The 49,299-nt window shown below is 67.2% G+C and carries 47 protein-coding genes (1 of these 47 only partly in view); 17 read left to right on the forward strand and 30 right to left on the reverse strand.

The window, feature by feature from the left end; translation table 11 throughout:
• Positions 1–274: the final stretch of an isochorismatase family protein gene (locus ACTRWB_RS07975; RefSeq protein WP_446901511.1), read on the forward strand. It extends 470 nt beyond the left edge of the window; only the last 274 of its 744 coding nucleotides appear in the window; its start codon lies beyond the left edge, outside the window; it ends in the stop codon at positions 272–274.
• A gap of 91 nt (positions 275–365) precedes the next feature.
• A complete protein-coding gene (locus ACTRWB_RS07980; RefSeq protein ID WP_446901512.1) occupies positions 366–1,253 on the forward strand; it encodes a pirin family protein in 888 nt (295 codons plus the stop codon).
• 96 nt (positions 1,254–1,349) lie between these two features.
• Here ACTRWB_RS07980 and ACTRWB_RS07985 read toward each other — a convergent pair whose 3' ends face one another.
• Positions 1,350–2,282 (reverse strand): alpha/beta hydrolase, encoded by a 933-nt coding sequence (locus ACTRWB_RS07985; RefSeq protein ID WP_343493268.1) that lies wholly within the window; start codon positions 2,280–2,282, stop codon positions 1,350–1,352.
• A 61-nt stretch (positions 2,283–2,343) separates the two neighbouring features.
• Entirely contained in the window at positions 2,344–3,441 is a 1,098-nt protein-coding gene (locus ACTRWB_RS07990; RefSeq protein WP_412024320.1) for an OpgC domain-containing protein, read from the reverse strand.
• A 381-nt stretch (positions 3,442–3,822) separates the two neighbouring features.
• Here ACTRWB_RS07990 and ACTRWB_RS07995 point away from each other — a divergent pair, with 381 nt between their 5' ends.
• Positions 3,823–4,977 carry a porin gene (locus ACTRWB_RS07995; RefSeq protein ID WP_193100289.1) on the forward strand — a complete coding sequence of 385 codons (1,155 nt, stop codon included), beginning with the start codon at positions 3,823–3,825 and terminating at the stop codon, positions 4,975–4,977.
• 42 nt (positions 4,978–5,019) lie between these two features.
• Here the strand turns inward: ACTRWB_RS07995 and ACTRWB_RS08000 are convergent, their stop codons facing one another.
• Positions 5,020–5,931, reverse strand: a complete 912-nt coding sequence (locus ACTRWB_RS08000) for a LysR substrate-binding domain-containing protein (protein ID WP_446901513.1) — start codon at positions 5,929–5,931, stop codon at positions 5,020–5,022.
• Between the two features lie 141 nt (positions 5,932–6,072).
• Here ACTRWB_RS08000 and ACTRWB_RS08005 point away from each other — a divergent pair, with 141 nt between their 5' ends.
• Positions 6,073–7,074, forward strand: coding sequence for an aldo/keto reductase (locus ACTRWB_RS08005; RefSeq protein WP_419689619.1), 1,002 nt, complete (start codon positions 6,073–6,075; stop codon positions 7,072–7,074).
• A 139-nt stretch (positions 7,075–7,213) separates the two neighbouring features.
• Positions 7,214–7,954, forward strand: coding sequence for a sulfite exporter TauE/SafE family protein (locus ACTRWB_RS08010; RefSeq protein WP_193100292.1), 741 nt, complete (start codon positions 7,214–7,216; stop codon positions 7,952–7,954).
• Positions 7,955–8,056: 102 nt separating this feature from the next.
• On the opposite strand, the gene ACTRWB_RS08015 is transcribed toward ACTRWB_RS08010, so the two are convergent.
• Together ACTRWB_RS08015 and ACTRWB_RS08020 are read right to left on the reverse strand one after the other, a co-directional pair.
• Positions 8,057–10,231: a hypothetical protein gene (locus ACTRWB_RS08015; RefSeq protein WP_446901514.1), complete on the reverse strand. Its 2,175-nt coding sequence runs from the start codon at positions 10,229–10,231 to the stop codon at positions 8,057–8,059.
• Between the two features lie 624 nt (positions 10,232–10,855).
• The gene (locus tag ACTRWB_RS08020; RefSeq protein ID WP_446901515.1) at positions 10,856–11,752 is read right to left on the reverse strand and encodes a LysR substrate-binding domain-containing protein; all 897 of its coding nucleotides are present in this window, start codon (positions 11,750–11,752) and stop codon (positions 10,856–10,858) included.
• 542 nt (positions 11,753–12,294) lie between these two features.
• Here ACTRWB_RS08020 and ACTRWB_RS08025 point away from each other — a divergent pair.
• The 3 genes from ACTRWB_RS08025 (at position 12,295) to ACTRWB_RS08035 (ending at position 15,225) form a co-directional block, all read left to right on the forward strand.
• A complete protein-coding gene (locus ACTRWB_RS08025) occupies positions 12,295–13,137 on the forward strand; it encodes a peptidoglycan DD-metalloendopeptidase family protein (RefSeq protein WP_446901516.1) in 843 nt (280 codons plus the stop codon).
• 211 nt (positions 13,138–13,348) lie between these two features.
• The gene (bla, locus tag ACTRWB_RS08030; RefSeq protein WP_446901517.1) at positions 13,349–14,248 is read left to right on the forward strand and encodes a class A beta-lactamase; all 900 of its coding nucleotides are present in this window, start codon (positions 13,349–13,351) and stop codon (positions 14,246–14,248) included.
• A 104-nt stretch (positions 14,249–14,352) separates the two neighbouring features.
• Positions 14,353–15,225 (forward strand): LysR substrate-binding domain-containing protein, encoded by an 873-nt coding sequence (locus ACTRWB_RS08035; protein WP_446901518.1) that lies wholly within the window; start codon positions 14,353–14,355, stop codon positions 15,223–15,225.
• A 36-nt stretch (positions 15,226–15,261) separates the two neighbouring features.
• On the opposite strand, the gene ACTRWB_RS08040 is transcribed toward ACTRWB_RS08035, so the two are convergent.
• The 9 genes from ACTRWB_RS08040 to sapR form a co-directional block, all read right to left on the reverse strand.
• Entirely contained in the window at positions 15,262–15,597 is a 336-nt protein-coding gene (locus tag ACTRWB_RS08040; protein ID WP_446901519.1) for a type 1 fimbrial protein, read from the reverse strand.
• A gap of 324 nt (positions 15,598–15,921) precedes the next feature.
• Positions 15,922–16,176, reverse strand: a complete 255-nt coding sequence (locus ACTRWB_RS08045) for a GlsB/YeaQ/YmgE family stress response membrane protein (RefSeq protein WP_446901520.1) — start codon at positions 16,174–16,176, stop codon at positions 15,922–15,924.
• A 129-nt stretch (positions 16,177–16,305) separates the two neighbouring features.
• Complete coding sequence (locus ACTRWB_RS08050) at positions 16,306–17,082, reverse strand: ABC transporter ATP-binding protein (RefSeq protein ID WP_446901521.1); 777 nt, start codon at positions 17,080–17,082, stop codon at positions 16,306–16,308.
• The gene (locus tag ACTRWB_RS08055) at positions 17,079–17,993 is read right to left on the reverse strand and encodes an ABC transporter ATP-binding protein (protein ID WP_446901522.1); all 915 of its coding nucleotides are present in this window, start codon (positions 17,991–17,993) and stop codon (positions 17,079–17,081) included. The genes ACTRWB_RS08050 and ACTRWB_RS08055 overlap by 4 nt, the downstream gene beginning before the upstream one ends.
• Before the next feature lies 1 nt (position 17,994).
• A complete protein-coding gene (gene nikC / locus ACTRWB_RS08060) occupies positions 17,995–18,909 on the reverse strand; it encodes a nickel transporter permease (protein ID WP_446901523.1) in 915 nt (304 codons plus the stop codon).
• 66 nt (positions 18,910–18,975) lie between these two features.
• Positions 18,976–20,046, reverse strand: coding sequence for an ABC transporter permease (locus ACTRWB_RS08065; protein WP_446901524.1), 1,071 nt, complete (start codon positions 20,044–20,046; stop codon positions 18,976–18,978).
• Positions 20,047–20,056: 10 nt separating this feature from the next.
• Entirely contained in the window at positions 20,057–21,658 is a 1,602-nt protein-coding gene (locus tag ACTRWB_RS08070; protein WP_446901525.1) for an ABC transporter substrate-binding protein, read from the reverse strand.
• Positions 21,659–21,719: 61 nt separating this feature from the next.
• The gene (gene ddpX, locus ACTRWB_RS08075; RefSeq protein ID WP_446901526.1) at positions 21,720–22,283 is read right to left on the reverse strand and encodes a D-alanyl-D-alanine dipeptidase; all 564 of its coding nucleotides are present in this window, start codon (positions 22,281–22,283) and stop codon (positions 21,720–21,722) included.
• 27 nt (positions 22,284–22,310) lie between these two features.
• Positions 22,311–23,186: a sap1 transcriptional regulator SapR gene (gene sapR, locus ACTRWB_RS08080; RefSeq protein WP_446901527.1), complete on the reverse strand. Its 876-nt coding sequence runs from the start codon at positions 23,184–23,186 to the stop codon at positions 22,311–22,313.
• Positions 23,187–23,442: 256 nt separating this feature from the next.
• Here sapR and ACTRWB_RS08085 point away from each other — a divergent pair, with 256 nt between their 5' ends.
• The 4 genes from ACTRWB_RS08085 to ACTRWB_RS08100 all read left to right on the forward strand — a co-directional run bounded on the left by ACTRWB_RS08085 (position 23,443) and on the right by ACTRWB_RS08100 (position 28,029).
• Positions 23,443–23,691 carry a helix-turn-helix domain-containing protein gene (locus ACTRWB_RS08085; RefSeq protein WP_129515143.1) on the forward strand — a complete coding sequence of 83 codons (249 nt, stop codon included), beginning with the start codon at positions 23,443–23,445 and terminating at the stop codon, positions 23,689–23,691.
• A gap of 3 nt (positions 23,692–23,694) precedes the next feature.
• Entirely contained in the window at positions 23,695–25,029 is a 1,335-nt protein-coding gene (locus ACTRWB_RS08090) for a type II toxin-antitoxin system HipA family toxin (protein WP_446901528.1), read from the forward strand.
• Between the two features lie 339 nt (positions 25,030–25,368).
• A complete protein-coding gene (locus ACTRWB_RS08095; protein WP_129515141.1) occupies positions 25,369–26,625 on the forward strand; it encodes an oxalate decarboxylase family bicupin in 1,257 nt (418 codons plus the stop codon).
• A 96-nt stretch (positions 26,626–26,721) separates the two neighbouring features.
• Complete coding sequence (locus tag ACTRWB_RS08100) at positions 26,722–28,029, forward strand: Nramp family divalent metal transporter (protein WP_446901529.1); 1,308 nt, start codon at positions 26,722–26,724, stop codon at positions 28,027–28,029.
• 22 nt (positions 28,030–28,051) lie between these two features.
• On the opposite strand, the gene ACTRWB_RS08105 is transcribed toward ACTRWB_RS08100, so the two are convergent.
• The 7 genes from ACTRWB_RS08105 to ACTRWB_RS08135 form a co-directional block, all read right to left on the reverse strand.
• On the reverse strand, positions 28,052–29,305 hold the full coding sequence (locus ACTRWB_RS08105; RefSeq protein WP_446901530.1) for a hypothetical protein: 1,254 nt from the start codon (positions 29,303–29,305) through the stop codon (positions 28,052–28,054).
• A 27-nt stretch (positions 29,306–29,332) separates the two neighbouring features.
• A complete protein-coding gene (locus ACTRWB_RS08110) occupies positions 29,333–29,875 on the reverse strand; it encodes a class I SAM-dependent methyltransferase (protein WP_129515138.1) in 543 nt (180 codons plus the stop codon).
• Positions 29,876–30,045: 170 nt separating this feature from the next.
• Entirely contained in the window at positions 30,046–31,635 is a 1,590-nt protein-coding gene (locus ACTRWB_RS08115) for an ABC transporter substrate-binding protein (RefSeq protein ID WP_129515137.1), read from the reverse strand.
• Positions 31,636–31,761: 126 nt separating this feature from the next.
• Complete coding sequence (locus ACTRWB_RS08120; protein ID WP_446901531.1) at positions 31,762–32,097, reverse strand: sugar ABC transporter ATPase; 336 nt, start codon at positions 32,095–32,097, stop codon at positions 31,762–31,764.
• A 246-nt stretch (positions 32,098–32,343) separates the two neighbouring features.
• On the reverse strand, positions 32,344–32,673 hold the full coding sequence (locus ACTRWB_RS08125) for a hypothetical protein (protein WP_446901532.1): 330 nt from the start codon (positions 32,671–32,673) through the stop codon (positions 32,344–32,346).
• A 143-nt stretch (positions 32,674–32,816) separates the two neighbouring features.
• Complete coding sequence (locus tag ACTRWB_RS08130) at positions 32,817–33,737, reverse strand: bestrophin family protein (RefSeq protein ID WP_446901533.1); 921 nt, start codon at positions 33,735–33,737, stop codon at positions 32,817–32,819.
• Positions 33,738–33,749: 12 nt separating this feature from the next.
• Positions 33,750–36,074, reverse strand: a complete 2,325-nt coding sequence (locus tag ACTRWB_RS08135; RefSeq protein ID WP_412024345.1) for an FdhF/YdeP family oxidoreductase — start codon at positions 36,072–36,074, stop codon at positions 33,750–33,752.
• Positions 36,075–36,229: 155 nt separating this feature from the next.
• On the opposite strand from ACTRWB_RS08135, the gene ACTRWB_RS08140 reads away from it, so the two are divergent.
• Positions 36,230–37,651: an aminotransferase-like domain-containing protein gene (locus tag ACTRWB_RS08140; protein ID WP_419689601.1), complete on the forward strand. Its 1,422-nt coding sequence runs from the start codon at positions 36,230–36,232 to the stop codon at positions 37,649–37,651.
• A 31-nt stretch (positions 37,652–37,682) separates the two neighbouring features.
• Here the strand turns inward: ACTRWB_RS08140 and ACTRWB_RS08145 are convergent, their stop codons facing one another.
• A complete protein-coding gene (locus ACTRWB_RS08145; protein WP_446901534.1) occupies positions 37,683–38,924 on the reverse strand; it encodes a mechanosensitive ion channel family protein in 1,242 nt (413 codons plus the stop codon).
• A gap of 500 nt (positions 38,925–39,424) precedes the next feature.
• Between ACTRWB_RS08145 and ACTRWB_RS08150 the strand changes: the two genes are divergently transcribed.
• Complete coding sequence (locus ACTRWB_RS08150) at positions 39,425–41,143, forward strand: SulP family inorganic anion transporter (RefSeq protein ID WP_446901535.1); 1,719 nt, start codon at positions 39,425–39,427, stop codon at positions 41,141–41,143.
• A 12-nt stretch (positions 41,144–41,155) separates the two neighbouring features.
• Here ACTRWB_RS08150 and ACTRWB_RS08155 read toward each other — a convergent pair whose 3' ends face one another.
• Positions 41,156–42,031 (reverse strand): LysR substrate-binding domain-containing protein, encoded by an 876-nt coding sequence (locus ACTRWB_RS08155; RefSeq protein WP_446901536.1) that lies wholly within the window; start codon positions 42,029–42,031, stop codon positions 41,156–41,158.
• A gap of 96 nt (positions 42,032–42,127) precedes the next feature.
• Here ACTRWB_RS08155 and ACTRWB_RS08160 point away from each other — a divergent pair, with 96 nt between their 5' ends.
• Positions 42,128–42,727: a LysE family translocator gene (locus ACTRWB_RS08160; RefSeq protein ID WP_343493299.1), complete on the forward strand. Its 600-nt coding sequence runs from the start codon at positions 42,128–42,130 to the stop codon at positions 42,725–42,727.
• 35 nt (positions 42,728–42,762) lie between these two features.
• Here the strand turns inward: ACTRWB_RS08160 and ACTRWB_RS08165 are convergent, their stop codons facing one another.
• The 6 genes from ACTRWB_RS08165 to ACTRWB_RS08190 all read right to left on the reverse strand — a co-directional run bounded on the left by ACTRWB_RS08165 (position 42,763) and on the right by ACTRWB_RS08190 (position 47,166).
• A complete protein-coding gene (locus ACTRWB_RS08165) occupies positions 42,763–44,217 on the reverse strand; it encodes a DHA2 family efflux MFS transporter permease subunit (protein WP_446901537.1) in 1,455 nt (484 codons plus the stop codon).
• Positions 44,214–44,777, reverse strand: coding sequence for an isochorismatase family protein (locus ACTRWB_RS08170; RefSeq protein ID WP_446901538.1), 564 nt, complete (start codon positions 44,775–44,777; stop codon positions 44,214–44,216). Before ACTRWB_RS08170 ends, ACTRWB_RS08165 begins: the two co-directional genes overlap by 4 nt.
• 67 nt (positions 44,778–44,844) lie before the next feature.
• Positions 44,845–45,300 (reverse strand): MarR family winged helix-turn-helix transcriptional regulator, encoded by a 456-nt coding sequence (locus ACTRWB_RS08175; RefSeq protein WP_193100324.1) that lies wholly within the window; start codon positions 45,298–45,300, stop codon positions 44,845–44,847.
• Positions 45,301–45,373: 73 nt separating this feature from the next.
• Positions 45,374–45,610, reverse strand: a complete 237-nt coding sequence (locus ACTRWB_RS08180) for a DUF7661 family protein (protein ID WP_446901539.1) — start codon at positions 45,608–45,610, stop codon at positions 45,374–45,376.
• 44 nt (positions 45,611–45,654) lie between these two features.
• Positions 45,655–46,731 carry a serine hydrolase gene (locus tag ACTRWB_RS08185; RefSeq protein WP_446901540.1) on the reverse strand — a complete coding sequence of 359 codons (1,077 nt, stop codon included), beginning with the start codon at positions 46,729–46,731 and terminating at the stop codon, positions 45,655–45,657.
• 156 nt (positions 46,732–46,887) lie between these two features.
• Positions 46,888–47,166, reverse strand: coding sequence for a hypothetical protein (locus ACTRWB_RS08190; protein ID WP_446901541.1), 279 nt, complete (start codon positions 47,164–47,166; stop codon positions 46,888–46,890).
• A gap of 51 nt (positions 47,167–47,217) precedes the next feature.
• On the opposite strand from ACTRWB_RS08190, the gene ACTRWB_RS08195 reads away from it, so the two are divergent.
• A complete protein-coding gene (locus tag ACTRWB_RS08195; RefSeq protein WP_446901542.1) occupies positions 47,218–48,093 on the forward strand; it encodes a LysR family transcriptional regulator in 876 nt (291 codons plus the stop codon).
• A 75-nt stretch (positions 48,094–48,168) separates the two neighbouring features.
• Complete coding sequence (locus tag ACTRWB_RS08200) at positions 48,169–48,453, forward strand: transcriptional regulator (RefSeq protein ID WP_129515119.1); 285 nt, start codon at positions 48,169–48,171, stop codon at positions 48,451–48,453.
• Between the two features lie 70 nt (positions 48,454–48,523).
• Here the strand turns inward: ACTRWB_RS08200 and ACTRWB_RS08205 are convergent, their stop codons facing one another.
• On the reverse strand, positions 48,524–49,267 hold the full coding sequence (locus tag ACTRWB_RS08205) for a transporter (protein ID WP_419689592.1): 744 nt from the start codon (positions 49,265–49,267) through the stop codon (positions 48,524–48,526).
• Positions 49,268–49,299 lie beyond the last annotated feature (32 nt).

Here is a 49,299-nt window from a genome sequence, read left to right on the forward strand (position 1 = left end):
GGAGGTGTGCGCGACGTTCCCGGCGCTGGCGCTCAAGGCCGCCGGCTACGACCCGCGCGTGGTGCTCGACGCGTCCGGCACGTTCAGCGACGCGAAGCGCACGGCCGGGCTGCAGCGTCTCGCGGGCGCCGGCATCCCCGTGACCGACTACGCGACGGTGGGCGTCGAGCTGCTGCACGGCAACGACGATCCGAAGGCGCAGGAAGTGTATGCGGACCTCGACATGCCGTTCGCGAACCTGGTCTGGCAGCTCAAGAGCGCGTCGGGCAAGTGATGGAGCAAGCAGTATCGCGGGCCGGCGAGGGCGCGTGCCGTCCTCGCCCGGTGATCGTGACGGAATCGGTTATCCACGACGGAGCAGGACGATGAACGCATTCGTGCGCATGTCGCGCGTCATTGCCGGCCGCGATTTGGCGATCGGCGCATCATTCAGCGCAAAGCATTTCGACGAGGGCATGTTCGACGGGGCGATGGACCCGGTCGTCATGCTCGACCACTTCCAGATGACGGGGCCGACGTTCGAGCCGCACCCGCATGCGGGCATCTCGGCCGTGACGTACGTGTTCGAGGATGCGACGGGCGCGCACGTCAACTACGACTCGCTCGGCAATCACGGGCCGATCGAACCGGGCGCGCTGCACTGGTTTGCCGCCGGCCGTGGCGCCGTGCATACGGAGCAGCCGGAAGGCGACGGGCATCGCGTCCATGCGCTGCAGATTTTCGTGAACCTGCCGGCCGCACGGAAGTACGACGCACCCTACGCAGTCCGTGTCGAGCCGCATGACATCCCGGAATTCACGGCGCCCGGCGTGCGCGTGCGCGTCGTGTCGGGCAGCAGCAACGGCGTGAGCGCGCCCGTCACCGCGAAGCTGCCCGAGCCGTTCACGTTGCTGGACGGATTCCTGTCGCATGCATCGTCGTTCGACCATGTGCTGCCGCGCGGCTGGAACGCGACGATCCATGCGGTTTCCGGGACGCTGCGCGTGGAGGCCGCGGGGGCGGCGCGCAGCCTGAAGGCCGGCGAGGCCGTCGGGATCACGTTCGATCGCGAGGCTTCGGCCGACGGCGCGTGGATTCGCGTGATCGCCGACGACGATGCGCACTTCGTCGTGCTGTCCGGTGCGGCGTTACGGGAGCCGATCGTCAGGCACGGTCCGTTCGTGATGAATACGCGCGCGCAGCTCGACGACCGGATCAGCGCTTATCAGAGCGGGGCGTTCGGGCAACTGGTCGCGCCATTCGTCGCGTCGTGACAGGGGCATAGCAGGACGCCGCCGCCGCGCGTTTTGCCGAACAACCTATTCCGTCCGGGCGACGCGACACAATCGCGAGCCCGTTCGGACTGACCGTCACTTCACGCATTCGAGCGCGTACTTCAACCCCTGCCCGAGCAATCCGCGCCACACGTCCCACGTATGCCCGCCGTCGACGATGCGCAGCTCGGCCGGGTTCTGCGCGCGGCGCAGTTGCGTGTACAGCACGCTCGATTCCGCCTGGATCGTCAGGTCGTCGTCGCCGGCCGCGATGAACATCGGCACGCGCCAGCTGCGCGCGAAATAACCGCGCATCAGCGCCGGGTAGTTGAGTTCGTGCCACACGCGCGAGTCGAACTGCCGGTCGCCGAACACGCCGACGTAGCGCGCGGCGGAATTGAGCGGCGGCTCGTTCGCGTAGATCGCGGGGCTCAGCAGCATCGCGCCGCAGAACAGCCCGGGTTCGAGCAGCGAGAAGCGCAGCGCGCCGAAGCCGCCCATCGACACGCCGCCGATCGCGCGACCGGCGCGCTGGTTCGACACCGCGAAGTGCGCTTCGACTTCGGGCAGCAGGTCGTTGAGGAACGCGCTCTGCATCTTCTCCTTGCGGTCGACGTACCAGTCAGTGCCGCCCTGCGGCATCACGATCACGACGGGCGGAATCTCGCGGCGCTCGATCAGCGTATCGGTGGTGGCCTGCAGCCGGCCCTGCGTGATCCAGTCATTCGCGTTGCCGGCGTTGCCGTGCAGCAGGTACATCACCGGGTAGCGCGCGCCTTCCGGGTTGTAGCCGGGCGGCAGGTAGACCGTGTACGACCACTCGCGCTTCAGCGACGCCGACCGGAACGAGCGCAGCACGACGCTGCTGCCCGGGTTGACCGGCGGCTCCAGAGCGGTCGACGGCGTCGTCGCGGTCTGGACGGCAGGCGGCGGCGCGGGCGACATCGTCGGCGCGGCCGGCGTGGCGCGGGCGGTGGCGATGGAGCCGGCGATCAGGGCGACGGCGAACGGAAGGGCGAGTCGGCGCATGGCGAATCGTTTGTGAAGAGGCGCCGGCTATCGTAGCAGCGGCGCATGACGGCGCGGCGCATCATCGCCGCGAGCGGAACGGCAGCCGCGCGACGAGCGGCCCGTAGAGTTTGGCGACGAGATACAGCAGGCCGATCGCGACGACGTCGGCAGTCAGGCCGAGCGGCACGTCGAGATAACCTTCGGTCGCCTGGTAAAGCAGCGAATCGACCGCGAGCGAGATGCCGGTGCCCGCGACGAAACACAGCAGCCCCTGCCGGCCGATCGTGCCGATCCACGGCATCGCGTGCGCGACCTTCTTCATCCAGCCGAGGTGCACGAGCTTGGCCGCGAGCCACGCGATCGCGAGGAAGTTCACGAGCCGCAGCGCGCCGAGGTTCTGCTTGATCGACGGATCGGTCGGGAACGGCTCGATGCGCAGCCGGTAGTACGCGCCGGCCGCGACGATCGCGAGCGCGCCGGCCGTCAGCAGCCAGCCCTGCGGCTTGGGCGCGAGCGTCTGGTAGACGGGCTGGCAGCGCGCGATCACGCCGAGCACGAACAGGAACTGCCACGCGAACGGGTTGAAATCCCACGGCGCGCCTTCGACGGTCGGCAGAAAGCGCGCGACGTGCGGCGCCGCGATCCACAGCGACCCGCTGAACGCGAGCATCAGCCAAGGCTGCGTGCGCGCGAGCGGCAGCGCGAGCGGGACGAGCAGCGCGAAAAACGCATACATCGGCAGCACCGACGCGAGGTACGGCTGGCGGCGGAACAGCAGGATGTCGCGCAGCGCGGCGAGCGGCTTGTGGAGCAGGCCGTCGAGATCGTTGGTCGGCATGTTCGGACCGTCGATCGCGAACGCGTTCAGCGCGGCGGTGATCAGCAGCATCAGGCCGGCTGTCACGAGGAACGCGCGGTAGATTTCGAAAGCGCGCCGGATGAAGCGCTGGCGTGCGGCGGCTTCGTCGTGCCGCTCGGCGAGCGAGTTGTATGCGATCGCGGTCGCGAAGCCGCCGAGGAACACGAACACCTCGGCCGCGTCGCACAGCGCGTACGCGTGCAGCGTCACGCGCGACAGGATGCTGCCGCCGATGTGGTCGACGACGATGACGAGCAGCACGAGGCCGCGGAAGAAATCGAGTTCGGCGTAGCGGCCGGCCCGGGCAGGCGCGGTCATCGGACCGCCTCCCGGCGCGGGCCGAGTGCGCGGCGGGCACATGCCGCGCATGAATCGGGGTGAAGCATGACTTCGTGAAGAAATGGCGAACGGATGCGCATTGTGCCACCGATGTGACGCCTGCCGGGTTTACGCGGATGGTGGGCCGGCCCGCCGCTGCCGATAAGCCCGGTCAGGCAGTCTGCGCAACGGGGCAGTTGGAAGAGCGCAACGCTTTGCGCGCGGTTTCAATACCCCGATGGACGGACGGTTTGCGACGTGACACCATTTTGTCTCCACGCGGCCGCACACCGCGTCGTCCGCCCTGCGGGCCACACATACAACAGATCGAACATTCGCCGGGCGCTCGACCACGCCCGGCCTCGGCTCCGGAGATCCGTCATGAAGAAGCACGTCATTTTTGCCGCCGCGCTGGCCGCTTTCGCCGCGCCGGCCTTCGCCCAGAACAGCGTGACGCTGTACGGCCTGATCGACGAAGGCTTCAATTACACGAACAACGTGAACGTCAATGGGGTCGGAAAGACGAATTACCAGCTCGCGAGCGGTTACGCGCAGGGCAGCCGCTGGGGCCTGAAGGGTAGCGAAGACCTGGGCGGCGGGCTCAAGGCGATCTTCACGCTGGAAAACGGTTTCGACGTGAACAACGGCCGGCTCGGCCAAGGCGGCCGCATGTTCGGCCGCCAGGCGTTCGTCGGGCTGAGCGAGTCGCGCTTCGGCACGCTGACCTTCGGCCGCCAGTACGATTCCGTCGTCGACTATCTCGCGCCGCTGACCGCGAACGGCAACTGGGGCGGCACGCTGTTCTCGCACCCGTTCGACAACGACAACACGGACAACTCGTTCCGCGTCAACAACACGGTCAAGTATGCGAGCGCCGACTGGAACGGCCTGACGTTCGGCGGCACGTACAGCTTCAGCAACAGCACGGGCTTCTCGAACAACCGCCAGTACAGCATCGGCGCGCAGTATTCGCTGGCCGGGCTGCAGGTCGCGGCCGCGTACCTGCAGGCGAACAACCCGGGCGTCGGCAGCGCGGGCGCGATCGCGGCCGACGACGCGAACTTCGTCGCCGACCGCCTGCGCATCTTCGGCGGCGGGATCAACTACACGTTCGGCCCGGCAACGGTCGGCTTCGTCTACACGAAGACGGACGTGAAGAACCCGGTATCGACCGTCTACCTGCCGGCAGCGACGTTCGCCGGCCTCGGGCTGACCGCGACGAAGTTCCAGAACTTCGAGATCAACGGCAAGTACCAGCTCACGCCCGATTTCTATCTCGGCGCGCAGTACGTGTACACGGACGGCAAGTTCGATGCCGCGGCCGGATCGTTCAAGCCGAAGTACCACACGGTCGGCCTGATGGCCGACTACAGCCTGTCGAAGCGCACCGACGTCTATCTGCAGGGCGCGTGGCAGAAGGTCGCCGGCGACAAGACCGGCACGGCGGCCGACGGTGGTTACGTCGTCGGGACGGACGGCCCGTCCTCGTCGGCGAACCAGTTCGCGGTGCGCGCCGCGATCCGCCACAAGTTCTGATCGGGCGGCAGCCGGGGCCGCGCGCCCCGGCACCGGCCGTCGTCAGTCCGTCCGGCGCGAGCCGCCGAGCGTTTCCGCGAGCCAGTCGACGAAGATCCGCACGCGCGGCGCGAGATGCCGGCCGTGCGGAAACACCACCGACACCGGCAGCGGCTCGGCACTCCATTCCGGCAGCACCTCGACCAGCGAGCCGTCGGCGAGCAGCGGCGCGAGCCCGTCGCGCGGCGCCTGGATCAGCCCGAGGCCCGCGAGACAGCACGCGAGATACGCCTGCGAGCTGTTGACCGACACGATGCTGTGCATCTTCACCGCGTGCCGCTCGCCCGTATCCATATCCGCATATTCCCAGTCCAGCTCGCGGCCCGTGCGGCTCGAGAAATAGCCGACCGCGACGTGGTCGGGCAGCTCGTCCGGCGAGCGCGGCGTGCCGTGGCGCGCGAGATACGCGGGCGACGCGCAGTTGATCTGCGCCATCTCGCCGATGCGCCGCGCGACGAGCGACGTGTCGGACAGCACGCCGACCCGCACCGCGCAGTCGATGCCGTCGGCGACGAGATCGACGAAGCGGTCGGTCGTGCTGATCACGACGCGCAGCTCGGGGTAGCGCACGTGGAAATCCGGTAGCGCCGGGATCACCTGGTTCAGCGCGAAGCGCTCGGGCAGGTCGACGCGGATCACGCCGCGCGGCGACGTGCCGGCGTCCTCGAACAGCGTTTCCACATCGTCGAGATCGGCCAGCAGCCGCACGCAGCGCTCGTAGTAGGTCGCGCCCTCGGCGGTCAGCGCAACGCGCCGGGTCGTGCGCTGCAGCAGGCGGATGTTGAGATGCTTTTCCAGATACTGGACGGCGTTGCTGACCGTCGGGCGCGGCAGTTGCAACTGCTCGGCCGCTTTCGTGAAGCTGCCGAGATGGGCGACGCGCGCGAAGATGCGCATTGCATGCAGATGGTCCATGCGGGGCGGGGCGCTTGGCGGATTGGAACAGGCTCCATTGTTAATCAGCGTCGAATGGTTTGGTGGAGCGTTTCGCGTTTATCGCGCGCGGCGATGCGTCCAGAATCCGGTCCATTCACTGACCACTCGAAGGAAACGGACATGGACACGCGTCAACTGGGCCGCACGGGCCCGCAGGTGTCGGCGATCGCGCTCGGCTGCATGGGGATGTCGGATTTCTACGGGCCGGCCGACCGCGATGAAAGCATCGCGACGCTGCACGCGGCGCTCGACAACGGGATCACGATGCTCGACACCGGCGATTTCTACGGGATGGGCGACAACGAGATGCTGATTCGCGACGCGCTGCGCGGCACCGCACGCGACCAGGTGCTGATCAGCGTGAAGTTCGGCGCGCTGCGCGATCCGGCCGGCGGGTTCGCCGGCTACGACGCGCGGCCCAAGGCGATCCGGAACTTCGTCGCGTATTCGCTGAAGCGGCTCGGTACCGACTACATCGACATCTACCGGCCGGCGCGCGTCGATCCGGCGGTGCCGATCGAGGAGACGGTCGGCGCGATCGCCGATCTCGTGAAGGCCGGATATGTGCGCCATATCGGCCTGTCGGAAGCCAGCGCCGACACGATCCGCCGCGCGGCGGCCGTCGCGCCGATCGCCGACCTGCAGATCGAGTATTCGCTGCTGTCGCGCGGCATCGAGGCCGAGATCCTGCCCGCGTGCCGCGAACTCGGGATCGGCGTCACGGCCTACGGCGTGCTGTCGCGCGGGCTGCTGGGCGGGCGGTGGAGCACGGCGCGGCAGGGCGAGCGCGATTTCCGTGCGGCGAGCCCGCGCTTCCAGGGCGAGAACCTTGCGCACAACCTCGCGCTCGTCGACGCGCTGCGCGCGATCGCCGACGAGAAGGGCAGCAATCCGGCGCAGGTCGCGATCGCGTGGGTGCTGTCGCGCGGCGGCGATATCGTGCCGCTGATCGGCGCGCGCAAGCGCACGCAGCTTCAGGACGCGTTGCAAGCGCCTGAATTGCAACTAACGGTCAAAGACATCACCCGCATCGAAACGGCGGTTCCCGCCGGGGCGGCTGCCGGTGAGCGTTATCCGGCCGCACAGATGGCGCACCTCGACAGCGAGCAGGGACGGGGGTAGTCCATGGGGCCTGAACGGCGGAGGCGGACCTGACAGGCCCGCCCGACAAGCCCTAGCCAGCCTCAGGCAAAGCCAGATGGCGGGCGGCGTGGCAGAGGGTCACCATCGGCGCCGTACTCAACCGGACGGAACGCCTTCCATGCAAATTCATACGCTGACGATCATCGTGCTGGTTTTCCTGCTGGCCGGCGCGGTCAAGGGAATGATCGGGCTCGGGTTGCCGACGATCGCGATGGGGCTGCTCACGCTCGCGATGCCGCCGTCGGCCGCGGCCAGCCTGCTGCTCGTGCCGTCGTTCATCACCAATGTGTGGCAGCTGTGGCTCGGCCCGTCGTTCGGGTCGCTGCTGCGCCGCTTGTGGCCGCTGCTCGCCGGTCTTACGATCGGCACGCTGACGGGTGGGCTGCCTGCGCTCGCGGCCGGCAGCACCTGGACGCATGCGGCGCTCGGCGTGGTGCTGATCGCCTACGGGCTGTGGGGGCTGGCCGCCGCGCGACTGCCCGCGCCGGGCCGTCACGAAAAATGGCTGTCGGCGGTGGTCGGCTACCTGACGGGCGTCGTGACGGCCGCGACCGGCGTGTTCGTCGTGCCGGCCGTGCCGTACCTGCAGGCGCTGCGGTTGTCGAAGGACGATCTGATCCAGGCGCTCGGGCTGTCGTTCACCGCATCGACGATCGCGCTCGGTGTGCAACTGCGCGTGACGGGCGCGCTGCAGACGGTCGATCTCGGCGTGTCGGCGCTCGCGCTCGTGCCGGCGCTGGCGGGCATGGCCGGCGGGCAATATGCGCGACGCGTGATGAGCGAGAAGGCGTTCAAGCGCTGCTTCTTCGTCGGGATGATTGCGCTCGGCGCATACATGGCCGCTTCGGGGTGGATGTGAGCGGGCATCGCCGGGAAGCGTGATGCCCGCCGCCGCGAGACATCCCGAAGCCGGTTCCTGCTGCCGGCTTCGGGAATCGTCACGGAACGGCGGTCACGCCGCTCAGGCCGGATCGGCGTACTTCAGCGTCCAACCGAACGTGCGGGTCGTGCCCGTGCCGAGCGCAAACGGCTTCGTCGTGCATGCGAAGTTCGAATGCAGCTGGCCGATCGGCGTCGTCGACAGCGGATTCGTCGTGCCGTTCACGGTGTCGAAGGCGGACAGCGCGCAGGTGTCGAACCCGGACGCCGCATAGCCGGTCGCGGGGCTGTTCGCGTACGTCACCGACACGCCGTCGCCGTTGGCCTGCGTGGACGCGAAATCCGCGAACGACGTGAAGTCCGTCTCGACCGACAGGTTGCCGGTGAGTGTGCCCGAGCTCAGCGTGTCGCTACGCGTGACCGAGCCGTGCGCGAACGTCAGCACCGTATGCACCTGGAGGTCGAGATCGGTCGTATACAACGCGTTCTTCGATGCAAGACGGAACTTCGTCGTATCGAACGACACGATCACCTGCCCGTTGGCCTGCTGCACGTTCAGGTTCTTGTAGTACGTGACGGGGATGTAGGTCTTCCCGTTGTACGACACCTGCGGCACCAGCAGCGCATAGCCGAGATCGGTCGTGCCGTAGATCAGCTTGTCGGAGAACGGCACCGGGTAGTACGGCGTGAACGAGTTGTAATCGGGCGCCTGGCTCAGGTTCAGGTTGATCACGCGGCGCCCGTCGCGCACGGTGAGCAGTGCCGCGCTGTACGGATGCGCGGTGTCGCCGGGCTGGTTGTACCAGGTGAGCGTGTAGTGCGGCAGCGCGTCGAGCCATGCGCCGTAGTCCGTATCGGCCATCGGCGCCTTGCCGCCGAAGCCGAGCTTGTTCCACCACGCGTTCACGTACAGGTACTGGTGCAGCAGGCTGAAGTTCTCGCCCATCACGCGCGGCTTGCCGCGATACGCGTCGGTCCCGCGGCCCTTGACCCACATGTTCACCGACGGCGTCGGCAGCGACGGGTCATACCAGTAGGTGTCGAAGCGATGCGCGGCCTTGTAGATGAACGCGTACGCGACCTGCTTCTCCTGGTCGGACAGCACGCCTGCGTTGGCCGCGGCCGTCAGCACTTCCATGAACGCGGAGTCGCCGTACGGGCCGATCGAGCGGCCGTAGTTGAAGCCCTGGCCGTCGGCGTTCAGCTGCGGCAGGATCAGGTCGACCGACTTGCGCAGATAACCCTTCAGTTCCGGCGTGAGGTTCGCTTCGTTACCCATCTCGAACGTGCGCTCGGTCACTTCGCCGATCAGCAGCGTGCTGTAGCGGTCAAAGCGCGCCTGGTCGTAATAGGTCGTGTGCGTGTTCGACGCTTCGTCCGAGAAGCCGCCCGACGAATCCTTGCGGATGTGGTTCGTGAGCGTGTACAGCAGCGCGTCGCGCGCGCCCATCGTCGCGACGGACGGATCGGTCGCCGATGCGAACGACGGGCTGCTCCAGCCGAGCTTCTGCCGCAGCCCGGCAATTCCGTAGGACACCGCATAGTAGTTCTGCGCGGTGTTGAGCGACGCGATGTCGATCGGCGTGCCGGCGGCCGGGCACGTATTGGTCTTGCCGCTCGCGTCGGGGCCGAACATGTCGCAGAAGGTGAGACGCTGCTGCAGCGTCGCGAGCATCGCGTCGCTGAAGACTTCGTTGAGCATCCCGTGCGCCTTCAGGTTGTTCAGCGCGACGAGGTAGTAGTACTCGCCCCACGACGTGTTCGCATACGTGTAGTTGCTGCCCGACTGCGCCATCATCGCGGTCGTGATCGTCTGGTAGGTCGCGAGATAGCTCGCATATTGCGGGTCGCCCTTCGACTTCATGTCGATCAGGATGTACGACAGGCCGAGCGCAAGTTTGCCGGGCAGGAATTTGTCGCCGGTGTTCGTGTCGAGTACGTGGACGGGTGTGCCGTCGCCGAGATCCATCACGACCTGCGTGAAGTCCGGCGACTTGCGGATCAGGTCGAACAGTGCGCGCATCTGGCCCATCATCGTGATCGGCGTATCCGTGCCGGGCGGCACGCTGGTGTCGGGCGCGCCGTAGACGAGCGCCTGCAGCGAGTTCGATGCGAGCGTGGGCGTGGGCGTCGAGGTCGACGGCGGCGCCGATGAAGACGGCGAGTCGGTCACGTCGTTGCCGCCGCAGGCGCTGACGAACAGGACGGAAAGGGCGCTGAGCGCGGCGCCGAGCGCGAATCTGCTGCGCGGATGCATTGTGTCTCCAGTTTTGAATAATGATGAAGGACGGGCGGGTGTGGCCGTTGCCGCGCTCGATGCCCGTACCTGACCTCCGCCTTGCAACCCTGATCCCTGACGACGGATGGCCTGAACCACAACTCGAGCGGGCAAGCGTTCTCCCTGCGCGGGCCGAGGCTGGCGTCGCACTCATGCACTGGAAAACGTTTTCCAAATTTAGGCATCGATCGACGGGATGTCAATCAACTTTCACGTTCGATGCGCCGGTGGAAACCCGAATAGTGGGAATGAGCGGGGGAGCGCGTGGGTCAGAATTACGCAGAAATTGCGAGGGATTTTTTCGGCGATTGATGGGGTGTGGTGCGGAATGCCGGCGTGGAAGTGGTTGCCGGGAAGATCGCGGTGAGATGCGCTTTCAGTCTCATTTGAGAGAAAACGTTATCCATAAGGATCGAAACGAGTCAGGCGCGGTGCTGGGCTGCTCCGGCGAGCGTTACAGCTGGGCCTCGATCGCTGCCTTGTCGATCACCGACCAGACCTGCCGGTTCAGGCAGTCGATAGACGCGCGGTAGCGGGTGGCGAGATCGGTGTCGGTCATGGCCATGCCTCCGTGTGTCGATGGGGGGAGGAGTGCCGCACTCGTCACCGCGGCCCTGTTTCGCCGGACAGAAACCCCACGAACTCCCGCGTGTACTTCGGCAGCGCGTCGAACGACCGCGCGCAGAGCGTCAGCTTCCGGTGGCTCCATGGATCGGACAGCTCGACGAGCCGCACGTCCATCGTCTGCATCGCGCGCTCGGCGGCATGGCGCGACACGATGCCGATGCCCACGCCGCTCGCGATCACGCGGCAGATCGCATCGAAGCTCTTCAGTTGCACGCGATAGCGGATCCGCTTGCCGAGCGCGCGTGCCTGGTCGGCGAGATGCACCTGCAGCGCGCTGCCGTCGGTGAGGCCGATGAAATCGGCGTCGGCGATCGCGTCGAACGCGACCTGGTCGTGCGAGGCGAGCGGATGCGCGGCCGGCACGACGACGATCAGCCAGTCTTCGCGAAACGGTTTCTGTTCGAGCCCGCCGAGCCCGACCGAATCGGCGACGATGCCGACCTCGGCCGTCTTGTTGCGGATCGCATGGACGATCTCCTGGCTCGAGCGCTCCTCGACGCTGATCGACAGCTTCGGGTGATGCGGCAGGTAGTCGGCCAGCGCATCGGGCAGGTATTCGCTCAGCGACGCCGTGTTGCACAGCAGCCGGATATGTCCGCGCAGCCCCTGGCCGTATTGCTGCAGTTCGCCGCGCATAAGGTCGATCTGCTGCAGCACGGTGCGCGCGTGGTGTTCGAGCGCACGGCCTGCGTCGGTCGCCTGTGCGCCCGATTTGGTCCGGTGCAGCAGCGGCACGCCGAGTTCATCCTCCATGCCGCGGATGCGCTCGCTCGCGGCCTGCAGCGTGATGTGCGTCCGCTCGGCGCCGCTCGTGATCGTGCCGGCCTCGCAGATGTTCAGGAAGAGCCGCAGGTCGGTCAGGTCGAAGCGCATGATGGCGGGGAGCGAGAGCGTTGTGATGGCCGATAAGTTAGCAGGGAACGGCAGCCTCGGTCTCAGGCTACGCCTGAGACCCGATTCGCCGGTTCCGCATTTTCGGGGCGAGATCGATGGCCGATCATGACCGCACATCAACCGGGGGCCTGTCATGCAGATCGATTCGTCGTGGGGCGTGTCGTTCAAGATCGCACTGCACGTGCTGTTCCTGTGCATCGGCATCGCGTGGGCCGGCTCCGAACTCGTCGCATGGTTGCGTTGAGCGCGGCGGCAGGCACGCGCTAACTCTGTCGCCGGTCGCCTTTTTCCACCGATCCAACCTATTGGAAAAAATTCGTCATAGTTTCAAAGACGAAAATTCTTCCGCTTCCTCCTAAAAAGACCATCAAGTTTTTCCGAATCGGACCGTATTACCGGTAGCGAATGCCGGCCGACGCCCGGTTCGTGATCGTTTGTCATCATTGTTTGCATCCGGTTACACGTCGGCCGTTCCGTTTTTGAGATGCTTGAAAGATTGTCAAACCGGAGTCGGATCGTCCATGGAAACGCGCGAGATTCACCGCCACGCGGGGTGGCTGTCGGGCCTGGCCGCCGTGCTCGTCATGGCCGGTTGTGCAGGTACGCAGTCCGTTCCGCCGAGCGACACGCTGGCGGGATCGTCGCCGTCGAGCCAGCCTGCAGCTGCGCCGTCGGCCGCCACGCCGCCGCCGGCGCCGATTCTCGTCGCGCAGAAGTACGTCGTGAAGCGCGGCGATACGCTGACGGGTATCGCGTCGGCGAACAACTGCAGCATTGCGGACCTGCGCACCTGGAACAAGCTGGGCACGGGCAGGCTGCGCATGGGGCAGGTGCTGCGCATCGTCAGGCAACAGCCGCTGCCGTCGTCGGGCGCGGCCGGCGCACAGGCTGCCGCAAGCGATGGCGCGGCGGCTAACCAGGCGACCGCGCAGGCCAACGCGTCGACGGCGAGCGACCGTCAGGTCGTCAAGGACACGAAGCGCCATTCGAGTGCGGTCGCGCTCACGTGGCCCGCAAGCGGCAAGATCGTCGACGGGTTCCGGCCGGGGCAGAACCGCGGCATCCAGATCGCCGGCCGGCCGGGCGATCCGGTCCGCGCCGCGGCCGCCGGCCGCGTGATGTACGCGGGCACCGGCCTGAACGATTACGGCAGCCTGATCATCGTCCAGCACAACGCGGATTTCCTGACCGCCTATGCGCATAACCGCAAGCTGCTCGTGAAGACCGGCGACATCGTGCGCCAGGGCGACGAGATCGCCGAGATGGGCGACCTCGACAATTCGCGCGTCGCGTTGCTGTTCGAGGTGCGGCGCGACGGCAAGCCGGTGAATCCGATGCCTTACCTGCCGTCGTCGCAAGGCTGAAGCGGGGCGTTTCAACTGGAACGCGGCGGCGGTCGCTGCTACGCTAGGGTCTTCATGCGAGTCCCGCGCTTCTCGCGGGGCCGACGGGCGTCTTTCGGGGATGCGCGGCGAATGCCGTCGCGGGCCGGCCGTCGGCGTGAACGGGCGCGCTTCACCGATGCGCGCCCGCGTTGCTTCGTGCCACCGATTCCGACAGAACCCTACTCATTCCATGGAACACTCACCGACACGCCGCTCGCTGTTGCTTGCCGCCGTTGCCGCACCGTTCGTCGCCGCGTGCACGTCCGCGCCGGTTGCCGACCAGGGGCGCGCTCACACCGCGCAAGCCGAACTCGCCGCGCTCGAAAAAGCATCGAATGGCCGGCTCGGTGTCGCCGCGCTCGATACGTCGAACGGCGTGCGCATCGCCCACCATGCGCGCGAGCGCTTCCCGATGTGCGGCACGTATGCGGTCGTTGCCGCCGCCGCGATGCTCGCGCGCGGCTCGCTCGACGCGTCGCTGTTGCCGCGCCGCATCCTGTACCGCCGCTATGAAGTCGTGTCGGGCTCGCCGATCACGGAAAGCCACGTCGACACCGGCATGACGATCGAGCAGCTTTGTGTGGCGATGCTGCAGTCGGGCGACAAGGGGGCGGGCAACCTGCTGATGGGCGTGCTCGGCGGCCCGCAGGCCGTCACGTCGTTCGCACGCGAGAGCGGCGACACGGCGTTCCGCCTCGATCGCTGGGAACCCGAACTGAACCAGGCCGCGCCCGGCGACGAACGCGATACGTCGACGCCGGTCGCGATGGTCGACATGCTGCAGCGGCTGCTGCTCGGCGACACGCTGCACGAACCGCAGCGCACGCAGCTGACGGAATGGATGACCGGCGGCGCGCGCGGCGCGACCGGCATCGCGGCGGGCGTGCCGCCCGGCTGGCGCGTCGCGGACAAGGCCGGCACGGGTGGTTACGGCACGGCGACCGACGTCGCGGTGCTGTGGCCGCCGTCGCGCGCGCCGCTCGTGATGGCCGTGTCGTTCACGCAGCCGCAGGCCGACGCGGCGGCCCGCGCGGACGTCGTCGCATCGGCGGCGCGCATCGCGGCGGGTGCGCTCGTCGCGACGGCCTGAGCGATCCGCGTTTCGCGTCTCGCGCAAAGCCGGCGTTTGGCTTATCGTGTCGGTCAGCGCGCGCCGGTGTCGGCGCGCCGTTCTTCCGTTTCTCGTGCCTCGTCATGCGCCGACTTCCGCCTCTGCACGCGCTGCAGATCTTCTCGACGGTGGCTCGCCACCGCAGCTTCACGCGCGCGGCCGAGCAGCTGTGCATCACGCAGGGCGCGGTGAGCCGGCAAATCCAGACGCTCGAGGCGCACTACGGCTTTCCGCTGTTCAAGCGGCATGCGAAGGGCCTCACGCTGACGGCGGAGGGTGAGCAGTTGCTGCCGGTCGTCAACGACAGCTTCGCGCGGATCGAGGACATCTCGATGAAGCTCACGCGGCAGCGCACCGATCTCGCGCTGAAGGTGCCGACCTGCGTGATGCGCTGGATGCTGCCGCGCATCATGCGCTTCCAGGGCGAGCATCCCGATCTCCATGTGCAGATCACGACCGCGTGGCAGCACGTCGTCGATTTCTCGACCGAGCCGTTCGACGCGGCGGTCGTCTACGGCACATCACCGGGCCCGGGCGTATTCGCGCTGCCGCTGTTCGACGAGCGGCTGACGCCCGTGTGTGCGCCCGAACTGCGGCAGTCGTCGCCGCTCGATGCGGTCGGCGATCTCGCGCGCCATACGCTGCTGCATCCGACGCGCGACCATCGCGACTGGCGTGCCTGGCTCGATCATGCGGGCGAGCGCGGCGTCGATCCCGCGCGCGGGCCGACGTTCGACACGCTCGATCTTGCGACGAACGCGGCGATGCAGGGCTTCGGCATCGCGATCGGCGACGTGACGCTCGTTGATGACGACGTCAGCGCGCACCGGCTCGAACGGCCGTTCGACCTCGTGCTCGAAACCGGCGCGCGCTACTTCTTCGTGTATCCCGAGACCATCGGCAGCCAGCAGAAGATCCGCGCGTTCAGCGAGTGGATCGCGCGCCATCGCGACTGACGCGCGAGGCCGCGAACAGGCTCCCGGCAGCGGGCTTTACTGGTATGTCACGACGGCGATCATCGGCGCGAGATTGTTGCCCGGACGGTTCGGTAAAACGATTGCGCACGAAGCCTGAGTAAAGGTCGTGGTCTTGACGGCCTGCTGGCTCGCCGCGTCGACGAACGCGATCTGGCCGGTCGCCGGCCGCGGGCAGTCGGGGCGCGCGCGCGCTTGCGCGGCGTCGGCCGTATCGAGCGCGAACGAGCAGGGTGGCTCGACGATCATGCCGGAAAAGTGAATGATGCCGGACGCGCCGGCGGCAAAGGACGAGGACGTGGCCAGAAGCGAGGCAGCCAACGCGAACGAGGCGGCGAACAGACGATGCTTCATGACAGGCTCCAGAAAGGAAGCGCGTCGCAGCGGGGCCGCTCGAATGGCAGTCCGTCAACGCTGCGGTGCTATATGCGTAAACGGCAAAACCATCGGACCTCTTGAATGAAAAAATGGAAATAATGGAAATAAGCAAATGACGCAGGATTGCTTCAACCAATGTAGGTCGAATCTGCGTAATCGCAAGTGAGGGAAATGCCGGGTGGCATAAGATCGCATGACGAACCATGACCGTTGCGCAGGCAACGGCCTTGCGTCGCCCGGAAAGCAAAACGGCCGCTCATGTCGAGCGGCCGTTTTGCGTTGACGCGGATGATGCGGCGATCAGGCCATGCGCTTGCGCACCGCGCCGACGACGATCAGCAGCACGATCGCGCCGATGATCGACGCGATCCAGCCGGCACCCTGGCCCGGCGCATACCAGCCGGCGGCGCGGCCGACGTAGCCGGCGACCAGCGAGCCGACGATGCCGAGCACGGTGGTCATCAGGATGCCCATCTTGTCGTCGCCCGGCTTGAGCGCGCGGGCGAGGAGGCCGACGATGAGCCCGACGACCAGGGTTTCGATGAATTGCAGCATGAACGCCTCCCTATTGCGGTTGAGCTGTTGACGAAAGGAAGTTGACCCGTGCGGCGCACCAGGGTTCCATGCGGTGGCAAGCCGACGCATCGCGTGCCGAGTATCGCACGCCGGCACGTCGTGCAGATGTCAGGCGGTGGGTGCGTCCGTCACCGGGTCGAGACGACGGTAGCCTTCGGTTGCCTGCAGCAGCGTGCGCGTGTAGTCGCGCGCGACCTGCCCGGCACGCACGTCCTCGATTCGCAGCTGCTCGACGATCTCGCCATGCTGCATCACCGCGACGCGCTGACACAGGAAGCCGATCACCGCGAGGTTGTGGCTGACGAGGATCATCGTCAGGTTACGCTCGCGATGCAGGCGGCGCAGCAGGTTCAGGATCTCGGCCTGCACCGATACGTCGAGCGCCGATGTCGGCTCGTCGAGCAGCAGCACGCGCGGCTCGACGATCAGTGCGCGCGCGATCGCGACGCGCTGCCGCTGGCCGCCCGACAACTGGTGCGGATAGCGGAAGCGGAACGTGGGGCCGAGCCCGACTTCGGACAGCGCGCGGGCGATCCGCGCATCGGCGTCGTCGATGCCATGGATCGACAGCGGCTCGCGCAGCGTCTGGTCGACCGTGAAGCGTGGGTGCAGCGACGCGTACGGATCCTGGAACACCATCTGCACGTGGCGGCGAAAGGCGCGATCGAGCGTGCCGTCGACCGGCCGGCCGTCGATCGACAGGCTGCCGGCCGCGAGCGGCACGAGGCCCGTCAGCGCGCGCAGCAACGTCGACTTGCCGGAACCCGATTCGCCGACGAGCCCGAATACCTCGCCGTCGCGCACCGCGAAGCTCGCGTCGCGCACCGCGTCGACGTGACCCGTGCGGGTGGGGAAACGGATCGATACGTGATCGACGTCGATCATCGTGCAGCCTCCTGGCGATCGGCGGGCGGAATGGTTTGCGGCGCCGGATCGAGCCACGCCGGATCGCGCCGCAGCACGGGCAGTTCGTCGGGCGGATTCGCGAGCGGCGGGTTCGCCGCGAGCAGCCCGCGCGTATAGGGATGAGAGGCGTCGCGCAGGTCGCGCGCGGCGCAGGTTTCGACCACGCGGCCCGCGTACATCACCGCGACGCGATCGCAGAACGACATCACGAGCGGCAGGTCGTGGCTGATGAACATCAGGCCCGTGCCGTGCCGCGCGATCATCGCGTCGAGTACCGCGAGCACCTGCATCGACACCGCGACGTCGAGCGCGGACGTCGGCTCGTCGGCGATCAGCAGGCGCGGCCCGGTCGACACCATCATCGCGATCATCACGCGCTGGCCCATGCCGCCCGACAGCTCGTGCGGATACGCATCGGCGACGCGCGCCGGGTCGCGGATCTGCACGGCCGCGAGCGCGTCGACGATCCGTTCGCGCAGTGCGCGGCCGCGCAGCCCGGGCTCGTGCAGCCGGAACGCTTCGCCCATCTGCTTCGCGACCGTCATCACCGGGTTCAGCGAATATTTCGGGTCCTGCAGGATCATGCCCATCTGGCTGCCGCACAGCCGCCGGCGTTCGCGCGGATTCATCGCGAGCAGGTCGTGGCCCGCGAAGCGCATCGTGCGCGCCGACCAGCGCGCGGCGTCGGGCAGCAGGCCGAGCAGCGCGCGGCCCGTCAGCGACTTGCCGGAGCCTGATTCGCCGACGATGCCGAGCCGTTCGCCGGGCGCGAGCGTCAGCGACAGGTCGCGCACGGCATCGGAGACGACACCGTCGTGCCCGCGAAAGCCGATCTTCAGGCCGTCGATCTCGCAGAGCGGTGCGGGCGAGGTGGCGGAATTCATCGACATGTCAGGCTCCATGGCGGGGATCGAACACGTCGCGCAACCCGTCGCCGAGCAGGTTGAACGCGAGGCTCACGAGCAGGATCGCGATGCCGGGCAGCGTCGCGACCCACCATGCGTCGAGCAGCACGTTGCGGCCCGACGCGACCATGAAACCCCATTCGGGGCTCGGCGGTTGCGCGCCGAGGCCGAGGAAACCGAGGCCCGCGACGGTCAGGATGATGCCGGCCATGTCGAGCGTCGCGCGCACGATCACCGACGACATGCACAGGGGCACGATGTAGCGCAGCAGGATGCGCGGGCCCGACGCGCCCTGCAGCCGTGCGGCGTGGATGAAGTCGGCTTGCGCGATGCGGATCGTCTCGGCGCGTGCGAGCCGTGCATAAGCGGGCCACGCGGTGATCGAGATCGCGACGACCGCGTTGATCACGCCGGGCCCGAGCGCGGCTGCAAACGCGAGCGCCAGCACGATCTTCGGGAACGCGAGCGCGACGTCGGTGATGCGCATCAGCACGCTGTCGACGAAGCCGCCGCAATAACCGGCCGTGGTGCCGATCAGCAGGCCGATCGGCACCACGATCACGACGACGAGCAGCGCGATGCCGAGCGTGAGGCGCGAACCGGCGATCAGCCGCGAGAGGATGTCGCGGCCGAGCTGGTCGGTGCCGAGCCAGTGCGACAGCGAACCGGGCGGCAGCAGGCGGTCGGACAGCACCTGGCGCAGCGGATCGTGCGGCATGATCAGCGGGCCGATGATCGCGACGACGATCAGTGCGACGAGGATCGCGAGCCCGAACAGGTTGAGCGGATTCGTGGCGAAACGGCGCCAGCGTCGGTACGCGAGGCCGAGCGCGGCCTGCGAACGCGATGCGGGCGCATCGGACAGCAGCCACGCGCGCAGCGTGAGGCGCTCGGCATTCATGATCGGACGACCTTCCGGATAAGCGATGAAAGAAGCAGGGTGGCAGCGGTCATGTCGGCATGGCCCTCAGCGCGCACGCGGATCGAACACGCGGTACAGCGCGTCGGTCAGCAGGTTGACGGTGATGAACATCGCGCCGATCACGAGCGTCGCGCCGAGCACCGCGCTCATGTCGGCGTTCAGCAGTGCGCCCGTCAGGTACGAGCCGAGCCCCGGCCACGCGAACACGATCTCGGTCAGCACCGAGCCTTCGAGCAGGTTGCTGTACGTGAGCGCGATCACGGTGAGCAGCGGCACCGCGATGTTGCCGAACGCGTGCCGCCAGATCACGCGGCGCTCGGACAAGCCCTTCGCGCGCGCGGTGACGATGTATTCCTGGCTCAACTGGTCGAGCATGAACGAGCGCGTCATGCGGCTCAGGTACGCAACCGAGTAGTAGCCGAGGATCGCGGCCGGCAGCGCGATGTGCGACACCGCGTTGCGGAACACGTCCCACTCGCCGGCGAGCGCCGCGTCGATCAGCAGGCTGCCGGTGCGTGTGTCGACCATCCCGTCGTACACGGGGTCGAGCCGGCCGGGGCCGCCGACCCAGTGCAGCCGTGCGTAGAACAGCAGCAGCCCCATCAGCCCGAGCCAGAACACGGGCACCGAATTGCCGATCAGCCCGACGAAGCGTGCGATGTGGTCGATCGGGCGGTTGTGCTTCACGGCGGCCGCGACGCCGAGCGGCACGCCGATCGCGATGCCGATCAGCGTCGCGATCGTCGCCAGTTCGAGCGTGGCCGGGAACACGCGCTTGATGTCGTCGAGCACCGGGTTCGCCGTCAGCAGCGACACGCCGAGATTGCCGTGCAGCACGTCGCGCACATAGATCAGGAATTGCGTGACGAGCGGCTTGTCGAGCCCGAGCGCGATGCGCTCGGCCGCGTATGCCTCGGCCGACGCGCGATCGCCGAGGATCGCGAGTACCGGATCGATCGGCACCTTGCGGCCGATCACGAACGTCAGCGCGAGCAGCCCCGCGAACGTGACGGCGAGCGTGAGCACCCAGCGCAGCACGCGCAGCGCCCAGCGCACGGCCGGGCGCCGCGCGGGCAGCGTGCGTAGTGCTTCGAGAGAGGAGGCGGGAGTCGACATGCGGCGAATCTTATTGCTTCTTCAGGTTACGGTACGACACCAGATCGTTGATCGGCCCGACGTCGAGCCCGCTCACGCCGGGCCGCGTCGCGACCTGCGCGACTTTCTCGAACATGATCACGAACGGCGAACGCGCGAGCATGTCCTTCTGCATCGCCTGATACCGTTGCGCGCGTTTCGCGGCGGTCGGTTCGGCGAGCGCTGTGTCGGTTTCCTTCGTCAGTTGCGGGATGTCCCAGCTATTGCGCCAGGCCAGCATTTTATAGCTCGACTTGTCGGAGTTGTCCGGATTCCACGCAAAACCCTGCGCGTTGCTGTGCGGGTCGATGTAGTCGGCCGACCATTCGCCGATGTAGATGTCGTGCTGGCGCGCGCGGTATTTCGCGAGCGTCTGCTTGTTGTCGCCGGGGATCAACTGCACCTTGATGCCCGCCTGCGCGAAATTCGCCTGCACGGCCTGCGCGATCTCCGTGTACGGGTAGTCGTTGCGCACGTCCATCGTCACCGAAAAGCCGTTGGGTACACCGGCCTTCGCGAGCAGCGCCTTCGCCTTCGCGACGTCAAGCTTGTACGGATTCGCGTTCAGCGTGCCGAGGAAGCCTTCGGGCAGGAAGGTCTGGTGCACCTTGTAGGTCGTCTTCACGACGTTGCCCTGGATGCCCGCGTAGTCGACGAGCCACTTCAGCGCTTCCTGGACGTCGGGTTTCGCAAGCGTCGGGTTCTTCGTGTTCAGGCCGAGATACAGCAACGTCGCCTGCGGCGATGCCGACACCTTCGCCTTGCCGGATTTCACGACCGACGCGAGATCGTCGGGGCTCAGGTCGCGCGCCGCATCGACGTCGCCGTTTTCCAGCAACAGGCGCTGGCTCGCCGCTTCGGGCACGTGGCGCAGCACGATGCGCTTCATCGCGAGCGGCAGCCGGTAGCCGTCGAAGCGTTGCAGCACGATGCTGTCGCCGGCTGCCCACTTGACCAGCTTGTACGCACCGGAGCCGGCCTCGTTGGTCTTCAGCCACGCGTTGCCGAAGTCGTTGCCCTGCTGGTGCGACAGAAGCAGCTTCTTGTCGAGCACCGATGCAGGCCACGAGCCGAGCACGTTCAGCACGAAGGTCGGCGCGTATTTCTGGTCGGTGGTGATCGACACCGTCTGGTCGTCGAGCTTCTTCACGTTGGCCGCGACGTTCGCCTTCGTGAGGCCGATGCCGGTCAGCACGGCGGCCGGTCCCTTGTCGAGCAGCACCACGCGCTGGATCGACCATGCGACGTCGTCGGCCGTCAGCGGGTTGCCCGAATGGAACTTGAGGCCGGGGCGCAGCTTGAACGTATAAGTCAGCCCGTCGCTGCTCACCGTCCACGACTGCGCGACATCGCCGTTGAATTTCGACGGATCGCGTAGGTCGACGCGCACGAGCCGGTCGTACGTGTTCGCGACGTATTCCTCCGGCACCAGCTCGTAGATCTCGCCCGGGTCGAGCGTCGTGAATTCGTCGAGCAGCGTCGCCATCACGAACATGTCCTTCGGCGTTTCCGCGTGCGCGGCGGAAAGCGGGACGGCGGCGAGAACGGATGCGGCGGCCAGCGCCGCGACGAGCCGGGATGTCAGGGGTTTCATCTGCGCTCCATGTGTCGTTGAAGTCGTCGAACGTGAACGGTGAGGGGAATGCGTATGGCCATCACATCAGGCGCCACGGGCCGCTTGCCGCGTTGTCGATCTGCGGCAACGCGTGCGAGCCGGGCAGTTCGTAGTGCCACCACTCGTCGTCGTCGTGCGCGAAGCCGGCCGCGTGCATCACGCCGAGCAGCAGCAGGCGGTTGCGCTGCACGGCTTCGGGCAGCCCCGCGTGGAAGTGGCCCGACGCGGCGACCATCTCGTCGAAGCCGGTACCCATGTCGAGCGGTTCGCCATTCGCGCGGACGAGCGTCAGGTCGAGCGCGGTGCCGCGGCTGTGATTCGAGCCGCGGCCGGGATCGGCGATGAAGTTCGGGTCGGGCAGGAAATCCCACAGCACCTGCTGCGCCTGCGGCGGCCGGTATGCGTCGTAGATGCGCAGCGTGAAGCCGGCCTGCGCGGCGACGCTCACCGCGCGGCGCAGTGCGGCTTCGGCCGGCTCCAGCAGCAGGCAGTGCGCGCGACGGTAGATCGGTTTGCCGGTCAGGTTGCGGTCGGTCGCGTAGACGAGGTCGAGCTCGACGCGATGCGTGGCGGGCGTGATTTCGACGAGGCAGTGGTCGTTCATCGGCGGTTCGGGTTCATTCAGGCTCGCTCAGGATTCGAATTGGTCGAACGTGTGCTGCAGTTCGCGGTTGCGCGCGACGCGCCGGTCGATCGCGGGGCCGAGGCGGTCGACGACGGCTGTGATCAGCAGGTTGAACAGGCAGGTGAGCGGCGCGAGCGAATCCCAGAACTGGCCGACGTCGGTCTTCACCTGCAGCAGGTCGGCCGGCCATTCGCGTGCCCACGGGCACGACAGATCGGTGACCAGCGCGAACGGCTGCCCGCGCTCGGCGGCCGCCTGGCAATAGCGGCGCGCGCTGCGCGAATACGCGCGTGTGTCGGTGACGATGCAGTACGGCCGCTCGAATTCGGAGTTCAGCGAATCGACATACGAACCCGACTGGCCGTCGGAATAGAACACCCGCGGGCGCAGGTATTCGAGATAGCTGCTGAACGCGGTGCTGATCCCGCGCGTCGACTGGATGCCGAGGATGAACACGGCGTCGGCATGGGCGATGCGGTCGGCGACCTGCGCGAACACGGGGCCTTCGGCGAGCCGGTACACGTGGCGGATCGCATCGAGTTCGCGTTCGAGCGACGACGCGAGCGCGCCGTCGCTGCCGTTGCCGTCGGCCGGTAGCGTGCCGGCGACGCGGCGGTATTCGTCGAGGCGGTCGGTGATCATCCACGGGCGATCGCCGCCGCCGCGCAGCTCGCGTTTCAGGTCGTCGAGATTGCGATAACCGACGCTGCGCAGGAAACGCCCGACCGAGATGCCGCTGGTGCCGGCCTGCTGCGCGATCTGGTCGGCCGTCTCGAGCCCGAGCCGGTCGAGGTTCGCGAGCATGTAGCTCGCGATGCGCTTCGCGGTCGGCGTCAGCTCGGCATAGCGGGATTCGACGGTACGGGCGAACGCGCAGGTCATCGAATGTTAGATCGTTGTCGTCTGATGATTGAATGTCATCCATCTAACAAAGCCAAAATCATTCGCGCCAGCGGATAAAAACTATGGTGTGAGGATAGGTGATAGGGTCGAAAACGCGTTAGAGGGTGGGGTGGCGGCACATCAGGGTGCGCATTTATGTCTGTCAGGCATATTTTGCGTTTATGCCTGACAGGAATAATTTGCGTTTATGTCTGTCAGGAATATACTGCGTTTATTGCCTCCAGGAATCCGCGCCGTGAATTTCATCGTCAATACGCCCGCGCAACTGGGCGAAATCCTGTCTTCCGCGCGTCAGGCCAAGGGCTTGACGCAAGCCGAAGCGGCGGCGCGAATCGGCGTGGGCCAGTCGCGTCTGTCGTCGCTCGAAACCACGCGCACCGAAAGCCTGTCGCTCAGCCAACTGCTCGAACTGACCGCGCTGTACGGTCTCGAACTCAGCATCCGCACGAAGGACGGGCGCGACGCAGCCAACGTCGAGTGGTAAGCGATGGGACGCAAATCGCACACTCGCGCGTTGTCGATCTGGACGAATGGCCAGCGGGTCGGCACATGGTGGATTCCCGCGCGCGGCGACATGGAACTGCTGTACGCGCCCGAGTGGAAGCAGTCGGCCGTCGGCCGCCCGTTGTCGTTGTCGCTGCCGTTCGGCGTCGGCGACCCGCCGTTGCGCGGCGAACGCGTCAATCATTACTTCGATAACCTGCTGCCGGACAGCGGCGCCATTCGGCGCCGGCTGGCTACCCGGTTCGGCACGGCGACGATCGAGCCGTTCGATCTGCTCGCCGCGCTCGGCCGTGACTGCGTCGGGGCGGTGCAATTGCTCGCCGAAGACGACGCGCCAACCGGCCTGGATCGTATCGACGGTACGCCGCTGTCGGACGAGGACGTCGCACGCGTGCTCGATCAGGCGAGCGGTGTGGCAACGGGAGCCGAGGACGACGACGATTTCCGGTTGTCGCTGGCCGGTGCGCAGGAAAAGACCGCGCTGCTGTTTCACGACGGACGATGGATGCGCCCGCATGGCGCAACGCCGACGACGCATATTCTCAAGTTGCCGCTCGGACTGGTCGGCAACAAGCGGGCCGATCTCACGGCCTCTGTCGAGAACGAGTGGTTGTGTCTCGCGATCCTGCGAGCCTTCGGGCTGCCGGCGGCGAATGCGGAGATCGTGCGTTTCGGCGCGCACAAGGTCCTGTCGGTCGAGCGATTCGATCGTGCGTTGCATCGTGACGGCGGGTGGTTGTTGCGCCTGCCGCAGGAGGACTTCTGCCAGGCGCTCGGCGTGCCGCCTCACCTGAAGTACGAGTCGCAGGGCGGCCCCGGCGTGCCTGACCTGGCCGGCCTCCTGCGCCGGTCGGAAACGGCGCGGGAGGATCTCGACACATTGTTCGCCGCGCTGATCGTGTTCTGGATGCTCGCCGCACCGGACGGGCATGCGAAGAACTTCAGCCTGCGTCTGCTGCCGGCGGGCCGCTTCCGCCTCACACCGCTCTACGATGTGATGTCGATCTGGCCGGTCGAAGGCGATGGCGCGAACCAGTGGTCGTGGCACAAGGCGAAGCTCGCGATGGCCGTGCACGGCAAGCGCAAGCACTATGCGATGCGCGACATCACGCGGCGGCACTTCACCGCGATGGCCGAAACCTGTCTGCTCGGCGATATCGCGACGCCAATCGTCGAACGTCTGATCGACATGACGCCGCGCGTGATCGAGTCGGTCGGCGCCGCGCTGCCTCCCGGGTTTCCGGCGAGAGTCGCGGAGCGCATTCTGGGCGGATTGCGGTTCGCCGCGCAGCGGCTCGCCGACATGCCGCGGGAGTGAATCGCATTTTGCATCGGCTTGATTAGCTGACGTTCTACGCATCGGCATCCATCTGTTTCGATCTGGATGATCAGTTATCCAGATCAATTGTGCGAAATCGCGATCGTGCGTTGCGTACATCCATCTTCTCTTGCCGCCGCTCGGCATTTCGCTGCATCGCAATAATTACAAAATTAAAGCAGATCAGTTTAAATCATTAATTCAGGTTAATAATTCATTTAAGTTTTTATATTATTTGTATTTAACTTTCGTCACGGGATGTTCGATTTTCGATAATCCGAAAAACGGCAATTGTTCCGTAATGGAAATTCGCTCAATCGCAAGAATGAAGAGGAAATCATGACGAATCTTTCTCGACGCAAGATGCTGGCGGGTACGGCCGGCGCCATTGCCGCCGCGGGTATTGCCGTATCGGCCAAGGCCGCCTCGTTCGGCAATCCGGACAGCCCGCCGGAAGGCGCGGTGAATGCACGCAACCGCCAGAGCCTGACCGACCCGGGACCGAAAAACCCGGCAATCGCGAATCAGTTTCCGTCGTTTCAGGATCCGCCGGCCACCGATATCAACGGAATGCCGTTATTCTGGGCATCGTTCAATAATGCCCATAAGCGAATTCAGAATGGCGGATGGGCGCGCGAAGTCACGCAGGACGATTTTGCGATTTCAGAAACCATTTCCGGCGTGAATATGCGCCTGACGCGCGGCGGCATTCGCGAGATGCACTGGCACCAGCAGGCCGAGTGGGCCATCATGCTCGACGGCCGCTGCCGGATCACGGTGCTCGACGAACTGGGGCGGCCGTCGGTGCAGGACGTGAAAACCGGCGATCTCTGGTATTTCCCGCCCGGCCTGCCGCATTCGCTGCAGGGCCTCGGCACCGACGGCGCCGAATTCCTGCTCGCGTTCGATAACGGCCGTGCATCGGAATTCAACACGCTGCTGCTGACCGACTGGGTCGCGCATACGCCGCCCGACGTGCTCGCGCTCAACTTCGGCGTGCCGGCCGATGCATTCAAGAACGTTCCGCTCGACAACCTGTGGATCTTCCAGGGCGACGAACCCGGCCCGCTCGCGGAAGCGCAGCGCGCGTCGGCGTCGTCGGCCGGTGCGCCGCCGCATCCGTTCATTTTCTCGCTCGGCGACATGAAACCGGTCAGGAAGACCCGCGGCGGCGAAGTGCGGATCGCGGACAGCACCAACTTCAACGTGTCGACGACCGTCGCGGCGGCGCTCGTCACCGTGCATCCGGGCGGCATGCGCGAACTGCACTGGCACCCGAACGCGGACGAATGGCAGTACTACCTGCAGGGCGAGGCGCGGATGACCGTATTCGACACGGGGCCCAAGGCGCAGACGGCCGACTTCCGCGCGGGCGACGTCGGCTACGTGAAGAAGAGCCTCGGGCACTACGTGCAAAACACCGGCAAGACCGACCTGGTGTTCCTCGAGATCTTCAAGACCGACCGTTACGCCGAAGTGTCGCTGTCCGACTGGCTCGCGCACACGCCGCCGAAGCTCGTCGAGGCGCACCTGAACGTCGCGCCGGACGTGATCGCGCAGTTTCCGCGCAATCGTCCCGACGTCGTGCCGCTGTAACGCCACTGCTACTGCCACCACCGTGGCCGGCAGGCGGCAGGCCGGCCGCGGCGCCCGCTTCCGGGCAAGCCTTCCTTATCCGAACGGAACCAAACCATGATTCCCGTCACGAGCAAATCCGCCGGCGGCTTCGCGCTGCAGGGCCTGTCCCCCGAGCGCACCGACGGCGCGGCGCGCGCCGCGCTGGAAGGGCGCCGCACCGGTCTCGCCGCACTGCTGCCGTTCGTCGGCCCGGCCGTGATCGCGTCGATCGGCTATATGGATCCCGGCAACTTCGCGACCAACATCCAGGCCGGCGCCGCATACGGCTACCGGCTGCTGTGGGTCGTGCTGGCCGCGAACGCGATCGCGATGCTGTTCCAGGCGATGTCGGCGAAGCTCGGCATCGTGACCGGCCGCAATCTCGCGGAGCTGTGCCGCGACCATTTCCCCGCGCCGGTCGTGTGGAGCATGTGGGTCGCATCCGAGATCGCCGCGATGGCGACCGATCTCGCCGAATTTCTCGGCGGCGCGCTCGCGTTCGGCCTGTTGTGCCACCTGTCGCTGTTCGCGGGGATGATCGCGACGGCGCTCGCGACCTGCGCGATCCTCGCGCTCGAAAAACGCGGCTTCCGGCCGCTGGAAGCCGCGATCGCGGCGCTGGTCGGCGTGATCGGCGCGTGTTATCTCGGCGAGCTGCTGATCGCGCCGCAGGACTGGCATGCGGCCGCGTTCCATCTGGTCGTCCCGCAGATTCCGGATCACGCGGCGCTGACGATCGCGGTCGGGATCATTGGCGCGACGATCATGCCGCACACGCTGTATCTGCATTCGGGCCTGACGCAGGATCGCACCGCGCCGCGCGACGACACGGAGCGGCGGCGGCTCGTGCGTTTCTCGAACCGCGAGGTCGTCGTCGCGCTCGGGCTGGCCGGGTTCGTGAATCTCGCGATGGTGATGATGGCGTCGTCGGCGTTCCACCGCAGCGCACCGGGCATGACCGACATCGGCGACGCGTATCACACGCTGATCCCGGTGCTCGGGCCGGCGGCCGGCGCGCTGTTTCTCGTCGCGCTGCTGACGTCGGGCGTGTCGAGTTCGGTGGTCGGCACGATGGCCGGGCAGGTCGTGATGCGGGGTTTCATCCGCCGCCGCATGTCGGTATGGGCGCGGCGCGCGGTGACGATCGCGCCCGCGTTCGCGGTGGTGGCGCTCGGCTGCGACGTCACGCGCGCGATGGTCGCGAGCCAGGTCGTGCTGAGTTTCGTGCTGCCGATGCCGATGATCGCGCTGCTGATGCTGTCGGCGCGCACGGACGTGATGGGCGCTTACGCGATGCGGATGCCGCTGCGGATCGTCGCCGGCGCGGCGACGATCGCGATCGTCGGGCTGAATGCGTACCTGGTGTGGGCGGCGTTCAATTGAACGGCGGCGAACGGGCCGGCGCCTACTGCTGCATGTCCGGCGCTTCGCGCAGTCGCCAGATCGCATTGCACTGCTGGCCGCCGAGGCTCGTCGAACGCAGCGTGATGACGGCGCCTGCCACGACCTGATACCAGAAATGCGCCATCAGTTCAGTGCCCTTGCGCTGAGCCTGTCCGTCGACCAGCACTTCGGTCCGCAGCGGCGACGGCGAGCCGGATGGGTGCGTGGCGTACACGTTGAGCCGCGCGATGTCACGTGTCGCGGTGAACACGACCTCGTGGTTTCCGCTGCCGACGAGCATCGTGCCGCCCGGTTCGTCGATCGCCTGCAGATAGGCGCCCGAACTTCCCTCGATCGCCGCGGACACAACGGTCAGCCCGGCCGATCGCACGTAGTCCGTCGCCGCGATGCGCGCGGCGATCGCATCGGACGGCGACGGCGTGCCGTCCGACAGCGCGAACGGCGCGCCGTCGCGCAGCGCCGCGTCGACGTGGTTCGCGTAGTAGCGCCACCGGTCGAAGAAGCGGATATCGCCGGTCATGTGCAGCGCGCGGATCGGCTCGCCGCGATGGCGGAGCGTCGTGCTGCCGTCGCGTTCGTCGAACGATTCGTGAATGCCGTTCTTGCTGACGAAGTTCTGGACCGGATCGAGCAGCGCCGTTTCGCCTTGCGCGCTCCACAGATGCAGGAACGTCGTGTCGATCCCGAAGCATTCCTGGAAGTCGGTGCCGACGCGGGCGATGCAGTCGCGCAGGTGATCCGCATAACGCGCCCAGGCGTCGGCCGTTCCCGCGACGAGCCCGGCCTGCAACGCGCTGCCGTGGCGCGCCTTGACCTCGTCGACGACGAGCCGCCAATGATGGTCGCGCCGTTCGCCGATCAGCGGCGTCACGACGAACGTGCAGAACAGCGGGTCGGGGCACACGTGGATCCGGTCGTCGTCGATCTGCGAGAACAGGTCGAACTCGGGGGCGCAGAACCAGATGTCGGCGTCGTACAGCGCGAGCTTGCGGATCTGCGGGTTGCGCGCGCAATAGTCGGCGGCCTCGATGAAGCGCCCGACCGGCAACGCATACGCGCTCGACGCTTCGATCACATCGACGGACTGGCTCGCCAGGATGTGCCGCTTGCGTTCCGACAGCCCGTAGCCGATCACCGCGATGCGCCCGTCGTAGCCGGTGTGCCGCAGCGACAGCAGGAACGGCACGAGCATTTCGTACCATGCGCGGTTGTTGTCGTTGATCGCCACGCAGACCGCGTGTTCGCTCGGATGCATGTTCTCTCCCCGTTGCGCGCGCCCGGCTCAGTAGCCGACGTGGCGCTCGCAGACGACCGCGCCGCAACCGCGGCTGTCGTGATACGTAATACGAAACTGCTTGTTGTCCCACAGCCACTGGAACACGGCCTGGTAAACGCCGGCCGTGGTCATGTCGTGCAGCACGATCTTCTTGCGCGCCAGCGGGCCGAACCGGTTCAGTTCGGCGAGCGTCTGCTCGTACGTGTGCGTGGTGTCGATGAACAACAGGTCGGATGCCAGCGGCTCCATTGCGAGATCGTCGGCGATCCTGAATTCGAAGTCGATCGACAGGTCTTTCGCCGCCTGCTCCAGTTCGGGCCGGATGTGGAAGTACTCGTCGGAGATGTCGACCGATACGAGGCGCTTCGGTTGCGCAAGCATGAAGGCCGTCGTGGTCAGCCCGGTAAACACGCCGAGCTCGAGGATGCTGTCGCATCCGACGGCCGTCTCCGTATAGAAGTCGAAGCGGGAAGGGCTGTCGCCGAGCCAGCCGATCGGTTCGATCTTGTACTGCAGGAATTCCATCCGCAGTTGTTGTAGCGTGCGCATCCTGTTTTCCTTGGCGAAGCGAATTCGAGGGGTGCAGCGGTTGCCGGCGCGGCCGGCCTCCCGTGGCGTCGGTTATTGTAGATCGCCGCCGCCGCACGGCCTAGCGCAGGCGCGGTGGCCCGCGGCGATTACCCGCGCGGCGGCATGGCCGGCCGCGCGGGAGGCCGCCATTATTTCGCGAGCGTCCGGTATGACACGAGGTCGTTGATCGGCCCGATTTCCGGCCCGGTCGTGCCGGGGCGCGTCGCGACCTGCACGACCTTCTCGAACATGATGATGAACGGCGAGTTCGCGAGCACGGCCTTCTGCAGCGCCTCGTAGCGCTGCGCGCGCTTCGCGGGCGACGGCTCGACGAGCGCGGCCTCGGTGTCCTTCGTCAGTTGCGGAATGTCCCAGCTGTTGCGCCACGCGAGCATCTTGGTCGGCGACTGGTCCGAGTTGTCCGGATTCCACGCGAAGCCGCGCGCGTTGCTGTTCGGGTCCATGTAGTCGGGCGACCATTCGCCGACGAAGATGTCGTGCTGGCGTGCGCGGTACTTGCCGATCGCCTGTTTCGCATCGCCGGGGATCAGCTTCACGCGGATGCCGCCCTGCGCGAAGTTCGCCTGCAGCGCCTGCGCGATCTCGATGTACGGATAGTCGTTCGGCATGTCCATCGTCACGTCGAAGCCGTTCGGCAAACCGGCCTTCGCGAGCAGCGCCTTCGCCTTCGCGACGTCCTGCTTGTACGGCCGCGCGTTCAGCGTGCCGAGGAAGCCTTCGGGCAGGAAGGTTTCATGCACCTTGTAGGTCGTGCTGACGATGTTGCGCTGGATGCCGTCGTAGTCGACGAGCCATTTCATCGCCTGCTGCACTTCGGGCTTCGCGAGGTTCGGGTTCTTCGTGTTCAGGCTCAGGTACAGCAGCGCGGACACCGGCCACGACGCGACCTTGATCTTGCCGGCCTTCGTCAGCGCGGCGAGGCTGTCGGGGCTCAGGTTGCGCGCGGCGTCGACGTCGCCATTCTCCAGCAGCAGCCGTTGCGCGGACGCTTCGGGCACGTGGCGCAGCACGATGCGCTTCATCGGGTACGGCGTGCGGTATTTGTCGAAACGCTGCAGCACGATGCTCTCGTTCGGCGTCCACTTGGCGAGCTGGTACGGGCCCGAGCCCGCGTCGTTGGTCCGGAGCCAGCCGCTGCCGAAATCGTTGCCCTGCTGGTGCGACAGCAGCAGTTTCTTGTCGAAGACCGACGCCGGGCAGGCGCTCAGCACGTTGAGCACGAAGCTCGGCGCGTACTTGCGGTCGGTTTCGAGCACGACGGTCTGCGGGTCGATCACGCGCACCTTCTGCATCACGTTCGTCTTCGTGAGGCCGAGATCGGCGAGCACGCCGGCCGGCCCCTTGTCGAGCAGGATGGTGCGCTGCAGCGACCACGCGACGTCGTCGGCGGTCACCGGATTGCCGGAGTGGAACGTGAGGCCGGGGCGCAGCTTGAACGTGTAGGTCAGGCCGTCGGCGCTGACCGTCCACGATTGCGCGATCTGTCCGTCGAAGCGCGTCGGGTCCTTCAGGTCGACGCGCACCAGGCGTTCGTAGGTGTTCGCGACGTACTCGGACGGTACCAGTTCGTAGATCCCGCTCGGGTCGAGGGTCGTGAATTCGCCGAGCTGCGTGGCGACGACGAAGATGCCGGGCGGCGTGGCAGCCTGCGCCGGCAGCGCCGGAACAAGCGCGACGAGCGCGGCGCTGACGAACAGCCGGGACAGCAGGTGCTTCATGCGGGCTCCGTTGAAAGGGAATCGTGGGTGCGATTCTCTCATCGACGGCCACCCGGATGAAAATATTCGGCGTGCGCGCGGTGGCGCGCAGGAGCGGGCCGGGCGGGCGCCCGGCGCCGGAAGGCGTCAGATCACGCAGCGCGCGATCGCGAAACGCATCGCTTCTTCGGGCGGTTCGCTGCCCGAGCCGCGCACGACCTTGACGACCGAACCGTTGCCCGACGGCGTGAGCGTGACGAAGTACGAATTCGAGCCGATCGAGATGTCGGTCACGCCGTTGTGCTGCGACTGCTCGGACCCTGACAGACGGCTGTCGAGGCAGTTGGCGATCGCGTACGCCGGACGTTGCGACGACACGTAGATCATCGGTGTCGCGCCGGATGACGAGGCCGAGTCGGACGAGGGCGCGGAGCCGCAGGCGGCGAGCAGGGCGGCGGGAAGGAGCAGCAGGAATCGTTTCATGGTCGGTCGTCGAGTGTCTCGTATCGAGGCTGGGGCGCGGGGGAGGCGAAACGCGAAGCTTCGCGACGAAACCGCCCGGAATCGGGCCGTTTTGGCGGTCGACACGGCGGGCAGTTGACGTCGGAGTATACCCGCGGCATTTGACACGAATGTCACGCTGAAACGAATCGATACAACAAGCACCCGCTGCCGGACCACGGCAGCGGGCGTTTCAGGTGAGGGCGCTTGGGCGCTTGTTGTGGTCGCTTACTGGCCGATCTTGTTGCTGACCGAATTCTCTTGCTGGTTCAGCACGCGCTGTTCGCTCTTGGTGATGTGGCTGTGATCCTGCGCAGCCATGTCCCGCTCTTCCTGGCGGATCTTGTGGTCGTCACGGTGCAGGCGCGCGGCCTGTGCGTGCGACATCTCGCCTTCCTTCACTTCATGATGGATGCGGCGATTCTGGTTCGCGAGGCGCTGGTTGACCTCTTCGCGGCGCGGATGCGCCTGCTGCCACTGCGTGTCGGCGAACGCGGTGCCGGTCAGCACCGACATCAGGGTGGCGGCGATCGCGAGGTGGCGGGTAAGGGCTCGCATGGTGTTTTCTCCTGTCGTTGTGCGTCCGGATCGTGGGCGCTTGAGAAAAAAACGCGGAGCGTGCCCCGGCTGTTGACGTTTCCGCCTGTATCGATTGCAAGTCTTTATTACGTCTGCTGTTTGCGGCGCGGGCGGGCGCCGGCTCAGCTGAGCCGGTAGGACGGCCCGGGCGTCACTTCCGCCGGCAGCGGCTCGCGGTTCAGTTCGAGCAGCGAGCGCTCGATCTGCCGCGTGATCGCGTCGAGCGCGAGATGGTTCGGGCCGTCGCCGAACGGTTCGGCGATCGCATGCGCGATCGCGTCGAGCGCGATCAGCGTGTACGCGACGAACACGGTGACGAACGGCGTCGCCGCGCCGATCGAGTCGACGAGGCCGAACGGCAGCAGCACGCAGTACGCATAGATGGTCCGGTGCAGTAGCACGTCGTACGAGAACGGGATCGGCGTCGACGCGATGCGCTCGCAGCCGCTCACCATCGCGACGAGTTCGTCGAGGCGCGCGTCGAGCATCCATAGCCGTGTGTCGGCGAGGCGGCCCGCATCGGCGCGCGCGGCGAACGCTTCCCGCAGCCCGTGGACGATCGCGACCGGCCGGAACCGGGACGCGGCGATGCGCGCGTAGGCATCGTCGTCGAGCAGCCCGCGCAGGTCGCCGGCCGGATCGGTGCCGCGCAGTTGATGCTTCAGCGCATAGACGAATGCGACGATTGTCCGCACGAACGCGCGCCGCGCGGCGTCGTCGCGGTCGATCGCGCCGTAGCAGAGCGCCTGCGACACGAGCGTGCGCGTGGCGGTCAGCACGCCGCCCCACAGTTGCCGCGCCTCGCGGTAGCGGTCGTAGCTCGCGTTGTTGCGAAACCCCGCGAAGATGGCCAGCGTGAGCCCGATCAGCGTGAACGGCGTCGGGTTCAGCGGCACCTTCTCGCCAAGCACGCGGCCGCCGCCCCATACCGCGACGAGGCTGATCGCGAGCGTCAGCACGAGCTGCGGCAGGATGGTCGGCAGTACCGAGCCGTTCCAGACCAGCAGCATCCGCAGCCAGTGCTCGCGCGGACGAACGATCATCGTGGTGCTCCGTCAGGCGGCCATCGACGCCGGCGCGGCCGCGCGATGCAGCAGCACGGGCACCGACTTCGACGTCGGCGTGTTGCACACGTCGCCGACGCTGTCGAGCGGCACGAGCGGGTTGGTTTCCGGGTAGTACGCACCGATGCAGCCGCGCGGGATGTCGTACTCGACCAGCAGGAAGCCGTCCGCGCGCCGCTCGATGCCGTCGTGCCACACGGTTTCCATATCGACCCAGTCGCCGGCCTGCAGGCCGAGCATCGCGAGATCGTCGCGGTTGGCGAACACCACGCGGCGCTGGCCGAACACGCCGCGATAGCGGTCGTCGAGCCCGTAGACGGTCGTGTTGTACTGGTCGTGCGAGCGCGTCGTCATCAGCGTCATCAGGCGCTCGCCGTGCAGCGCGCGGGCGCGCTGGATCGGCGTGTCGGTCGGCAGCGCGTGCGCGATGAAGTTCGCCTTGGCCGTCGGCGTGAGCCATTCGCGGTCGCGCGATGCGACGCGCAGGTGGAAGCCGCCCGGCCGCGCGATGCGCGTGTTGTAGTCGTAGAAGCCGTCGAGCGTGGCCTCGATCGCGTCGCGGATCTTCGCGTAGTCGTCCTTGTACGCGAGCCAGTCGATCTTGCCGCTGCCGAACAGCGCGTGGCCCATGTGCGCGACGATCGCGGGCTCCGACATCAGGTTCGGCGACGCCGGCTTGTTCATCCCGTACGACACGTGGACCATGCTCATCGAATCCTCGACCGTCACGCCTTGCGCGACGTTGTCCTGCAGGTCGATCTCGGTGCGGCCGAGCGTCGGCAGGATCAGCGCGTCGCGGCCGTGGATCAGGTGGCTGCGGTTCAACTTCGTCGTGATGTGCACGGAGAGATCGCAGCGGCGCATGCCTTCCCACGTGCGAGGCGTGTCGGGCGTCGCCATCGCGAAGTTGCCGCCGAGGCCGATCAGCACCTTCACGTGGCCTTCGAGCATCCCCTCGATCGTCTCGACGACGTCGTAGCCGTGGTGGCGCGGCGGTTCGAAATCGAACACGTGGCCGAGCCGGTCGAGGAACGCCTGGGTCGGTTTTTCCTCGATGCCGACCGTGCGGTTGCCCTGCACGTTCGAGTGCCCGCGCACCGGGCACAGGCCCGCGCCGGGTCGGCCGATGTTGCCGCGCATCAGCATCAGGTTCGACAGCATCTGCACGGTGGCGACCGAATGCTTGTGCTGCGTGATGCCCATGCCCCACGTCGCGATCACGCGCTCGCTGCGCGCATAGAGCTGCGCGAGGCCGTCGATCTGCTCGTACGGCACGCCGCTTTCGGCCGTCAGCGCGGACCAGCTTTCGTTGCGCAGGTCGTCGGCGAACGCGTCGAAGCCGGCCGTGTGCTCGCCGATGAACGCGGTGTCGAGCACCCGCGGCGCACCGGCGGCGCGCGCGGCGTCGTCGAGTTCGAGCACGCGCTTCGCCATCCCCTTGATCAGCGCGAAATCGCCGCCGATGGTCGGCTGGATGAACGTCGATGCGATCCTGGTGCCCGACATCGTCAGCATCTCGAGCGGGCTTTGCGGATCGGCGAAACGTTCGAGGCCGCGCTCCTTCAGCGGGTTGATCGACACGATCGTCGCGCCGCGCTTCGCGCATTCGCGCAGCTCGCCCATCATCCGCGGATGGTTGGTCGCCGGGTTCTGGCCGAAGATCAGCAGCGTGTCCGCGTGCTCGAAATCGTCGAGCGTGACGGTGCCCTTGCCGACGCCGACTGAGGCCGGCAGCCCGCGGCTGGTCGCCTCGTGGCACATGTTCGAGCAGTCGGGGAAGTTGTTCGTGCCGTACAGCCGCACGAGCAGTTGATACAGGAACGCCGCTTCGTTGCTCGCGCGGCCGGACGTGTAGAACGCGGCCTGGTTCGGGTCGGGCAAAGCGCGCAGGTGGCGTGCGATCAGCTCGAACGCGTCGTCCCACGCGATCGGCACGTAGCGGTCGGTCTGCGCGTCGTACACCATCGGGTCGGTGAGCCGGCCGTGCTGTTCGAGTTCGAAGTCCGACTGTTCGAGCAATTCGGTGACCGTGTGCGCGGCGAAGAATTCGGGTGTCACGCGCTTGCTGGTCGCTTCGGCGGCCACGGCCTTCACGCCGTTTTCGCAGAATTCGAACGTCGACGCGTGCTGGCGGTCGGGCCACGCGCAGCCGGGGCAGTCGAAGCCGTCCGGCTGGTTCTGGCGCAGCAGCGTGCGGTAGTTGCCGCCCGCGACCTTTTCCTTGATCAGGTTGATCGTGACGGCTTTCAGCGCGCCCCAGCCGGCCGCCGGGTGGGTGTACGGTTCGATGCGCGCGGTGGCGGATTTCTTTTTCATGATGCAGCGGGTGTCGGGGTCGATGGCTGCAGAGTACGCGGGGCGCCCGCCGGGCTGTGTGTACACCTGTTCACTTCAAAAAAGAGTACAGTTGCGGCCATTCAGACAGTGCGGATCGCAACTGTGTTGTTGAATGGAAATTGAAAGGAAGGCGCGTGAAGCGTTACGAACAACTGGCCGACGATCTCCAGGCGCAGATCGAGCGTGGCGTGTACCGGCCCGGCGAGCGGATTCCGTCGGTGCGGCAGGCGAGCCGGCAACAGCAGCTGAGCGTCACGACCGTGCTGCGCGCATACCTCGTGCTGGAAAGCCGCGGCCTGATCGAAAGCCGGCCGCAGTCGGGTTATTTCGTGCGGGCACGCGCGTCGGCGCCGGCCGAGGCTGAGCTGCACACGTCGGCGCCGGCCGCCGAACCGTCGGCCGTGGACGTGAGCCGGCTCGTGCTGTCGACGCTGCGCTCGATCGCGCGCGACGACGCGGTACCGCTCGGCTCGCCGTATCCCGATGCATCGCAGTTTCCGGTGCAGCGCCTCGCGCGCTATGCGCAGACGATCGGGCGCCGCCGCACGCGCTGGGGCGTGATCGACGATCTGCCGCCCGGTAACCAGGAACTGATCCGCCAGATCGCGCGGCGTTATGCGGAGCGCGGGATCGCGGTCGAGCCGGGTGAGATCGTGATGACGATCGGTGCGACCGAGGCGATCAATCTGTGCCTGCAGGCCGTCGCGAAGCCGGGCGACACGATCGCCGTCGAGTCGCCGACGTTCTACGCGATGCTGCACGCGATCGAGCGGATGGGCATGCGCGCGCTGGAAGTCGCGACGCACCCGGGCGACGGCATCGATCTCGACGCGCTCGAACGGATCCTCGAGCGCGAGCGCATCGCCGCGTGCATGGTGATGCCGAATTTCCAGAATCCGCTCGGCTTCCAGATGCCCGACGCGCGCAAGCGTGCGCTCGTCGAGCTGCTGGCGAAGCACGGCGTGCCGGCGATCGAGAGCGACGTGTATCACGAGCTGCACTTCGGCGACACGACGCCGAGCGCGCTGAAATCGTTCGACCGCGACGGGCTCGTGCTGCATTGCGCGTCGTTCACGAAAAGCCTGTCGCCGCGCTACCGGATCGGCTGGGCGATGCCGGGCCGCTATCGCGACCAGGTCGAGAAGCTGAAATTCCTGAACACGCTCGCGACGCCCGCGATCGAGCAACTCGCGATCGCCGAGTACCTGAAATACGACGGCTACGATTTCCACCTGCGGCGCATGCGCAAGCAGTACGCACAGCAGGCGAGCCTGATGAGCGCGATGGTGCGGCGCTTCTTTCCGGAAGGCACGCGGTTGTCGCAGCCGCAGGGCGGGTATGTGCTGTGGGTCGAGCTGCCGCCGCAGGTCGATGCGATGAAGCTGTATACGCTTGCGCTCGCGCAGCGGATCACGGTCGGGCCCGGGCACATGTTCTCGGCGGGCACCGATTACCGGCATTTCATCCGGCTCAACTACAGCTACCCGTGGTCGCGGCAGATCGAGGACGCGCTGAAGGTGCTGGGGCGGCTCGCGTCGGAGTGCGCGGCGCGCTGAGCGCCGTGCCGGGCGGCCGCCATCGCTTGCATCAACCGGCGCGCGGTGCCTGCAGCGCGGTTTGCGCGGCGCTGGCCATCTGCCGCATGTCGAAGCCCGACGGATGCTGGTACACGCGCAGGCCGAACTCCGGCAGCACCGCGATCAGGTGGTCGAACAGGTCGGCCTGAATGGTTTCGTAGTCGACCCACGACGTCGTATCGGTGAAGCAGTACAGTTCGAGCGGAATGCCTTCGGCCGTGAGCGGCAACTGCCGCGCCATGCAGGTCATGTCGCGGCGGATGCGCGGATGGCCCTTCAGGTAGTTCGCGACATACGCGCGGAACGTGCCGAGATTCGTCAACTGGCGGCGGTTCGCCGGGCAGTCGCCGGCCGCGCCGAGCGAGCCGTTCCATTGCTCGATCGCGTCGACCTTGTCCTCGAGATAGTCCTTCAGCAGCGTCAGGCGTTCGAGCCGTTCGATCTCGTCGTCGGCGAGAAAGCGCACGCTCGTCGCGTCGACGAACAGCGCGCGCTTGATGCGGCGGCCGCCCGCTTCGGTCATCCCGCGCCAGTTCTGGTAGCTCTCGGTGATCAGTTTCCAGGTCGGCACCGTGATGATCGTGTGGTCGAAGTTCGCGACCTTGACGGTGTTCAGCGTGATGTCGATGACCGTGCCGTCCGCGCCGGCCGACGGCATCGTGATCCAGTCGCCGATCCGCAGCATGTCGTTCGACGACAACTGCACGCCTGCGACGAGGCCGAGCAGCGTGTCCTTGAAGATCAGCATCAGCACCGCGGACATCGCGCCGATGCCGGACAGCAGCAGGCCGATCTGCTTGCCGGTCGCATCGCCGATCACGACGAGCGCGGCCGTGATGAACATCACGAGCTTGACGAGCTGCATCGCGCCTTTCAGCGACAGGCGCGGCTGATCGCGCTGATGCGTGCGGTGCGTATGTTCGAGCGCGGACAGTGTTGCGCTGATGGTCATCGTCACGAGGAACACGATCAGCGCGAACAGTACCTTGTCGGCGGCCTGCGCGGCGTGGTCCGGAATGCCGGGCACCGCGCCGAGCCCGAGCTTGATCACGACGAACGGGACGATGCGGTTCAGCCACTTGAACGCGCCGAACTCGAACAGCGCGTCGTCGACGCGCGTGGCGGACAGCCGCGCGAGCCGCGCCACCACGCGAAACAGCAGGAAATGGACGGCCGCGGTGATCGCGCCGGCGGCGGCGAGCAGGACGAGGATGCCGACGAGCGGCGCAAACGAAGCTTCATTCAGAGTCATGGGGCAAACGGGGCGGACAGGGCCTGCTGGTGCGTTGAATCGGCGCCGCGATGCGGCGCGCGCCCCGCGAAGGGCACATGAAAGGGACCGTGATTGTGCCATCGGGTTCCGGACGCGTGCCGTGAATGTGTGTCGCGCGGCTCCCGAATATCCTCACCATTACGCAGGTCTCCTCTGTAATCCGGTGAAGGCGAATGGCGAACCCGGTTCACCGCAAGCTGATGCGTACGCCTGTCGCCGGATGCATTTCGTTTAGTCCCGCGATCGGCTCGAAGCCGCTACGGCGGGCCTTCGCGGGTGAAGGCGCCCGGCCTGCGATTCATGCCATCATGCCGGCATCGCAAGCGTTTCCAGTGTGTCGCTCGTGGTCGTTTGCGGCCAATCCGGCGACGGTGAGCGACACGCAACGTTTTCGTGCACTTGCCATGCGATGCCTGCTCGGGGCACGATGCGCGAACGACTTCGCGAACCCCGTCACTTCGTATCCACGCATTTCACGCATGCAAGATTCCAACGAAAGCCGTCCGTCAGGTGTGCGGCTGCTGAAAGGCATCCTCCCGATCCGCCGCGCGGCGGCCATCCGCGACATCTTCGCGGGCATGTCGCTCGCGTCGATGGATATCCCGCAGGTGCTCGGCTACGCGCGCATCGCCGGCATGCCGGCCGTCACGGGCCTCTATACGGTGTTCCTGCCGCTCGTCGCGTTCGCGTGCTTCGGTGCGTCGCGCCATCTCGTGGTCGCCGCCGATTCCGCGACCGCGACGATCTTCGCGAGCCGGCTTTCGTCGATGGCGCCGGCCGGCAGCGCCGACTATGTCGCGCTGGCCGGCATGGTCGCGCTGCTGACCGCCGCGATGCTGCTGCTCGCGCGCATCTTCAAGCTCGGCTTTCTCGCCGATTTCCTGTCGCGCACGGTGCTGGTCGGTTTTCTCGCCGGTGTCGGCGTGCAGGTGTCGATCGCGATGCTCGGCGACATGTTCGGCTTAGCCGTGCCGTACCCGGCCTCGCGCAGCCTTGCACAGCTCGACTATGTCGTCACGCATCTGGTCCACGCGAACGGGCCGACATTCGCGCTCGCGGCTGCCGTCGTCGTCGCGATTCTCGCGTGCAAGCGGTTCCTGCCGCGCGTGCCGATGCCGATGATCGCGGTCGCGGGCAGCATCGCCGCGAGCTACGCGTTCGGATTCGCCGCGCACGGCATCGCGGTGCTCGGGCCGGTCGCGGGCGGGTTGCCGCCGCTGCGCTGGCCGTCCGTCACGTGGCAGCAGTTCCTCGATCTCGTGCCGGTTGCCGCGTCGTGCTTCGTGATGATCATCGCGCAGAGCGCGGCCGCCGCGCGCGTGTTCGCTCAGCAGTACGGCGAGGACGTCGACACCAACGCCGACATCCTCGGCCTCGCGGCTGCGAATGCGGCCGCGGCGGTCGGCGGCGCGTTCGTCGTCAACGGCAGCCCGACGCAGACGGCGATGGCCGACGGCGCGGGCGTGCGCAGCCAGATCGGGCACCTTGCGTTTGCCGCCGTCGTGGTTGTCGTGCTGCTGTTCCTCAGCACGTATTTGCAGTATCTGCCGCACGCCGTGCTGGCCGGCATCGTGTTCACGATCGCACTCGGGCTGATCAACGTGCGCAGCCTCGCGGCGATCCGCAAGGAAAGCCCCGGCGAATTCACGCTCGCGCTGGTGACGGCCGCGGCCGTCGTGACGGTCGGCGTCGAGCACGGCATCCTGCTGGCGATCGCGCTGTCGCTGATGCGGCACGTGCGCCACAGCTACCAGCCGCACACGATGGTGCTCGAACCCGTCGCGGGCAACGGACGGTGGCAGCCGGTGCCCGCACGGCCCGGCTCGATGACGGCGCCGGGGCTGATCGTCTACCGGTTCGGCTCCGACCTGTTCTTCGCGAACGACCATCTGTTCGCCGGCGAAGTGACCGAACTCGTCGATGCTGCGCCGGTGCCGCCACGCTGGTTCATCGTCGACGCGGGCGCGATTACCGACCTCGATTATTCCGCCGCGCGGACCTTGACCGATCTCGTCAAGACGCTGCACGCGCGCGGAATCGGCGTGCTGTTCGGCCGTGTGAACCGCTACCTGCGCGCGGACATGGACCGTCACCGGATCACGGAGATCGTCGGCGCGCCGTGCATCTTCCCGACGCTGCATCAGGCGCTGGAGGCGGCGGGCATGACGCCGGCGCCGCAGGAGCCGGGCACCGTGTAACGCGAGCCGGCCCTAGGCGGCTGTGCGCAAGCGCGCGAAGCCGTTGCGCAGGTGGCGGGCCAGTTCCGTCGCGGCCGGCGTGCGCTGGCCGCGCGGCAGATGAAGGTTGATCGCGAAGTTCGGCAGCGCGGGCAGGCCGCAACCGGCCGGCAGGATGTCGAGGTCGGCCGGCACGGTGGACGCGAGCCAGACGGTCACCGCGAGATCGGCGCGCACGGTCGCGGCCGTCGCGTCGATGCTGCCGTTTTCGAACAGGGTGCGCCATGCGCGATCGCAGTCGCGCAGTGCGTCGAGCACCGTCGGGCGGAACGCGCAGGTCTGCGCGACCATCGACACGGGCAGCGGCGTGTTCCGGTGCGCGGTGCCGCCTTTCGCGCCGACCCAGACCAGACGGTCGACGGCGATGCACTCGCCGCGCGACGACCCGACCGGCGCCTCGATCAATGCGACATCGAGATCGCCTTGCGCGAGCCCCCGGCGCAGTTCCGGCGACGCCGCGCACACGAGCGTGAGCGCGACCTGCGGATGCGCCTGCGCATACGCTTTCAGGATCGGCGCGAGACAGGTGCCGACGAGATCCTGCGGTGCGCCGAGACGAACGGCGCCTTCGACCGCGCCGGCCGTCAGGTCGGTCAGCAGCGCATCGTGCACGGCGAGCAGCCGGCGCGCCTGCTCGAGCAGACGCTCGCCGGCCGCCGTGAGCAGCAGGTTGCGATGCTCGCGGACGAACAGCGGGCCGGACAGCGTTTCGAGCCGCGCGACCTGCTGGCTGATCGCGCCTTGCGTCAGGTGCAGCGCATGGCTGGCCGCCGTCATGCTGCGATGATCGGCGACCGTGACGAATGCGCGCAGCAGCGCGATGTCGAGATTGCGTGCCATGCATCGCATTATGAATGCTAATGGCAGGCATAAAAAGCTTTCGCTGTCGTGATGTGAGGATCGCGGGTAAAAACGGAGCTTCGACGACGACAAACGGGAGCCTCCGTGCCGCTTCGCGACTACCTGCCGCTGATGCTGTTCGTGATCGTGTCCACCGTGACGCCGGGCGGCGCCACGACGCTCGCAACCGCATCGGGTGCTCATTTCGGCTATCGGCGTTCGCTGCCGCTGATGACGGGCATCGCGGCCGGCCTGGCGTCGATGGCGGCCGCCGCCGCGGCCGGGCTCGGCGGCGTGCTGCTTGCGCTGCCCGCGTTGCAACTCGCGATGAAGGCGGCCGGTTCGGTGTATCTCGTGTGGCTGGCCGTGCGCATCGGGCGCGGCGGCAAGCCCCGGCTCGATGCCGCCGTGCACCGGCCGCAAGGGTTTGTCAGCGGCGTCTGGATGCTCTGGCACAACCCGAAGGGCTGGGCGATGACGCTCGGCGCGGCGGCGTCGTTCGCCGCGCTCGCGTCCGGCCCGGCGCGGCTCGGCCTGTTGCTCGGGCTGGCGTTCGGCGTGGCCGCGATGGCGTCGCTGTCGCTGTGGTGTTTCGCCGGGCTGCTGCTCGCGCGCGTGTTGCGCACCGAGCGGCAGTGGCGCTGCCTGAATGCCGGGCTCGGCGTGCTGCTCGTGGTGTCGATCGTGCCGATGTGGCTGCGGTAGCGGTGCTGCGCGCGCCGGCGGCGCCGCGTCCAGGTTCAGCGCGAACCGCTGCGTGCGGCGCCGGCAGGTTGCCCGCCCGCGCCGGCCGACCACAACGGCAGCCACAGCGTCGTGACGACGCTCGCCGCATGCAGCGCGCAAAGCAGGCCGAACGCCCATGCGTACGCGCTGGCCTGCGTGCCGCCGATCGATGCCGATTCGGCCTGCAGCCGCCACGCGAGGAACAGTGTGCATAGCGTCGTGAACGCCGGTCCGCCGAGGCGCTGCACGATATTGAGCGAGGTGGTCGCCATCGGCAGGTTGCGGCGCTCGACCGACGCGTACGCGGCGGTGATCGACGGCGCGCCGATCGCGCTCTGGCCCATGCCGCGCAGAAACAGTGCCGGCACGAGCACGTAGGGATCGTGGCCGGCCAGCGCGAGGAACACGAACGGCAGTGTCGCGAACAGCGCGAGCAGCGCGCCGGCGGCGGCCAGCCGGCGCACGCCGAACCGGCTCGTCAGCGTGCCCATCGACGGATAGGTGACGAGCATGCCGAGCCCGAGCGGCGCGAGCAGCCAGCCCATCTCGCCCGGCGAGCGTCCGCACGCCTGGATCAGGAACACGGGGATCAGCATCTGGCCCGCGTACATCGCGCCGTTCGACAGGAACTGGGTGCCGGCCGCCGCGCCGAAGACACGAGCGCGAAACAGCTTGAGATCGATCAGCGCATGCTCGCCCTTGTATTGCTCGAAGCGCAGGAACGCGGCGAGCAGCAGCACCGAACACGCGATCGCGGCGACACCGATCGCCGAGCCGATCCGCTCGGCGCCGTACAGGAACAGCACGAGGCCCGGCGACAGCAACGCGAGGCCGACCCAGTCGAGTTCGCGCCGTTGCGCATCGTCCCGGCCAGCGGGCAGGAACCGCACGGCCAGCGCGAGCGCCAGCACGCCGACGGGTAGGTTCACGAGAAACAGCCAGCGCCACGATGCGTGCTGCAGGATCGCGCCGGCGACGACGGGGCCGAGGATCGGTGCGAGCAGCACGGGCACCGCCGCGTAGCCGATCACGCGCGCCATCTGCTGGCCGGCGACGCGCGCGATCATCATCTGCGCCATCGGCGCGAGCAGCCCGCCGCTGACGCCTTGCAGCACGCGAAATGCGATCAGCGACGGCGCGGACCACGCGAGCCCGCACAGCGCCGACGTGAGCGTGAATGCCGAGAAGCACCACAGGTACAGCGCCTTCGCGCCGATGCGGTCGACCAGCCAACCGTTCAGCGGCAGCACCAGCGTCAGCGCGAGCAGGTAGCCGCTCGTCACCCACTGGATCGTCGACAGGCTCGTGTGCAGGTCGGTCGCGAGGCTCGACAGCGATACGTTGACGATCGTCGCGTCGAGCTGCGCCAGCAGCGAGCCGAGCATCGCGACCGCGCTGACTTTCCAGATCGACGGATCGAGCCGGCGGGCCGCGCGGCCCGCCGGCGACCGCGCGCGTTCGTCGCTCACGCGCCGCGCTGGTCGAGCAGCGCGAGGATGTCCTGCGTCGAGCCCGTTTCGCCGAGACGCGGGAAGATGCGCTCGACGCTGTTCACGTGCGCATCCGCGTTGAGGTCGGTCATCGCGTCGATGGCGAGCGTCACGTTGTAGCCGAGTTCGAACGCGTACCGGGCGGTCGATTCGACGCCGATGCTGGTCGCGACGCCGGTCAGCACGATCTGCGTGACGCCGGCCGCCTTCAGGTGCGCGTCGAGATCCGTGCCGGTAAACGCGCCCCAGGTCTTTTTCGTCACGACGTGGTCGCCCGGCTGCCGGTTCAGTTCCGGCACGAGTTCGGTCCAGTCGGCGGGGAGTGCGTCCACGCGCATCTGCTGCTGCGTGCGGCCCGGTGCGCCGCCGGCGACGTTGACGAGCACGACCGGCAGCCCGCGGCTGCGGAAGGCGTCGAGCAGTTCGCGGGCATGTGCGACCACCGGCGCGACCGGATGGGCGGTGGGGAGGGCGACGATGCCTTTCTGCAGGTCGATGACGACGAGTGCCGTATTCGTGTCGAGACGGGTTGCGCTCATGATGGGACTCCGTGGAATGGACGAAGGGAGGCGGGCGCGCGCATGCCGCGGCGCGCGTCCGCCGGAATCACTGGTCGCCGATCCGCCTGATCAGCGGGATCGCGGCGGCAAGCGTGAGGATTTCTTCCGGATTGAGCTTTTCGATCGCGGCACCGAGCCACCGGTGCTTCGCGATGTGGCGCTTGCGCCGCGCGTCGAGGCCGACCGCGGTCAGCTGGAACAGGATCTGGCGGCCGTCGGTCGGGTGCGGCTCACGTTCGACGAGACCTTCCTCTTCGAGGCTCGCGAGGATCGCCTTCATCGACTGCGGCTTCATGGCCTCGGCGCGCGCGAGGTCGGCGGTCGTCATCGGCCCCTGCTGTTCGAGCCGGGCGAGCGCGCTGCTCTGGGACATGCCGAATCCTTCGGATTCGACCTCGGAGCGGAGGCGGCGGATCAACTGGCCGACCGCGAGGGTCAGGTCGGCGGCGACGAGGTCGGCGGAAACGCCGGGTTTGCGTGGCGGGTTCATGCGGCGGATCATAGAACACGACAGTTAAACTTGCAAGTTTAACTGTCGAATTAATCGCCAGGTCGCGGGGCCCCTCGGCGCGCGGTTATGTGCGGCGCGGCAGGGCGACCGGCACGACTTCGCTGTATCTCGGGGTGGCGTCCTCGTGCAGCAGGTCGCCGAGGTATTGCGCGAGTTCGTCCGCGGCGAGTGCGGACGGAACATGCAGGTCGGCCGGGCGCCGCTTGCCTTCAGTGCCGAGATCGAACACGGCCCAGCGGCCGTTCGCGCGCACGACGGCGAGCAGTCGTCCGAATGCGTTGAAGCGGTATTCGTCCTGCATGGCATGGCTCCCGTAGGGTGAATGCGCCGGCCGCCTGCGTGTGCTTACTGGATCGAGCAGGTCAGCCAGCGATGGATTTTGAGGGCATCGCTCGAGACGCCGGCACGCGTCGGCGCGCCGAGCAGCACGACCGTTTCGCGGCGCCCCTTCACGCGCATGCGCATCACGACGCCATGCCCCGATTCGTTGATGAAGCCGGTCTTCTGCAGCCGGATCGGCAGGCGGCGGTAGCGCACGAGCGGGTCGGAATTCACGTAGACCAGTTCGCCGTCGCCGGGGCGCACAGTGGTCGACGTATCCGTCGAGAAATAGCGGATCAGCGGATCCTGCGCGGCCGCGCCGACGAGCCGCGCGAGATCCTCGGCCGTCGACACGTTGTGCGGCGACAGGCCGGTCGGCTCCCGGAAGTGCGTGTGGCGCATGCCGAGCCGGCGCGCTTCGCGGTTCATCGCCTTGACGAACGCGGCGCGCCCGCCCGGATAGTCGCGGCTCAGCGCGGCGGCCGCGCGGTTTTCCGACGACATCAGCGCGATATGGAACATGTCGCGGCGCGACAGTTCCGAGCCGACCTGCAGTCGCGACCCGGTGAACTTGATCGTGTCGCGATCGTGCGCGGTGACGCGCAACACGCCGTTCAGCGGACGATCGGCGTCGCGCGCGACGACGGCCGTCATCAGCTTCGAGATCGATGCGATCGGCCGCACGGTGCGCGCGTTGCGGGCCAGCAGCGGCGTGCCGGAGTCGACGTCGAGCACGTAGGCCGCGCGTGAATGCAGCGCCCCGACCGCGCGCGGGTTGTAGCCGCAACTGGCGAGCAGGCGCGGTTTCGCGGCCGCCGGGCGCGGGCGTACGGCGCTCGTGCGCTTCGCGCGGCGGTGCTGAGGGGCCGGCGCCGCATGACGCTTGATGGCTTGATGCTTCGCGCGCGGGCGGTGGTGCTTGACGGCCTTGTTCTTGCGATGAGGTTTCTTCTTGACGGCCTTCGCATGCGCATGGGGCTGGACGTGCGTGGTGCGATGCGGCTGCGCGGATGCGTTCGCGGCGAACGCGAGCAGCAGGAACGAGAGGGCGAGGATCAGGGTGGTCCGGGCGCGAGGCAAGCGCGCGATGAGGCCGGTCAAGCGAAAGTCTCCTTTTCACGCGCGATGCGGCTGCGCGGAATGCATGGGCGGTCAGTGGGTGCGGGAAATTATAAGGTCGATTGCGTGGCGATGACGATTGGAGTGGACACAATGACGCATGATCCGGGCGGATGCGGGGCGGTTTCGTGGGGTCGATCAACGCGGCCAGTTCCGCCGCGACACGACCGCGAAACTGATCGCGATCGAACCCGTCATCGCGCGCGGCGGCGTGTCCTCGAGCGCATCGCCGAAGCGAAAGCGGCGGCTGCGTCCGTCGGTGCGTTCGGCGCGTCGCTTCGGTGCGCGCGTATCGGCCTCGACGAGGCCTTCATTCGCGACCGCGGCATCGCACGCGGTGTCGGCCACGCATTCGGGCACATGATCCAGGGACATGACGGTTAATTCCGGGAAGGGCATGTCCGTATTGAACGCCATCGCATTCGATCGGTAAAATGAATATTTCGATCGTTACGATTCCTTTGAAGAATGGAACTGAAACTGCTGCGAACGTTCCTGACGGTCACCGAGCTGTGCCATTTCAGCCGCGCGGCCGATGCGCTGCACATGAGCCAGCCGGCATTGAGCAAGCAGATCGGCGCGCTCGAGGCGAGCCTTGGCGGCAAGCTGTTCGAGCGCGGGCGGCACGGCGCGGAGCTGACGCCATTCGGCGAACGCTTCCTGCCCGACGCGCAGGCGCTCGTGCGCGACGCCGACGAGATCCTCGCGCGAGCGCGAGAGGCGACCAGCGGGCAGCGCGGGCATCTGCGGCTCGGCATCTGCTTGTCCGTGCTGACGCTCGTGCCCAAGCTCGTCGCGGAATTCCGGCGCCGCAATCCGGGCATCGCCGTCACGCTGAGCGACCTGTCGTCGTCCGAGCAGACGCGTCGGCTGCGCGCCGGCAAGCTCGACGCCGGTTTCCTGCGCCTGCCGTCCGACGAAGGGCTGTCGTCGTTCAAGGTGATCGACGAAGGGCTCGCGCTCGCGGTGCCGCCGCACCTCGGCTTCAAGCGCGTGCCGGCCGACCTCGACGTGCTCAACGAGATCGGCTTCATCGCGCTGCAGCGTGCGCGCGGCCCGGGGCTGGCCGCACAGATCGACCGATGGTGCGTCGAGCGCCGCTTCGTGCCGCACGTGACGCAGCAGGCGGAGGATGTGCAGTCGGTGCTGACGTCGGTCGCGGCCGGCGTCGGCGTCGCGTTCATCCCGTCGCGCGCGCAGTACCTGCTGCGCGACGCGACGGTGTTGCCGCTCGACGGCCGGGACGCGAAGTGGCGTGTGGGGCTCGCGTGGCTGTCGGGCCGCGAGGATCCCGTCACGACGCATTTCGTGTCGTTCATGCGTGCCGCGATCAAGGGCGCGTGACGGGCGAAGCGATATAGTGTCCGCGACCGGCGCTGATTGTCCGAACGAATATCCTGTCCGCTACAGACCGAACCGATGACTTCAGAATCCGACGAATCCCCACTCGATCCCGCACTCGTTGCAACGCTTGCGACGCTGAACGAGGCCGCGAGCGATCCAGCCGGCAAAACGTGGTCACTGCCGAAGATCGCGAAACGCACGCAACTGCCGATGAGCACGCTGCGCCGCGTGCTGACGCAGCTCGACGGCGCCGGCCTCACCGCGACGACGCTGAACGAGGACGGCACCGGCAGCGCCGCGCTGACCGACGAAGGGCGCGCCGTGTGCGCGCAACTGTTCGGCGCGAACGACACCCGCTGAATGAAAAAACGGGCCGCTGACGCGGCCCGTCGTGTGGCGGTTCGACGCGTGCGTCGCGCGATGCCGGGTATTACCAGCGCGCGGTCACGCCGCCCATCACCGAATGACGATAGGTCTGGTCGTTCAGCCCGTGCCGGTAGCCGACGTCGAGATCGAGCCAGCGCGTCGGCGAATAGATCACACCGGCCAGCACGAACGCCGGATTCGCGCCGGCGGTGCTTTCCGTGTTGCGCGACAGGCCGACATCGGCCACAAGCTGCAGCCGGTCGGTCGCCTTGTAGATCGCCGCGCCCGATACCGCCCAGATCGACGTGAGGTCGCCCTGGCGATTCGGCTGGTAGGTCAAGCCGGCATTCGCGAGCAACGAAAAGCGCCCGACGTCGGCCTGCGCGAGCAGCGTCGCGCCGGTGCCGGCGCGGCCCGTGCCGAGCCCGCGCTCGTCGTTGCCGGTCGGGATCGTCACCTTCGGTTTCAGCGCGAGCGACAGCGGCCCGCGTTCGACGAAGCGCCATTTCATGCCGATCTCGACATCGCCGATGCCTGCGCCGTTTTCGTCGGTCCGCGTTTGCAGATGCGTGTAAGGCGCGTTGACGTAGAGGTCCACGTGTTCGCCGAACCCGCGCGTGAGCGTCGCGTTCCACAACTGGTGGCGGCCGTTTTCTTCCTGTTTCGAGGTTTCCTCGCCGTTGAACTCGAATTGCCAGTTCGCGTTGCCCTGCGTGCCCGTATCGTCGCTGACGAGCGGATGAGCAGGAAAGGCGTCGAGCGGCGCGAGGAGGGCGCTCGCGGTTGCGAGCGGAAGGAATCTTTTCATCGCATTACCTGTAAAGCGTCGTGAGCGGCCGG

The sequence above is a fragment of the Burkholderia sp. YIM B11467 genome (assembly GCF_052952715.1).

What these genes read in the sequence shown, in the direction of transcription:
- ACTRWB_RS08120 (WP_446901531.1), bottom strand. Translation starts at nt 32,097, where the DNA reads ATGAAACGATTCCTGCTGCTCCTTCCCGCCGCCCTGCTCGCCGCCTGC.
- bla (WP_446901517.1), top strand. Translation starts at nt 13,349, where the DNA reads ATGGAACACTCACCGACACGCCGCTCGCTGTTGCTTGCCGCCGTTGCC.
- ACTRWB_RS07985 (WP_343493268.1), bottom strand. Translation starts at nt 2,282, where the DNA reads ATGCGCCGACTCGCCCTTCCGTTCGCCGTCGCCCTGATCGCCGGCTCC.
- ACTRWB_RS08200 (WP_129515119.1), top strand. Translation starts at nt 48,169, where the DNA reads ATGACTTCAGAATCCGACGAATCCCCACTCGATCCCGCACTCGTTGCA.
- ACTRWB_RS08180 (WP_446901539.1), bottom strand. Translation starts at nt 45,610, where the DNA reads ATGCAGGACGAATACCGCTTCAACGCATTCGGACGACTGCTCGCCGTC.
- ACTRWB_RS08205 (WP_419689592.1), bottom strand. Translation starts at nt 49,267, where the DNA reads ATGAAAAGATTCCTTCCGCTCGCAACCGCGAGCGCCCTCCTCGCGCCG.
- ACTRWB_RS08055 (WP_446901522.1), bottom strand. Translation starts at nt 17,993, where the DNA reads ATGTCGATGAATTCCGCCACCTCGCCCGCACCGCTCTGCGAGATCGAC.
- ACTRWB_RS08135 (WP_412024345.1), bottom strand. Translation starts at nt 36,074, where the DNA reads ATGAAAAAGAAATCCGCCACCGCGCGCATCGAACCGTACACCCACCCG.
- ACTRWB_RS08125 (WP_446901532.1), bottom strand. Translation starts at nt 32,673, where the DNA reads ATGCGAGCCCTTACCCGCCACCTCGCGATCGCCGCCACCCTGATGTCG.
- ACTRWB_RS08065 (WP_446901524.1), bottom strand. Translation starts at nt 20,046, where the DNA reads ATGTCGACTCCCGCCTCCTCTCTCGAAGCACTACGCACGCTGCCCGCG.
- ACTRWB_RS08000 (WP_446901513.1), bottom strand. Translation starts at nt 5,931, where the DNA reads ATGGACCATCTGCATGCAATGCGCATCTTCGCGCGCGTCGCCCATCTC.
- ACTRWB_RS07990 (WP_412024320.1), bottom strand. Translation starts at nt 3,441, where the DNA reads ATGACCGCGCCTGCCCGGGCCGGCCGCTACGCCGAACTCGATTTCTTC.
- ACTRWB_RS08045 (WP_446901520.1), bottom strand. Translation starts at nt 16,176, where the DNA reads ATGCTGCAATTCATCGAAACCCTGGTCGTCGGGCTCATCGTCGGCCTC.
- ddpX (WP_446901526.1), bottom strand. Translation starts at nt 22,283, where the DNA reads ATGAACGACCACTGCCTCGTCGAAATCACGCCCGCCACGCATCGCGTC.
- ACTRWB_RS08130 (WP_446901533.1), bottom strand. Translation starts at nt 33,737, where the DNA reads ATGATCGTTCGTCCGCGCGAGCACTGGCTGCGGATGCTGCTGGTCTGG.
- sapR (WP_446901527.1), bottom strand. Translation starts at nt 23,186, where the DNA reads ATGACCTGCGCGTTCGCCCGTACCGTCGAATCCCGCTATGCCGAGCTG.
- ACTRWB_RS08005 (WP_419689619.1), top strand. Translation starts at nt 6,073, where the DNA reads ATGGACACGCGTCAACTGGGCCGCACGGGCCCGCAGGTGTCGGCGATC.
- ACTRWB_RS08025 (WP_446901516.1), top strand. Translation starts at nt 12,295, where the DNA reads ATGGAAACGCGCGAGATTCACCGCCACGCGGGGTGGCTGTCGGGCCTG.
- ACTRWB_RS07980 (WP_446901512.1), top strand. Translation starts at nt 366, where the DNA reads ATGAACGCATTCGTGCGCATGTCGCGCGTCATTGCCGGCCGCGATTTG.
- ACTRWB_RS08155 (WP_446901536.1), bottom strand. Translation starts at nt 42,031, where the DNA reads ATGCGATGCATGGCACGCAATCTCGACATCGCGCTGCTGCGCGCATTC.
- ACTRWB_RS08145 (WP_446901534.1), bottom strand. Translation starts at nt 38,924, where the DNA reads ATGACTCTGAATGAAGCTTCGTTTGCGCCGCTCGTCGGCATCCTCGTC.
- ACTRWB_RS08095 (WP_129515141.1), top strand. Translation starts at nt 25,369, where the DNA reads ATGACGAATCTTTCTCGACGCAAGATGCTGGCGGGTACGGCCGGCGCC.
- nikC (WP_446901523.1), bottom strand. Translation starts at nt 18,909, where the DNA reads ATGAATGCCGAGCGCCTCACGCTGCGCGCGTGGCTGCTGTCCGATGCG.
- ACTRWB_RS08100 (WP_446901529.1), top strand. Translation starts at nt 26,722, where the DNA reads ATGATTCCCGTCACGAGCAAATCCGCCGGCGGCTTCGCGCTGCAGGGC.
- ACTRWB_RS08010 (WP_193100292.1), top strand. Translation starts at nt 7,214, where the DNA reads ATGCAAATTCATACGCTGACGATCATCGTGCTGGTTTTCCTGCTGGCC.
- ACTRWB_RS08090 (WP_446901528.1), top strand. Translation starts at nt 23,695, where the DNA reads ATGGGACGCAAATCGCACACTCGCGCGTTGTCGATCTGGACGAATGGC.
- ACTRWB_RS08190 (WP_446901541.1), bottom strand. Translation starts at nt 47,166, where the DNA reads ATGGCGTTCAATACGGACATGCCCTTCCCGGAATTAACCGTCATGTCC.
- ACTRWB_RS08195 (WP_446901542.1), top strand. Translation starts at nt 47,218, where the DNA reads ATGGAACTGAAACTGCTGCGAACGTTCCTGACGGTCACCGAGCTGTGC.
- ACTRWB_RS08115 (WP_129515137.1), bottom strand. Translation starts at nt 31,635, where the DNA reads ATGAAGCACCTGCTGTCCCGGCTGTTCGTCAGCGCCGCGCTCGTCGCG.
- ACTRWB_RS08040 (WP_446901519.1), bottom strand. Translation starts at nt 15,597, where the DNA reads ATGAAGCATCGTCTGTTCGCCGCCTCGTTCGCGTTGGCTGCCTCGCTT.
- ACTRWB_RS08170 (WP_446901538.1), bottom strand. Translation starts at nt 44,777, where the DNA reads ATGAGCGCAACCCGTCTCGACACGAATACGGCACTCGTCGTCATCGAC.
- ACTRWB_RS08050 (WP_446901521.1), bottom strand. Translation starts at nt 17,082, where the DNA reads ATGATCGACGTCGATCACGTATCGATCCGTTTCCCCACCCGCACGGGT.
- ACTRWB_RS07995 (WP_193100289.1), top strand. Translation starts at nt 3,823, where the DNA reads ATGAAGAAGCACGTCATTTTTGCCGCCGCGCTGGCCGCTTTCGCCGCG.
- ACTRWB_RS08105 (WP_446901530.1), bottom strand. Translation starts at nt 29,305, where the DNA reads ATGCATCCGAGCGAACACGCGGTCTGCGTGGCGATCAACGACAACAAC.
- ACTRWB_RS08150 (WP_446901535.1), top strand. Translation starts at nt 39,425, where the DNA reads ATGCAAGATTCCAACGAAAGCCGTCCGTCAGGTGTGCGGCTGCTGAAA.
- ACTRWB_RS08110 (WP_129515138.1), bottom strand. Translation starts at nt 29,875, where the DNA reads ATGCGCACGCTACAACAACTGCGGATGGAATTCCTGCAGTACAAGATC.
- ACTRWB_RS08035 (WP_446901518.1), top strand. Translation starts at nt 14,353, where the DNA reads ATGCGCCGACTTCCGCCTCTGCACGCGCTGCAGATCTTCTCGACGGTG.
- ACTRWB_RS08070 (WP_446901525.1), bottom strand. Translation starts at nt 21,658, where the DNA reads ATGAAACCCCTGACATCCCGGCTCGTCGCGGCGCTGGCCGCCGCATCC.
- ACTRWB_RS08020 (WP_446901515.1), bottom strand. Translation starts at nt 11,752, where the DNA reads ATGCGCTTCGACCTGACCGACCTGCGGCTCTTCCTGAACATCTGCGAG.
- ACTRWB_RS08015 (WP_446901514.1), bottom strand. Translation starts at nt 10,231, where the DNA reads ATGCATCCGCGCAGCAGATTCGCGCTCGGCGCCGCGCTCAGCGCCCTT.
- ACTRWB_RS08175 (WP_193100324.1), bottom strand. Translation starts at nt 45,300, where the DNA reads ATGATCCGCCGCATGAACCCGCCACGCAAACCCGGCGTTTCCGCCGAC.